Genomic DNA, 55870 nt, shown 5'->3' with positions numbered 1-55870 from the left:
CGATCGTGCAGCACGTTCTCTGGAACCTCGATGCCGAGGCCCTCGATCATCCGCTCGGCTCTCGCTCTGACGATTCCCATGCAGGTCTTCTGGTAAAGCTTGGCCTCGTCCATCAACTCGGACAGAGAGAAAAGTGACATCATTACCTGCTGCGGCAGCGAGAGCCCGGCAGTATGGTTGAGCGCGATGTCGCGGCTATCGGCGACGATGCGGTCGATCAGCTTCATCTCGCGCGGCTTCAGCGTCAGCGGCCCATAGCGCTTGTCGAGTAACGCCTGGGTCTTTTCAGGGTGCGCAGCGATTGCCTTGTCGAAGATGTTCTCGCGATGAATCGCGATGACGCCGAGCCGCCAGCCAGTGCAGCCGAAATATTTCGAGTAGGAGTATACGCCGATGGTGTTGCGGGGCAGAGCCGCGAGCAGGCTGCGGAAGCCCGGGACAAAGGTACCGTAGACATCGTCGGTCAGGAGCAGAAGATCCGGACGCTTGGTCTCGACCAGCTTGACGATCTTGGCGATGGTCTCTTCGCTGAGAGCAACCGCGTAGGGATTGCCCGGATTCACCACGAAGAAGGCCTTTACCTTGGGGTCCTCGAGCTTCTTCAGCTCCTCGTCAGTGAACTGGAAGCGGTTCTCCTGCGGGGCCGCGATCGAGATCACGCTGAGGTCGTAATCCTCAAGATGAGGCATTTCGAGGTAGGGCGTGAAGATCGGCGTCGCGAGCGCTATGGTGTCGCCGGCATTCAGCAGGCGGTTGGCCTTGAGCGACTTGAAGATATAGCACATCGCTGCCGTGCCGCCTTCGACGGCGTAGAGATCGAACTGCCCTGAGGGGCGCGGATCCCCGCACATCGCCCACATGAGGTACTCGTGCACGATCCGCTCGTTGTGGACGAGCATGCGATCCGGCACCGGATAATTGTCGCCAATGATCGAGTCGACCAGCTCATGGACAAAGGCATCGGGCTTGAAGTCGAATTTCTTGACGGCGAAGGCGAGCATATCCCTCAGGAAAGTTGCTCCGGGCGCATCCTTGTGATCCGCGAGCCAGTTCTCCAATCGCGCGGCGATGCCGTCGGCTTTGGGCATGCCACCGATCCCCGCCGGCTTGTTCATGACGCGCCGGCTTTCCGTGATCGCGAACTGCCCGAGCAGGAAGAAGCCCTCGCGCGGCGTCATGGCGACCCAGTTCGGATTGCCCCGGCCGGCGTTCAGCAATGCAATCGAGGACGTCTGCGCGGTCAGCTTGGCGAGGCGGATGAGCTCGTCCTTGATTTCGAAGGGGCTGAGTTTCTCGAAGCTCTGCAGAGTGACAGGATCCATGGCAAATCCTCCGGTGACAGATTGAATTGAAGGAACGGGCGCGTGGTCTGCCGCTAGGTCATCAAAATGATGATCACCATGCCCCAGATGGTCAGAAGCGTGTTCCCGACCGCATAGGTGACCGTGTAGCCTAGCGCGGGAACCTGGCTCTTTGCGGTCTCGCAGACCATGCCGAGCGCGGCCGTCGTGGTGCGTGCTCCGGCGCAGGCGCCGAGCAGGATCGCCGGGTCAAAACGGAAAATGAATTTGCCGGCAAACATGGCGAGGATCAGGGGGATGGTCGTGGCCAGCGCACCCCAGAGGAAGAGGCCGACACCTTGCGTCTGTAGGCCCTTGACGAAGCCCGGACCGGCCGAAATGCCGACGACGGCGATAAACATGTTGAGGCCGACCGAATTCATGAACCAGACCGTCGAGCTCGGGATGCGGCCGAACGTCGGGTGCACAGAGCGGAGCCAGCCGAAGACCAGGCCCGAGATCAGCGCGCCGCCGGCGGTCGACAGCGTCAGCGGCACACCGCCGACCTTGAAGACGAGGGCTCCGATGAGCGCTCCGAGGACGATCGCGCCGCAGATGAAGGCGACGTCGGCGACGTCGCTTGGGCGGTCGGCATGGCCGAGCGTCTTGGCGACGGTGGCAACGTCCTGGGTGCGGCCGACAACGGTGAGGATGTCGCCGCGATGGATTACGGTGTCCGGCAGGATCGGGATCGAGACGGCAGTGGCGCCGCGCACGATCTTGCGCAGGAAGACGCCGCGAGACGTCGGCATCTTTGAAAGTTCGGTGAGAGTCTTGCCATCAGCGTCCTTGCTGGTGACGTAGACGTCGACGCCCTCGGCTTTGAGGTCGAGCAGCTCCGGGTCCTCGATCTCCTCGGCATTCTGGCCGATGAGGGTGACCAGCGTCTCTCGCGGGCCAGCGAGGGCGATGATGTCACCTTCTTGGAGGATTGTGTCGGCGGTGGCGTCCTCGATGACGCCGTTGCGGCGGATGCGCTCGACGAAGACACGGGCGTCCGGCACAAGCGCCTCCGCCTCCGCGGCACGCATGCCGGCAACCTTGGCGCCCTGCCGCAAGCGGAAGCCACGCAGCTCGAAACGCCGCCAGACAGAGCCGGGGCCGCCGATCTCCTTGCCGCCGCCGAGCCTCGCCTCGTAGTCCTTGCAGGCCTGGGCGAGATCGATGTTGAGGAGCTTGGGGCCCAACAGGGCGAGGACTATGGCGGAACCGACGGTGCCGAAAATGTAGGTCACTGCATAGGCGACCGGCATCGCGTCGAGATATTCTTTGGTCTGCTCGGCAGAAAGCCCCAGGCGATTGATCGCATCGGTCGCGAGGCCCATCGAGGCCGAGATGGTTTGCGTGCCTGCATAGAGGCCGGCGGCATAGCCCGGGTGGTAGCCAGCGAACTTGGCTATGATAACGGGAACCGCGAGGCAGAACACGGTCACGACGACGGCAAAGATCGCCTGAGGCGCACCGTCCTTGGCGATACCTCGTACGAACTGTGGCCCGACGCCATAGCCGACCGCGAACAGGAACATCAGAAAGAAGGTCGATTTCACATTCGGCGAGATTGTGATTCCAAGCTGACCGATCACGACCGCGGCGATCAGTGTCGAGGTGACGGCGCCGAGGCTGAAGCCTTTATAGGCGAAGCCGCCGACGTAATATCCGATCGCCAGCGAAAGGAAGAGCGCAATCTCGGGGTAGCTGCGTAGTGTTGTGACGAACCAGTCGAACATTCCGATCCCCTGTCGCTGTAGTTCCGGGCCTGCCGAGGCGTCGACACCCCGTCACATCTTGGGCTTGTCTCCCATCGTCATTTCTTCTTGCGGGCGAGGGCGTCCGGCTTCAGCAATTTCAGGCCCCTGGCTCTCTCGTAGCCATGGATCTCCTTCACATCGAGCTTGCGCATGAAGGTGATCGTCTCATGCGTCACCACCTGCCCCGGCACCAGGATGGGGAAGCCGGGCGGATAGGGAATGACGAAATTGGCCGAGATCAGCGCGGGGCCTTTCTCCAGACGGCGGTCGCATTCCGCACCGTTGATCGGCAGATACTCGCATTTCTCGGCCGCATAGGCGGCGAAGAAGGCGGTGCGCATGTCGCCTTCCGGCGTCGTCTTGCCGGCGTCGCCACGGAAGGCTTCGTCGAAGCGGCTGAAATCCGGAAGGTCGGGCACGTCGTTCATCAGGCTGTGCACGCGTGCTTCGAAGGCTCTGCGCTCCGCTTCGCCGCCCTGGCGCAGCCGCACCTCGATCTCGTTGCTGATCTTAAGCAGGACGCTGATCAACAGCGCGACATCGCTGCGGGTGTTGTTGATGTTGGATTGGAGAAGGACCGAGTTGCGCGAGGTCTTGTTGACCTGAACCCCGTATTGCGAGGCCAAAAGCCCCTTGAACGCCGTGCCGTCGAAGCCGGCGGTGCCACAGACCAGCGTCATCCGCGTCGGGTCGAGGCAGAACTCGTCCTCCCGCATGCTGCGGAGCTGATCATCCCAGTGCGTCTCGGGCGCAAGGAAATCGACGAAGCCGCTGGTGCGGTACTTCTGCGGCACCATTCCGTCAGCGCCGACGACCTTAAAGTACTTCGAGATGATCGGGTGCGTCGCGACTTCGCGTCTGATGTCGAGCGCGACCTCGATCGCATTCATCACCAGCCGATAGCCTTCGAGCTCCATCTGGCGGCGAGCCACGTCGAGGCTGGCGATAAGCTGCTGGTTCGGGCTGGTCGAGGCATGGGTGAAAACCGCCTCGTGGAACTGAGCCTCGACCTTGTGGAAGTCGACGTCCCTGACCAGCACCATCGAGCCCTGCCGGATCGCCGACATCGATTTGTGGGTGGAGTTGGTTTGGTAGACACGCAGCCGGATGGCACGCGGATCGGGCACGAGGCGCGTGTCCAGAAGGTTGTCGATCGAGGGGGCAGCGCCGAGCTCCTTTTGCTGCTTCTCAAATTGCGCGAGTGCATCCGGGCTCGCGATCCACGCCTCGATGTCGGCCGCGGCGCCCATGCCGGTGCGCGGGCGCAGGAAGGGCGACCAGCGTGCAAAACCGAACCAGGCCTCGTCCCAGAGGAAGATGAGGTCCGGCTTGATGGCGAGGCATTCCTCCATCACGCGCCGGGTGTTGTAGATGTGGCCGTCGAAGGTGCAGTTGGTCAGGTCGACCATCTTGACGCGGTCAAGCCGCCCCTCGGCCTTCAGGTCGAGCAGCGCCTTCTTGATCGAGCGCAGCGGCACCGCCCCGTACATCGAGAATTCGACCATCGGGAACGCCTCGACATAGAAGGGCTGCGCACCGCTCAGCACCAGTCCGTAGTGGTGTGACTTGTGGCAGTTGCGGTCGAGGACGACGATGTCGCCTGGCGCGATCAGCGCCTGCAGCACCATTTTGTTCGAAGTGCTGGTACCGTTGGTGACAAAGAAGACATGATCGGCACCGAAGGCCCGGGCCGCCATTTCTTGCGCCCGTTTGATGTTTCCGGTGGGCTCTAGCAAGCTATCCAGGCCGCCGGTGGTCGCGCTGCTTTCGGCGAGGAAGAGATTGAGGCCGTAGAACTGGCCCATGTCGCGGATCCAGTGCGAGCTAAAGACCGACTTGCCGCGCGCGATCGGAAGCGCGTGGAACGTGCCGACGGGGCGTTGCGCATAGAGCTTGAGATTGTCGAAAAATGGCGTGTCGTAGCGTGCTTTGATGCCCTCCAGCACCGAGAGGTGGAGTTCGAGCGGTTCCTCGATCTGGTACATTACGCGCCGGATCATCGCGGCTCGCGGATCGCCGGCGAGCTTCTCGACGCGCCGGTCGGACAGCAGGTAGATGTCGAGTTCGGGCCGGATCGCCTTCAGCCCGGCGGCGAGGCGCAGTGCGAGATCGGCCTCGTCCGCCCTATCGAGCAGCGGCTGCTGCGCAGCCAGCACGCTACGCAAGATCGGGGCGTCGTGCCGGGATTTCAGTTCGAACCCCTCATAGATGACGACGGCGGCGACATCAGGGTTGAGCGCTGCCGCGCAGATCGCATCTTCCAGGCTGCCGACGAGCACTGTCTCGTAGATGAAGGCATCCTCCGACCGCCGCAGCCTGCGGAACTCGGCGGCCATATGCGGCCATCGTCCCGGCGGCGCTGGCGTCACAACCAGCATCTCGAAATAGGGGCGATGGGCAGGCCTGTCGCCGAGCGCAGAGGGCAGCGCGTCGACCGGCTCCGCCAGTGTGAGATCGACTGACTGCCATTCCTTGGCGTCTTGCTTGTAGTTGCCGGTGATGATCGCAAGCGAAATCCGCTTGGCGAGCGCCAGGAAACTGTTGGCATCATCATTCTGCAGGTGTTGGTGCAGCGGGCCGATCAGATCAGGGCCCGGGAAGGCGTGAAATTCCTCGATCGCGCCCAGTTCCTGGAGGGCGCGCTCGACCTCGCGGCGGGGCTGCGCTCCCTTGGACCAGGAGCGGGCGACCGCGTGGAGATCCCGCCAGCGGTCGGTGCGGCCGGAGGGGGCCGAGAAGAAATGGTCGATGGAGCGCGTTTCTTGAGCCGTCAAGGACATTGCGAGTTCTCTCCCTGCAAGCCATCTGCGGCTGACATGCCTGAGAGACCCAGGTTAGTTGACGCAGCGTCCATCGCGGGAGTTCAGCACAATGCGGGACGGAAACGTATTGTACCTGAGGACAACTTTCCGCCGCGCGCATTCGTTTAAGATCAGGGAGCCAGATCGTCGGTATTGGCGGGGCTTGGCTGTGCACTCATCCATCAGTGTCGGCCGTGCGGTCCGCCGCTAGCAACGGAGTTCGCACCATGATCAGACAGATGTTTTTGGCGGGCGCCTTGGCTATAGCCGGGCTTCTGGGCTTCGCTGGTCAGAATGACGCCTTGGCCTGCAATAAAACGGGCGGTTGCATGATGGATGTGATCCATGAAGACTACGACATGAGGCGTGACGGCCGCATGGATAAGGCAATCAAGGCTGGTCAAGACAACATCGAAGCATTTCGTGCTTTGCAAGCGAAGCAAAAGGCATATTCGGCCGGAAAATGACCCGCCGTTTCGCCAAGTCTTGAGGATACTGCGCTGGCTTCTGACGCTGGCACTGTTGGCTCTTCGAGCCCCATTTCTGGGAGAATGCGATGCATCTGCGGATCGTGGTCGCCTGTGTCTTCGTGGGTGGTCTCACTGCCCCACTTCTGGCGCAGACGCCGCCGCCTCAATCTCAGCCGGCGGCTGGCGCGTCTGTGGCGCAGGCGGATCAACTTCTGAACGGTGCGCAGCTGGATGCGCTCATCGCGCCGATCGCGCTCTACCCCGACACGCTGCTGGCGCAGGTCCTGATGGCCTCGACCTATCCACTCGAAGTGGTCCAGGCTGACCGCTGGGTCGGCGCCAACAAGAGCCTCAAGGGCGACGCGCTGAAGGCCGCAGCCGAGCAGCAGCCCTGGGATGTCAGCGTCAAATCGCTGGTCGCCACGCCTTCCGTGCTCGAGATGATGAGCAAGAACCTCGACTGGACACAGAAGCTGGGGGACGCGGTTCTGGCCCAGCAGCCGGATCTGATGGACGGCGTCCAGCGGATGAGGACGCGGGCCTATGAAGCCAAAAAGCTGTCCTCGGGACCTCAGCAGACGGTCTCGGTCCGGCAGGATAACGGCAGGCAGGCGATTGTGATCGAGCCGGCTCAGCCGGGCACCGTCTATGTGCCGTATTACGATCCGGCAGTGGTCTATGGCGCCTGGCCCTATCCCGCCGATCCGCCATACTATTTTCCGGCATCGGGCTACGTCGCCACGGGCGTTATCGCGACGGGTCTCGCCTTTGGCGCTGCCTATGCCCTCGGGCGCTGGAGCAGCGGCAATTACTGGGGCGGCAACGTCAACTGGAACAACAACAACATCAATATCGACCGTAACCGGGTGACGCATTGGCAGCACAATCCCCAGCATCGCCACGGCGTCCAGTACCGCAACAACGCTGTCCAGCAGAGGTTCGGCAACGACAATCTCCGGGCTGGCAGCGAAGGCAGGATGGATTTCCGCGGGCGCGGCGGCGATCAGGTTCTGCGTCCCGAGGGGGGGCGCGGCGACCTTGGGGCCGGCGGCACCCGACCGCAGCCAAGGCCGGGGGATCGCCCCAATGTAGGCGACCGGCCCGATCGCGGGCCGGGTGATCGGGCTGGTGCCGGCAACCGGCCGGATCGTCCGGGTGGGGATCGCGCACGGCCCGGTGGCGATGGCGGGCGGAGCGGGGCGCCACGGGCGTCGACCCAGCCGAACCGCCCCAACGCAGGAGCCAAACGCACCGGTCCATCGCGCGACGGTGCCTTCAAAACGCAGCCGGGCCGTGCGGCGAACCTGCAATCGCAGCGCGGGCACGCGAGCATGGGGGCTCGTCCGGGAGGCGGAGGGCGCGCGATGCATGCCGGCGGCCCAGCGATGCGTGGCGGAGGCGCCGCTATGAGCCGCGGGGGCTATGGCGGCGGTGGCGGCCGAGCAGGTGGCGGCTTCGGAGGTGGTGGCGGCCGCGTCGGCGGGGGTGGAGGGCGCGGTGGAGGTGGTGGTGGACGCCGCTCCGACATCCGGCTCAAGCACGACATCATGTTGATCGGCCGGATGGACAATGGGCTCGGCTTCTACCGCTTCGCCTACAATGGCTCGCACCGCGCCTATGTCGGTGTAATCGCGCAGGAGGTCCAAGGTGTCGCACCCTGGGCGGTGCGCCGCGGCGCGGATCGCTATCTGCGGGTCGACTACCGCCAGCTCGGCGTGCCCTTTCAGACCTTCGATCAGTGGCAAGCGTCGGGCGCGCGGATTCCGGTCGGAGACCAGGGGTACCGGAAAGAAATTCCGGTTCCGGCCCATGTCTCGCATGTCGAGGATGCAAGGCCATGATCAACACATCGCCACCGGCGCGAACCGTTTTTAACCTGGTGTGCGCAGTCGCGTTTGGCATAGTCGTGGCGGCGACGACCGCGAGAGCGCAGGAGGTCTTCAAGACACCGTCGGCGGCTGCCGCCGCGCTGATCGATGCGGCGCGCACGAGCAACGAAAAGCGCTTGCGCGCCGTCCTCGGAACCGTCGGCCGTGACACTCTGCCCTCCGGGGACGACGTCGCCGATGCCGCCGATCGCAAGCGCTTCGTGGAAGCCTATGACAGCCGGAACTCGATCAACGAGCAGGGCGACAAGGCGACGCTGATCGTCGGCCCAGATGATTTTCCTTTCCCGATCCCGATCATGCGTCGGGGGCAGGGCTGGGCGTTCGATGGCGTGTCCGGCCGTGACGAGATCCTCGCCAGGCGTATCGGCCGCAACGAGCTTGCGGCTATCCAGGCGAGCCTTGCTTTCCTTGATGCCCAGCATGATTACGCCGCCAAGGACCGCACCGGCCAGGGTTCGGGCGTCTATGCTCAGAGAATCATCAGCCGGCCCGGCAGCAAAGATGGGCTTTATTGGAAGAGCGCGGCCGACGAGGAACCCAGCCCGCTGGGAAATCTCGCTGCGGAAGCGGCGGCGGAAGGTTATCGCGCCGGTGAGACACGGCAACCCTTCCACGGCTATTACTACAAGATCCTGAAACGGCAGGGGAGCTCGGCGCCCGGCGGTGCGATCGACTATGTCGCTGGCGGGAAAATGATCGGCGGCTTCGCTTTGCTCGCTTATCCGGCCGAATATGGCCGTTCCGGCGTGAAAAGTTTCATGCTCAATCACGAAGGGACTGTCTACCAGAAGGATCTTGGCGCCGGCACGGACCGCACCGCAGCCCGCATGCAAAGCTTCAATCCAGACAAGGGCTGGGAAAAGATCACCCCAGAGCAGCAATAGCGCAGCAAATGGCCGAGGCGATGGCAGCCATGGACCGTTCCGCCTTGTCTATCACCGAGCAGATTCGTGATGGTCCCGGTCCAACGGCGCTGATGCTATCTCTCAGTGAAGGAAATCAGCGACGGGTCCTGAAACTCTTGCGGTGTGCGGGGGGGAAGGACCTTGGGCGCGCGAAGGCCTTCAAGTCAGTCTACTACGATACGCGGCGCGAGACGCTGGCGCGCGCGGGTTATCGCTTGTCTGTTCAGGCACAGGGACTCAAGCGAACCCAACATATCGAAGTGACGGACACCGCTCTGTTCCTCTCCGCCACAGCGTGCTGGGCGCACGAAATCGGTGATGTTGCACCGAGCAGAGCATCAGTCCGGGCAACGCCGCTCGACGATATCCTCGACGACAAGGCCCTGGCGCGGCTAAAACCTCTCTTCGATCTCGATATTCGCCGTCGAAGCCTTGTTCTCGACCGCGACGGCGCCAGCATCATTGCCTGCTTCGACACGGGAGCGATTACCGCGGGAGCCGCCGTCGAGCGCATCTGCGAACTGCGGTTGAAATTGATCGCTGGATCGCCTGTCGCCCTCCTGAATGTCGCGCGGGAGTTTGGCGTACACCTCCCCGTGACGTTCGGCCTACGCTCGTATGGCGAACGGGGTTTCGGCCTGCTACATGCTCTGGCTGGACCTGGCAATGGAGGGGTCGCGGGCGATGTCCGCGGCGAGATGACGGCTGGGGAGGGGAGCGACAGCGTCTGTCAAAGTTGCGTGGCTGCGCTCTTCGACGCGCTGACGCTGCTGACATTCGGCCGCGGGCGGGATGTGCTGCATGGCGTGCGGATTGGCCTCAGGCGGCTGCGTGCGACCCTGTGGTTCCTGAAGCCCCTGCTCGGTCCCGGAATCGGGCCGATATCCAATCGCCTGCGTGCCTTCGCGCAATTTCTTGGAAAAGCGCGCGAACTCGACGTCTTCTGTGATCGCGTCCTGGCACCGCTGCGGCTGCGCAACCCCGATGCGCCAGGCATGGAGGCGCTCCTGCAGGCATTCGAACATCGGCGCCGGGCGGCGCATGACGAGGTCCTGGCCTTTGCGCAGTCGCCCGCGATGCTGGAGTTCGGCTTCGCTCTTCTCGAAGGCCTCGCCGCATTGTCCGGCCCGCAACGTTCCTTGCTCAAGAATCCACGCCAGCGCGACCGCCCGATCAAGGAGTTCGTGCAAGCGCGCCTGGATCGCCGCTTGAGGACCTTCCTGAAAGCGAGCCGGAATCTGGAGAGTTGCTCCCCGGATGGACAGCACGACATCCGGATCGTGGCCAAAAAGCTGCGCTATGCGATTGAATCCTTCCATTCGGTCATCGGCACGAAGACGAGTCGAAAGCTCATATCCAAGTTGACGATGCTGCAGGACGTGCTGGGTGAGCTCAATGACGCTCGGAGTAGTCAAACCATCGCCCTTTCCTATGCGCGCGAATGGGGGAGAGACGATCATGGCGAGGCACTTCTGTTTGCGGCCGGCCTCGCTGCGGGAGCCTGCAACCCTGATCCGGCCAGAGCGTTGGCAAAAGCGGCGGCGACGCGAGGCGAACTGGCCGCTCTTGCACGATAGCGGCCCACACGAATCGACGCGCTCCCGGGAGAGGCGCCCATGATCGAGCGAATTCCAGTCCTGAGCGGCATGCGGGGTTATAAACTGGAATGGCTCCGCTTCGATGTGACGGCGGGTCTTGCTGTGGCCGCCGTCGCCATCCCCAGTGCGGTCGCGTACCCCGCGATTGCGGGGCTGCCGGTTGAGACCGGCCTCTATGCGAGCATTCTGCCGCTGGTCGGCTATGCCCTGTTCGGCCCCTCGCGCAAGCTGATGGTAGGCCCGGATGCTGCGACCATGACGGTATTGGCGGCTGTGCTCGCGAGCCTGCCGCTTCTCGACGCGCCGGAGCGTGTCGGCGCCGCGGCCGCGCTGGCGCTGATGGTTGGCGCCATGTGCATCCTCGCCGGCAGGTTGGGGCTTGGGGTTGTCGCCTCCTTCTTGTCTCGGCCGATCTTGATTGGCTTCATCTGCGGGATATCGATCTCGATACTCATAGGCCAGATCGGGCGGCTGACCGGCGTGCGCATCGAGTCTGACGGGCTGGTGAAGCCGCTCGTCGAGATCGTTCGGAAGGCCGCTCTGATCCACTGGCCGTCCGTCATGTTCGGCAGCACGATGTTCGGGCTTCTCATCCTGCTGGCGCGCCTGCGCTCGCCGATCCCAGGGCCGCTCGTCGTGGTCATTGTCGCAGGCCTCGCCTCGGCCCTTTTCGATCTCGAGGGCCGCGGTATGAAAGTGATCGGCAGCTTGCCGAACGCCATGCCGGAGCTGACGCTTCCCGCCATCTCAGGGCTGCCGCTGCGGGACCTCCTTCTCGGCGCCGGTGCCATCTGGCTCGTAGGCGTCGGTTCGGGGCTCGTTGCGGCCCGGAGTTTCGGTGCCAAGGATCGCTTCGAGGTGGACGCCGACCGGGAGCTTACCGGGCTCGGCGCCGGCAACATTCTCTCCGGTCTGTTCAGCGGCTTTCCGGTGACCGTGACGGATTCGCGAACGGCCATGAACATTTCCGCCGGCGGGCGCTCTCAGGTCTCCGGCCTGGTCGCGGCCTTCGCTCTCACGGGACTGCTGCTTTACCTCAACGATGCGCTGCGTGTTCTGCCTATTCCGGCTCTTGGCGCGATTCTCGTTTTCGCCTCACTGAGTTTGATCGACCTCGGTGGCCTTCGAGAGATCTGGCGTGTCAGCCGCATGGAGTTCGCCTTCGCTCTGATCAGCATGTGGGGCGCCATCAGCCTCGGTGTGCTCAGTGGCGTGGTCATCGCGATCGCCGGCACGCTGCTGCTCGTCCTGCTCAAGGAGATGCGGCCGCGCGACGCTGTGCTCGGGCGCATTCCCGGGCGACCGGGGTTCTACAAGCTGCACCGGACTGCGAATGCCGAATCCTTGCCGGGAATGCTGCTGTTTATGATCCAGGGCAGCATCCTGTTCTTCAACGCCGACTACGTGCGCAAGCGGTTCGAGACGGTCGCCAGCGAGGCGTTCCCTGGCACGGCCTGGCTTGTACTTGATGCCAGCGCCGTCGCCCAGATCGACACCACGGCGACTGCGATGCTGCGGCAGTTGCGGACGGAATTGGCCGAGACGGGGGTCACTCTCGTGCTGGCGGAGCTCCACAAGGAGCCGTGCGAAATCCTGCAGCGTGCCGGCTTCTTCGAGGGTCCCGACGCGACGATGGTCTTCGACGATCTCGAAGATGCGGTGCACGCGCTCTCCCGGCGGAGCTCGTGAAGGGCGGAAGATGGTGTCAGGACGACGCTCGGGTGGGTCGGTACTCGCGCAGCAGGATATCGCCGCTGACGAGGAGGACCCAGAGCGGGAAGACCAGGAAGCTCCAGTCGACGGCATGGCTGCCAAGCAGGATGAAAGCCGCTGCGGCATAACCGGCCATGGCCGTCCAGCGCGCCGTGATGCCCGTTCGCAGCACGATGGTCGAGGCCGTCAGCACGAAGACGCTCGCGACCTTCATCGCGTAAATGCTCGTCAGGTTGTAGGCGAAGGCTCGCGCCAGGGTGAAGGTCACGGAGCCCGAGAACTCGCGGGGCAGCGCCGCATGGGTGACCAGGATCGCCCCGATGGCGGCGGCGGCGGTGAACAGCATCCCGACGAAGAGCAGGCCGCTGCCGAGAAACACGGTCGCAAACAGCTTGTGCTCCTGCGGACCCAGCCGATCCCGCAGCACACCCATGAACCAAAGGAAGGCGATTCCTGCGAAGGGGATGAGGTTCAGCGCCAGGGCGACCTTCCAGGACTGCGCACCAAGCCACTCGCCCGGATCGCGCGGATGCAGGCGCAAGGTCTGCAGGACCAGCGAGATCGCCGTTAGCAGGAGGACCGAAAACAGGATACCGGCGACCGCGGCGGCCCGCGGTGTCTTCAAGCCGTCGGGCGTGTGGCGAGGTAACGGCACAGGGCTGGCCTTGTCAGAGAGGGCCGGAGCTGAGGCCCAAGCGCTCGGCGCAGGACACGAGTTCGACGATCGAGCGAACCTGCATCTTTTCCATGACCTTGTGGCGATGCGCCTTCACGGTGCGCTCGGTCGTGCCGAGTTCGAACGCGACCTGCTTGTTCATCCTGCCCCGGATCACGAGCTCGAAGACCTCGCGCTCACGCCTCGTCAGGCGCTGCAAACGCGCCGTCACTCTGAGCGCCCAGCTTTCGCGTTCGTTGGCGAGGCGATGCCGTGCAATCGCGCGGTCGATCGCCAGGATGAACTCCTCGCGCTCCACCGGCTTCGTAAAGAAGTCTTCGGCGCCTGCCTTGATCGCCCGGACGCCGGCGCGGACGTCGCTCTGTCCGGCCAGAAAGATGACGGGCAGGTTGAAACCGGCCTTGCTCAGCCGGTCAAAGAGATCGGGCGCGGCTGCATCCCGAGCCTGCATGTCGATGATAATGCAACCCGCAGGTTCGCGGTCCGGCATCTTCTCGATGATCTCGTCGGCACTGCCATAGGTCTTGATCTGATAGCCGTAAGCCTGAAGCAGATGGTCGATCTCAGCCTGCGAGGCCGTATCGGCTTCAACGACATGTATGAGAACTGACATGGTCAATCTCCCGATTTCCATGTTGCTACCCGGTTGCCTCAGGGGGCTTTCAAGCTGTCCCGGGTACAGCGCTGATATATGCTCGCAATACCACCTTCCACGGAGTGGTGCCGGTAGAGCTTCCCGTCGCTGGCCATGGAAAAGACGGCCCGAGCGCTGTCCGTGGAAACCGGTGTCGCGCAGTTCAGGCGGAGAATCTGCCTTTCGCCGCTCGCAGTGATCCCGGCGAGACGGCAAGTTGCCAGCGGCGTCGAAAGCCGCTTGCCGGAGACGATGAATGCCGCGGCGAAGGCGCTGGCCGGCCGCTTGAAGGCGATCACATTCGACGTCGCAACGAAAACGCTGGCGCAGGACGTTCCCTCTTCGAGCCACGCCCCCTGAAGAGGGCGCGCCTGAGCCCTGACCTCCTGCAGAGGCACGATTGTTACGGCCAACACGAATAGTGACAGGCGACGGCTTACGGCCATTGTCGACCCCCTCCAATGCTTGCCGGGCCACCTCGTCAATCGCCTTGGTCTGCTCGATGTCGCGAAAGCAACCGCTCACAGATGGTGTGATCGCGTGCGATATCCAGCCAGATTCGACCCGCCTCTTCGGGCGGTACTAAGAGCCGCAATCTGCGTTGCAGGGAGTAGGTTACGGTTTGTTACGCGCGGACCGCGCAGGCGACGATTTAATCCGGGGCAGCCAGCTGCTGCGCCTCTGCCGCGAAGCGCGGTTGCACGGGAAAGCCCGCCTGAATGGCGCCGCGGATGATGATCGCTCGATCTCTGCGATTGAAGTTGCGCTTGTTGAGTTCGCCGTCGAAATTGTCAAAGAAGTCGGGCCGCAGCTTCAGGAACATCGCTCGACTTTGCGCTGTTTCCGCCTCCAGTCCAAGGCGGGCGAAGATCAGCGCCGCGACGAGGTGATAGATCGAAAATCGGCGCAGCTTGGCGCGGCGGATGAGATCGGCGGCTTTTACGTCGTGTCCCTGCATATAGGCAGCCAGGGCAAGAAGCCCGAGATAATAGTCGGAATGGCCCGGATTTCTGGCCATCGCCTGCTCAAGCAGGTCTTCGCCGCGAGGCCAGTCGCCGGACTGGGCGACACGGCTGCCGAATTCCCCGAGCAGCTCGGTGTCATTTGGGTTGAGAGCAAGCGCCAGTGAACCGATGCGGAGGGCTTCAAGCGGCTCCCCACTGAAGTAAAGCACAGTCATCAAGGCCTGCAGTGCGCGGACATTTTCCCGGTCCAGGCGAACGGCGCGCTCGGCCGCGGCCCGGGCACGATCGAGCGGCGTCGGCGAACCAGGCCGCCGATTCAGCTGGAAACGATCTTCGTCCAGATAGAGGTAGGACAGCATCGCCCAACCCGTCGCGTACTCCGTATGGCGGAGTGTGATCTGCTCCAGACATTCGCGCGTTCGGGCGTGAGCGGCTTGATCCAACTCGGCACGATAGCGATAAAAGCGATAGGTACATTGATAGGCTTCGGAGCTGCTTGCGCCCTGTGCTCGCGTCGCCCGAGGCGGCAAACTGAAGATGATGCCGTAAGGTTGGGCGACAACCGTAGCAACCTTCGAGGCAATGGTCATTTGCATATCGAGGATTTCGTTGTTTCGTGGATCGACGTCGTAGGATCCAGACCAGACGATAGCCGATGTCTCGCCGTGGAGAAGGCGGCTGGTCACCCGGATTCTACCCTCCGACAAACGGACCCCGCCCTCCAGGACATATCGGCTCCCGAACCGCTGCCCGACCTCCACAGCCGAGGCCTCGGAGGAGAGGTTGCCCGAGGTTTCTCGCCCGAATACTGTCAACTCCTTGAACCGCGCGAGCTGCAGCAGAAGCTCTTCTCCAAGCCCGGTCACATAGTAATCTCCCTCGAGAGTTTTCGAGAGGTTCACGAAAGGCTTGACGATGAGGGATGGTCCCTCTGGCCGCGTCGATCCGGCTTTGGAAGCGGTCGGCGACGACGGCGTCTCCAGCCGGACGAACAAGACTCCTGCGATTAGCGCCGTGAAAACGATCGCGACGAAGAGCCCGGAATGTGGCTCCCATCGACGGAAGAACTGGCCAAGGTTCGGCCATTGTCGCGGCTCTGAATTCTGAGCAAATTCCTCGCTCTTCGCGCTGTCTTCCCGCCGCTGGAAGCGGGGAACATAGCCACCTTTTGGAATTTCGATCAGGATCGGGTCGGCGCCTCCCCTGAGATAATAGTATCGTTCAAGAGCCCGTCTGAGACGCCCGGCCTCGATGCGCACGACTGGGTCGCTCTGTATGTCGAGACGGGCATCTCGTCCGAACACCTCCACCGCAACCGAATAAGCCTTGATGCGATCCGATCGACCAGAGAGGGTCTCATTGACGATATAAAGCAGGAACTGACGAAGCCGCGCCGGGACGCTGAACTCGGCGCTGGACAGAATCCGCTTCAATTGAGCCCGAACATCGTCTTCGCCCGGTGCTGCGTTTCCGGGCGTGTCATTGCTCGCGGTATTTTCCGGCTGCTCTCGTTCCTTGGGCATCGTTCCCCCCACGGGCGCGAATCCACTGATAACCGTGCAAGACAGGCGAAATTGGCGAGGTAACCTCTCGTAAGATACTCCCGCGCGCCCCGATGAGCCAGATAGTTGTGTTTATTCGCGGGGGCTCAAAGCCATGGATCCGGGAATTCTGGCCGCCATTCAAATCCTGCCCAAATACGAAACAGCGATCAAGGTGCTGGCGCTGCAAAATGAGAGCTTTCGCAGCTTGTGTTGGGATCTTGCCGATGCAGAGCAAGCTCTTCGGCACCGGATTAAATCGGACGCCCCTGAAGATGCGGCGCAACGCACTGAGTACAGGCACCTCGTCGAAAGTCTCGAAGCCGAGCTTCGCCAAGCTATCCTCGCCTGGCAGGCTCTGCCCAAAGGTAGCAAGTCCATCTGAAGCCGGTTTGCCTGGAGAAGAGGAGAGTTCTGATGCCGAAACACCTGAGCTGGATTTTTGCCATTGCGCTGACGGCCGGCGTTGCGGGCTGCGCGTCCTATCCGACGGTAACTACCCAGACCGTCATCGTCGCCGGCATTGGGCCGGTCGAGATCGAGCGGCTCGATGTCGAGATCGTGAATGTGGAGCCGGCCGAGCGCTTGGTGCTCGTGCGGCAGGGCGGCCGTGTCTGGCATGTCGCGGTCCCGGAGGTGTTCGGCAATCTGCAGAACATTGGGCCCGGAGACAGGGTCGAGATCCGGCGCGTCGAGGGCGCGATCCTGGGAGCCAGGCGCGCGCGGCGCGGCGCGAGGCCGGGCATTGTCTATACCGAGGCGGTCAGTGGGCCCTTCCAGAACCTGCCGGACAAGTTCGTCGTCCGGTCGCTGCGGGTGACGGCGCAGTTCCAGGCGTTTGATCCCTCCTCCGGTATCGTCAGTTATGTCGGGCCGTTGGGACCGCGCTCCCTGACGGCGGTCGATCCCGAGATCAAGCAAGACCTTCGACGGCTCCGGCGCGGTGATATGGTCGAACTGATCGTGGCCGAAGCCTTCCACTTCCAGAAATACTGAGCCAGGGGCCTGCCCCGCACGTCGGCCGCAGGCGCGGTCGGCATGCGGCGGCCCAACAGTGCAGGAGGCACGAGCGATGTCGACCGCAATCCCCAATACCGCAGCGAGCACCCTGGGCGACGAGAGCTTCATGTCCGCCGACGATCTCCGTGCCTACATGACGGAGCTCGAAATGGCCAAGGCTTCCAAGATGCTGGGCGCCATGGACAAGGCTGACGAGGCGCGGAAAAAGCTCGTCGCTGTGTTGCGCGAGGAGATCGACGTCACGCCTGAGAAGATCGCGGAGATCAAGCAAAGCCTCGCTAACAAGACTCGCGCTGCGGCCGGGCGCGGCGAGACGGAAGTCCTCGTCATGCGCTTTCCCAGCGCGCTCTGCACGGACAAGGGGCGGGCGGTCAATAATGCGGAAGCGGACTGGCCGACGACGCTCACCGGGCGGCCGCGACAGGCCTATGAGTTCTGGGTGGAGCATCTGCGGCCGTCAAAGTACAAGCTTCGCGCCATGATCATCGACTGGCCGGGCGGATTGCCGGGCGACATCGCGTTCTTCCTGAGTTGGTCCTAGTGAACAAGGAGGCCGGCGATGAAGGCCAACGCCAGCGAACCCCTGGACAGAAAGACCTATGAGCGGAAGCTGCGAGACCTGCACGCGGAACTGGTCAAGCTGCAGGAATGGGCAAAGCACGCCGGCGGGAAGGTCTGCATCGTCTTCGAGGGGCGGGACGGCGCCGGAAAGGGCGGCGTCATCAAGGCGATAACGGAGCGCGTCAGCCCCCGGGTTTTCCGTGTCGTCGCCCTGCCGCCACCCACCGAGCGCGAGCGCTCGCAGATGTATGTTCAGCGCTATCTGCCGCATTTGCCGGCAGCGGGGGAGATCGTGATCTTCGACAGGAGTTGGTACAATCGTGCCGGCGTCGAACGGGTGATGGGCTATTGCACTGAGGAGCAGGCCAAGGGATTTCTCCACAGTGTGTCGGGCGTCGAGAAGGCGATCGTCGATTCAGGCACGATCCTGCTGAAGTACTGGCTCGAAGTCGGTCAGGAAGAACAGACGCGCAGGATGCAGGAGCGCATCAATGACCCCAGAAAGATCTGGAAGCTCTCGCCGATGGACCTGAAGTCATATTCGCGCTGGTACGATTATTCCCGCGCCCGCGACGAGATGTTCCGCGCTAGCGATACTTCCTGGGCCCCGTGGTACGCGGTTCATTCTGATGACAAGCGCAGGGCACGGCTTGCTCTCATCGCCCACATTCTCGATTCGGTTCCTTACGAGGCTCCGGTACGAGAGAAGATCAAGCTGCCGAAGCGACAGAAGCCCGACGATTACGAGGAGGCCGATTTCGCGCGGAACTGGATAGGCTAGGTCCGGTGCTGACCAATTGCCTAGCGGTGCTCTGCAACGAGCAGCGATCGTTGAGGCATCTGCCGCCGGCTCGCTCGGCGAGCTAAGCGCAATGGGGGCAGGCTAATGTGGATTCTAATGTACGTCTTCTCTTACTCGATTAGCCCGGCAGCTTCAAACGACAGGGCGGAATGGAGACTTATGCCCGCCGTCGTCTTTCAAGAATTTTCAAACGAGAACAGGTGCCAAGTAACGAAGTCTATGCTGGAAAAGAGCTTGCATGAAGCCGGAGCCAAACTGAAAAGTGGTTTGGAAGATTTGAGAAGTGTTGGCAAGGGCGGGCCTGGAGAGATTATCATCGCATTTAACGTAGAGTGCCTTCCGAAATAGGATAAGAGCTGCGCTGCTCGAGAGCCGCTTATATGCCGTGATGAAATTCGACGTGTCGGAGCGGTTGATATGCCGGATTCTGGGGCAGCATCGATCTAAGCAACGCAAGGTTCTGAAGGGCCGCACTTCCCTACGGATGCCTGCTTCATCTCGAGAGTGACCTGAGACTCTATTTGGGAGCAGGGCATACCCTCGAGCAATCTCAGGCCGAGTATCGCAACACTCTGACGCCCTGCGAGATGCGCGACGTCGAGCGGGCTTGCGATCTCTGCGGGAGCACGTTTCTCAGCATCCATCCCTGGACCTACCCCTCGCCGCTGGTTAGCGGCGAGGGGCTTTTTGGGTGAGGCACGTTTCCGATCACATAGAGGCGCACTTTAGGTGAACTCGGCCATCTTTCGGGAGCAACTTCAATTACCGATTGGATCGGCTGACAGAGGTCCTTCAGCTGCCTGTCAGTCATCCCGGCCCCGACAGCGGTCCAAGCTCAATCAAGATCTGCTTACTGGCAAAGACCCAATGTCCGGATCTGGCGCCAGGCGAACGACAGCTGCGCTATAAGTGTCTCGGATGCGGCATCCCGATGGAGGATGCGTCATGCTTGTCGAAGCTCAGCAAACCCATCAGCGTCCGGCCTGGAATACCGGCCGCATCATAGGTCCGAAGCCGCCACTCAAGCCCCGTCATATCTGGGCGATCAGGACACGGCTGCAGCATGAACGTCGTGTGCGTGATCTGGCGATGTTCAATCTCGCGATCGACAGCAAGCTGCGTGGCTGCGATCTCGTCAGGCTTCGTGTGGCCGACGTTGTACTCGGCGGAACCGTGAGGCTGAGGACGTCGATCATCCAGCAGAAGACCGGCAGACCGGTACCTTTCGAGCTGACGGATCCGACCAGAGAGGCGCTGACGGCTTGGCTCAGAAAGCGACCAGCAGGAGGCCACGATTGGCTTTTCCCGAGCCGCAGCCGACCCGGCGATCACGTAACGACCCGGCAATACGGCCGCCTGCTCGACGGCTGGTTGGCCCTGATCGGCCTCGATCCCGCGCTCTATGGGACGCACAGCCTCCGGCGAACGAAAGTGGCCTTGATCTATAAGCGAACCGGCAATCTTCGCGCCTGCCAGCTCCTGCTCGGGCATTCCAAACTGGAAAGCACCGTCCGCTACCTTGGCATCGAAGTCGATGATGCTCTGATCTTGTCCGAGCAAACGGACCTCTGAAGCCGTCGGCGCTTTGGGCATCCCGCCAATCGAGGCTGCGATGCTTATCGCAGCCTCGATTGGCTCCGATACTCTCGCGGCGTGATGCCCGAGATCCGGCGGAAGGCGCGGGTAAAATGTGCCGGGTCCGCGTAGCCGGAGGACAACGCGATCTCGATGATCTTGTCATCGCTGTCGCGCAGCAGTCGGGCGGCGTTCTCAAATCGGGCCGCCCCGAGCAGATCGGAATACGACAGGCCGGCGCCCGACAGCTTGCGCTGAAGCGTCCTGACACTGACGCAGGCCATTTCCGCGACCTCGGCTACGGTCGGCGCCTTCTCATCCAGATAGGACGGCAACATCAATCGGAGCGCGCCGATGATGTCGTTGGCGGACGGTCCCGTCTCGTCGTCCACGGGCGAAGCAGGCAGCTCATTTGCGAGACTGGGAAGGCTGAGGAGCGAGACAGGCACATCGATCCAGGATGCGGCCTGATCCGACAGGAAGCGCGTGTCCGGCCAGGAGGACTGGGTCTGCGCGCTGGGAGTGTACCGGGCCTCGAAAGCTATCGTCGCCGGCACCCAGTTCGGCCCGGCGAATTGCCGGACGATGTGGATGGGAAAAATGTTCTGCAGCCATTGCGAATGTTGGAGAAGTGCGATGCCGGAGGTGCCGAGGAGCCGGCTGCATATATTCACGTGGTCATCGCAGCGTTCGAGCCACATATGCAGGACATTGTCTTCAAGGCTTGCCCATTTGCAGACCTGCTGAAGCGCGGTGAGCAGCGTCGGCGAATAGCCGATCACCGTCCTTAGTTTTTCGCTGAGGTGGCAATATTGCAGCCGCTGCGATGCCTGGAAGCCGAGATCGACGATCCCCTGCGTTCTCTGAACAGCTTCTGCGAAATCCACGGCACGCAGAAGCGGCACGAAGTGGTCCGCCTTCTCCTCGACGGATGTCGGAAGCCCGAATTTCGCCAACAGCGGCGCAGTGGAGGCGCCGACCTCGTCATGGATGACGGTGAAGGGAACCAGGAATTGGCAACGGGTCAAAGGAATTGCAGTCATAATATGCGCCCCCCGGCAGTGAAGTTAAATCGTTGTTCGGACGTGCTCCTCCTCTGACTTGTCGTCACGCAAGCCAGTCGCCCGCCGCCTCAAAAGATCGTTGCTCAAGCCATCTTTGGCGTCAGATGGCCAGACGGCCAAAAATTTCGGTCGTTGAATAACGGCGCTGTCCGGCCGGGACGCGAAGCTCCACATCTTTCACGACGTGGCTATGAAGCTCGTCCATATGCCCTCCCGACATCAGGTGCGAGCAGCTGTCGCTGCGTCGCTGCAGCATAATGGCGCCCCTCTTCGAGCGACCGCAAGTCATCTGGGAGTGAGTGCGCGCTCGCTCCAGCGTCACCTTGCGATGATGGGTACGAGCTACAGCGAAATTGTCGCTGCGATACGCCTCGAAATGGCGTGCCGCCTGCTCACCGAAACCAACGAGCACATTTCGCGCATAGCGTTAAGCCTTGGTTATGCCGGCGCCAGCAGCTTCAGCCGCACCTTCATGCGCCGGATGAAGGTCCAGCCCGGAATCTATCGCAAGCTGCACGGGAACCGCCGGACCATTGCCAAAGTCCGAGCGTGATCCCACCGGCCCGCATTGGCGCGAAATGGCAAGACATGTCCGACAATTTGGCGCGCAATGGTCAGGGCAAGACGAGCCATGGTTGCAGCGCCGCATTGTGTGCTGCAGTCGGGCTGGCCCAGGGGGGATGATGCGGCGCGCGGGATCAGGGGCATCGAGGCGAATTCGGACAGCTCGCGCTCTCGCGGCGCCGGCTCGCCGGGCGGCGGAGAAGACGGTGGGCAAGCGCGGATTGCGCAGCGCCCTCGCTGTCGCCGCCCTGTGCATCGGCACGGCCTCTCTCGCGGCCGACCTGCCGCCACGAGCGACAGCACCGCTGCCGCCGCAGGTTCCGGCCTGGACCTATATCGCCATGCCCTATGCGTGGCTGCCTTCGATCAACGGCACGACGACGGTCAGGGGCCGCTCCAGCAAGATCGCCGCCCCGCTCGGCGAGATCCTGGATCGCCCGATCCCGGAGGAGCTCTTCGGCCTGATGGGCGCCTTCGAGGCGCGCAACGGGCGCTTCGGCATCATGACCGACCTTACCTACATGAAGCTCGGCGTCTCCGACAGCGGCGCCCGCGCCCGCAGCGTCCATCCCGACATCGCAGGGACCCTGGCGGCCGCCGTCTCGGTCCAGTTCAAGATGTTCATCGCCGAGGCGGCGCTCGCCTATGAGCTGGTCCGCTGGGACGGCGCGACGCCCGGAACCGGGACCTCGATCGATCTCTATGGCGGCGGCCGCTTCTGGTGGCAGAACGCCGAAGCCAGCCTGGCACTGACCGCGGGCCTGTCGATCGCGGACCTGACATTGCACCGCGGCCGCGCCCTCGCCGCATCCGGCGACGTCACCTGGCTCGACCCGCTGGTCGGCTTGCGCCTGCGCCATCATTTTTCGCCGGCGACCGAGCTCGTGCTGCGCGCCGACATCGGCGGCTTCGGCGCCGGCAGCGATCTGACCTGGCAGGCCATGGGCTATCTCAACTGGGAATTCGCCCGGACCGCGAGCGCCGCCTGGAGCGGCATGGTCGGCTACCGGGCGCTCGATGTCGACTTCTCCAAAGGCCGCGGCAGATCGCACTACGAGTACGACATGCTGACGCACGGGCCGGTCCTGGGCCTGACGGCGCGCTTCTGATCCGCGTGGCGGCGCGGAAGCACGTCTTCAGATCGGTATTTTACTGTCGACAACATTGAGGAGGCTGACACATGAAGATCACCCGTCGCTCCGCCGCATTGGGCGGCATGAGCCTGCTCGCCAGCACGGCGATGAGCAAGGCGGCGCTCGCCGAGCAGGGGGCATTTCTCGGCCTCGGCGAAGGTCTCGAGGAGTTCTGGCTCGCGACCGACGCCTACATCTTCGGCTATCCGCTGGTGACGATGGAGATGACCCGTCGGATCATGACCAATGTCGCCGAGCCCGTCGGCACCCGGGCGCCGATGGGCCAGATCATCAAGCTGCGCAACTATCCCGACGCCTCGTTCAAGGACGTCACGGCGCCGAACGCCGACACGCTCTACACGACCGCCTTCTTCGATGTCGGCAAGGAGCCCTGGGTGCTGAGCGTCCCGGATATGAAGGATCGCTATTTCCTGCTGCCGATGCTCGACGGCTGGACCACGGTGTTCCAGGTTCCGGGCAAGCGTACCACCGGCACCGGCGCGCAGACCTATGCGATCACCGGCCCCGGCTGGAAGGGCACGCTGCCGGAGGGCGTGAAGGAATATAAATCGTCGACCAACATCGTCTGGCTGCTCGGCCGCATCTACTGCACCGGCACGCCGGAGGACTATGCCGCCGTGCACAAGCTGCAGGACGAGTTCAAGCTCGTGCCGCTGAGCGCCTATGGCAAGCCCTACACACCGCCGGCCGGCAAGGTCGACCCGGCGATCGACATGAAGACGGCGGTCCGCGATCAGGTCAACCGCATGGACGCGGTGTCCTATTTCACCTTGCTCTGCGAGCTGATGAAGACGAACCCGCCTTCCGAAGCGGACGCCGCTCAGCTCGCGAGATTTGCCAGCATCGGCATCGTCCCCGGCCAGTCGTTCGACGTGAGCAAGCTCAAGGCGGATTTCGCCAAGCGCATTCCGGACATCGCCTTCGACAGAATCATGCTCCAGTTCAAGATCAACAAGGCGATCACGCAGCAGAACGGCTGGGCGTTCACGACGAAGACCGGCATCTACGGCACTGACTACCTGATGCGGGCGCTGATCACGGCGATCGGGCTCGGCGCCAACCGCCCGCAGGATGCGGTGTACCCGACCTCGAAGGCGGATGCCGAGGGGCACAAATACAATGGAGCGAACAAGTACGTCATGCGCTTCCCCAAGGGGCACCTGCCGCCGGCCGAGGGGTTCTGGTCGCTGACGATGTATGACGACAAGTACTTCTTCGTGAACAATCCGCTGAACCGATACTCCATCAGCGCGAGGCAAAACCTGCAGACCAATCCGGACGGCTCGACGGACCTTTACATCCAGAAGGATTCGCCCGGAAAGGACAAGGAGTCGAACTGGCTTCCCGCGCCTGCCGGCGATTTCATCCTGATGCTGCGGATGTATTGGCCGAATGAAACGGATCCGTCGATCATCAACGGCAGCTGGACGATTCCCGCGGCCCGGAAGGTCGGCTGAGAGCCCACGTCGAGACCTGCGCGGAAGCGTTTCGCGCGGCCATGATGCTCAATGTCCAAGAGGGGAACGAGATGATCCACAAAACTCTAATTGCATCGACGCTCATGGCTGCATTGATCCAACCCTTGAGCGCCCAGACACCCCTGAGCGCTTACGCGGATGCCAAAGGCTATATCGACGTCCAGAAATTGACCTGCGCCCAGCTCGCGGGAACCTTCCAGGAAGACGCCGATATGCTCACCGCTTGGTATAGCGGCTGGTACAACGGTCTCGCCAAGAAGCATCTCCTCGAGGTCAAGAGAGCGAAGGAGGCCGAGCACGAGGTCATCCAGTACTGCAAGGCCAATTCCGACAAGAAGGTCATCGAGGCGATTGCCGTGGTGTTCAAGGACATGCGTGCGAAGCTCGGGATCAAGATGAAGCCCTAGGTTCGGTCCGCAGGATTCGTAGTCTTGGAGTAGGCGCATGACGGTGGCCGACACCAAGCCCGCACCATCCCTCGAGACGACCTATGCGGAAAACAGGCCGGCCGGTCCCCTGAATGTGGCGGTCAAGGTCAATGGGGCTGTTGTCGCCAGCGGCGTGGTGCCGGTGTCGGCGCCGCTCCTCTTCACCGCGAATGACTGCCTCGACATCGGCACCGATCTCGGCTCGCCGGTATCGCTCGACTATTTCGACAAGGCGCCCTTCGCCTTCAACGGCAAGATCGCCGAGGTGAAGGTCAAATACCTGCAGTAGCCCGCGACGGCAGAGCCCGGCCGGTGGCCGGGCCCGCCGATCGAGGGCAATTCATCACTTTGAGCGGATGCAATTGCGGCTCTCTCATCGTCTGCAACAGGAGAAAAAACATGAAAGCTCTGATCTTGGCTTCCGGCATGATCGGATTGGCGTTGATCACCATTCCGGTCGAAGCGAACGCCGTCGTTTGTGCGCGTGGCGTGGTGAGAGCGGGATGCGCCGGCCCGAATGGCGCAGTGGTCGCGCGCCGTCCCGTCCCCAGAGCGGTCGTCGTCCGGCCGGTGCCCGTGCGCTGCGCGATCGTCAACGGCCGACGGGTCTGCCGCTGACCGGGTTGTGCGAGGGCTGTCCAGGAACGGCCCCGACTTCCGACGAGCAGCTCGATGAAGGATGACCACGATATCCGCTCACCGGAATCGGGGCTTGACCACGACCGATCGCGGTCGACCGTGCCGTATCTTGCACTTCTCGCGCTTCAGTCGATCGCAGCGCTCACGCTCCTGGTTGAAATTCACCGCGCTTTTCGGATCGTGGTCGATGATCTCGGTGTTCTGCATCCGATCCCGCCGGCTGAACTGTTAACGATCGCCTGCGCCGTCATCCTATCCCAAACGGCCTACTGGTATCGCTTCGCGAAGGTCGAAGTGCCCGGCTGGCGCAATGCCGCGTTTGGCCATCTGCTCGGATTTGCAAGCCGCCTCAGCTTCATCTTTGGCGCGGCCATGTTCAGCCTGTTCTTCCTTCGACATGCGCCTGATCTGAGCTCCAACGAAACCGGCGTGGTGGTGCTCTCGCGGGGGACAATCGTGCTCGTGGCGCTCTTCTGCCTCTACTGCTTCACGGTGGAGCTGGAACGCCTCGGCAATTCCTTGCAAAGGCCTAAATCGTCCCAGGACTGATCACCCGGCACGGAGACAAACGCCCGTCAAACCCTGACCGGTCTGCGAGAGCGGCTTTGAGTGTCCGCTTTCGGGCGACCGCTCAACGTCCGCTAGTGGCGCCGAGCACTGATCAGACCTGTTATAGTCGCGTCGGATGCGGCATCCGAAAGAGGATGCGACTATGCAGACCCAACAACACGCGACGGATTCCCGTGCCGCTTGGAACACGGGACGCATCATCGGGCCAAAGCCTCCACTAAAGCCCCGGCATATCTGGGCAATCCGCACCCGCCTTCAACATGATCGGCGTGTACGCGATCTGGCGATGTTCAACCTCGCGATAGATAGCAAATTGCGCGGATGCGACTTGGTTCGGATGCGGATCGGCGACGTCGTGCTCGGTGGCACGGTACGACTGCGATCCACTATCATCCAGCAGAAGACCGGACGGCCTGTGCCATTCGAACTGACTGATCCCACGCGGGAAGCCTTGACAGCCTGGCTCAAGCTTCGATCGAGGAGCGATAACGACTGGGTCTTCCCTAGCAGGAGCAGCCCAGGCGATCATGTCACCACGCGCCAATACGGGCGGCTGCTGGACGACTGGGTCAGTTTGATCGGCCTCGATCCGGCGCTCTATGGCACGCATAGCCTCCGCCGGACCAAGGTCGCTCTGATCTACAAGCGCACAGGGAACCTGCGTGCCTGCCAGTTATTGCTCGGCCATTCGAAGCTTGAGAGCACGGTTCGTTACCTCGGCATCGAAGTCGATGACGCTCTGCTTCTGTCTGAGCAGACGGATCTTTGAAACGTGGCGCGGCTCGCAAGGGCCGCGCCAATTCTGGGATTGTGTAACACGAATAGTCCGCCAGAAGCGCTGTTTCGGCTTTTCGTCTGCGAGCGGACCGAGCTGACTTAAGGCGCGGCGGGTTTGGCGCGCCCGCTCTCGATTGGTGCGCGAAAACTAAGAAGCGTCGCCCGCCGCAGGGGCGACCGCTGCGGGCCATGTTCTACGATTGCTATGCCGCGATGTTGACGGTTGGACCGAAGAACCGCTGCTCGAACTCCGCTGTCGGCATCGGGCGGCCGATGAGATAGCCTTGGCCTTCGTCGCAGCCCTCCGCGGCAAGCAGCTGTGCGACCTCGTCAGTCTCGATGCCTTCGGCGATGACGGACAATCCCAGCGCATGCCCGAGGCTGATCGTCGCGCTCACGATCGCGGCGTCGTCGCTGCCCGGCACGAGCTTGCGCACGAAGGACTGGTCGATCTTAATCGTGTCGAGCGGGAATGCCTTGAGATAGGTCAGGCTGCCGTAACCGGTGCCGAAGTCGTCGAATGCGATCTTGACGCCCAGCTCTCGCAGAGACCCGAGGACGCTCTGCGCGGCGCGCGCGCTTTCGAGGATGATGTCCTCGGTCACTTCGAGTTCGATCAAGTCCGGGCGCAAGGCCAGAGAGCCGAGCAGAGCTTCGACATCAGCCACGAGGTCGCCGACCATGAACTGCGACTGACTCAGGTTGATGCCGACCCGCACGGGTTTGCCGCGCTGTTGCCAGGCGGCAGCCTGCCGGCAGGCTGTCTCCAGCACCCAGGCTGCGACGCCTTCCGACAGCGAGCTGGTGTTGACAACAGGCATAAACTCGCCCGGAGATACGAAGCCGCGCTCCGGATGTCGCCAGCGAATGAGCGCTTCGGCGCCGATGACCTGGCCACTGCGGAAGCAGGTTTGGGGTTGATAGAACAGCTCAAACTCGCCGCGCTGCAGCGCCAGTCTCAGTTCGGCTTCAAGCACCTCGCGCCGTTCGATGGCCGCTCGCATTTCCGGCTCGTATCTCTTCGGTTCCTCTGCGGCCGCGGCTTTGGCTGCCGTCAGGGCGAACTGTCCATTGCCGAGCCAGTTCTCGGCGCCGGCAGACTGCGCCTTGTCGGACCTGCCGATCGATAGGGAGATGCGTCGTGCCCGCTCGCCGAACGAGATGGTTTCATTCCGGAAACCCGAGACGACGGCGGCGACGATCTCGTCCGCCTGCTCGGGCGATGCTGCAAGGATCGCGAACTCGTCACCGGCTAGGCGAGCGATGATCGCGGCGTCGGGAGCGAGGTGCTCAAGCTTGCGAGCAACAGCTGTCGCGATGACATCCGCAGCAGACGCCCCATGCAACTGCGTTATCTGGCGGTAGTGGTCGATCGACAGGAGCAGGATGGTCGCGTGCTCTTTCCCCTCGGTGCTGAACTCGCGGTCCAGCGCCGCCAGAAGCGAGTTGCGGTTGGGAAGACCCGATACCGGATCGCGCTCGGCGAGATAGCGGATCCGCTCCTGCTGACGCTTGCGCTGCGAGATGTCACGCAAAACAGCGCCATGCTGGAAGCCCTCCGGCGTCTCCCAGCCGGAGAGACTGCATTCCAGATCAAACAGCTCCCCGTTCGCCCGACGACCGATCAGCTCGATCAGCACTCCGCCGCCTTTCTGCAGATCGGCCTTTGACATCTCGACGAGCCGAAAGCGTCGGCCATTTGCGCCCTGATCGGTCGAATGGATCAAGGTCTCGAACGGGCGCCCGATGATCTCGTCCGCCTCATAACCGAAGATGCTCTGCGCACCGGCGTTCCAGAGCGTGATCTTGCCTTGATCGTCGGTGCAGACGAGCCCGTCCCTCAGCGACATCGCAATGCGATGGAAGCGCCGCTCGGCGACCATGCGGAGCAGCCCGCGGATATCGATCTCGTCCAGCGCTGCAGCAAGCGCATAGGTCAGGCACGCGGCGATGATGAGGGTCGTGTCGATCGCAATCGGCCAATGCGCCTGGACGAGCCAGGCGCCCGCTTCGGTCGCAATCGCGATCGCGATCGCGCCCGCCGCCAGGCTGCTGACGCTGAAGCGGCGCCAGGCCCATGCAAATGCCGCCGCAAGGACCAGGACGCTGGCCAGCGAAGCGTAGCGCGAGGAAATACCGATGGTCCGACCCTGCTGGATCGACTCAGCGGCCAGCACCTGGATCATCGATCCCGGCATAATCTTGCCGTTCGGTGTCAGAAAACGGTCGCCAAGCTCGGCTGCCGTGCCGGAGATGACAACGCGTTTGCCGCGGATCGCCGCGAGGGCTGCGGGTTCGCTGTTGAGCACGTCGATGACGGATACCGCGGGAATCGTGTTAGCGCGGATGCCGAAATCGATCCGGAAGCTTGGTGTCGCCTCGTCGTGACGGCCAGCCAATAGTGCGCCGACCGATGGGATGAATGCATCATTGATACGCGCACCGAACGGATAGCGTCGGATGACACCGTCGGGATCCGGCAACACGTTGACCAGGCCGGACCAAGAATGCTCGGCGAAGGCGCTAATGGGCCGGTTGACGAAGAGCGATCGACCATCGGCTCTCTGGGCGTGCCGCTGACGGAAAGCCGGCAGGATCGTTGACCCGCCGACTGCCTCCAGTGCCGACGCGAACGCTGTGTCGTCCCGCTCATTCGAGGGCGAGCTGAAATCGACGTCGAACACGACCTCGCCCGCGCCTGCCTTGTCAAGCGAGCGCAGCAGTCGTGCATGGACGCTGCGGGGCCAGGGCCATTGACCGATCGCCTCGATTGAGGGCGGATCGATCTCGATCAGAACGATCTGGCCAGCCGCGGGCCGCGTGAGAAGTCCGAACCGCAGATCGAGCAGGCGCTCCCGCAACCAGTCCTGGCCGCCCGAAAGCACAAGGGCAGCAAGAACGACAGCAACGAGGAAATGGACGCGTAGGCGAGACATTGTCGTCCCCGTTCACCCTGCGAGGCGGCAGCTATTTATTGCTGTTGCCGTTGCCGTTATTGCCGTTGCCGTTTCCGGTGCCGTTCCCGTTCCCGTTCCCGTTCCCGTTCCCGTTGCCGTTGCCGTTTCCGTTTCCGTTTCCGTTTCCGTTTCCGTTGCCGTTGCCGTTTCCGTTGCCGTTGCCGTTGCCGTTCCCGTTTCCGTTGCCGTTTCCGTTCCCGTTCCCGTTTCCGTTGCCGTTGCCGTTGCCGTTGCCGTTCCCGTTCCCGTTCCCGTTTCCGTTTCCGTTGCCGTTGCCGTTTCCGTTCCCGTTCCCGTTTCCGTTGCCGTTTCCGTTCCCGTTCCCGTTCCCGTTTCCGTTGCCATTTCCGTTTCCGTTGCCGTTTCCGTTCCCGTTGCCGTTTCCGTTTCCGTTGCCGTTGCCGTTCCCGTTTCCGTTTCCGTTGCCGTTGCCGTTCCCGTTTCCGTTGCCGTTGCCGTTGCCGTTTCCGTTCCCGTTCCCGTTGCCGTTTCCGCTACCATCGTTGGAACTGCTGTTCCCATTGTTGCCCTGAGCGGTGGCCGTCCCGCGAGAGCCAGCGTTGCCGGAAACCGCGGAGCTGCTACCGCGCAGCTCGACATTGGCCGAGACGGCGGAACCGGAATTGGTTTCGGCGGTCCCCGTGGTCGATCCACGATTGACCACGGCGCTGGGCGCAGACGAGGTTCCGGGGTTCAGCTCGCCCGTGCTCCACACCGTCGCGCGCCGCGCACCCTGGCTATTCGCCGGTGCCTCGCTGCGCGCCATGCCACGCGTCACCTTTGAAATATCGAGTTTGACGTCGCCGATCGGCGCCGAGATCCGGATCGAGCCCTTCGGCCCGCTGACTACGCCAGGCGCGATCGCACGCTCGACCCCGACACCACGGATCGCAGGTGCGGATTGCACCGATCGCGGCGTCTCGCCCGAGGACTGCAGCCTGACGGCACCCGGCGAGGCGCCGAAGCCCTGGCTTGGGACGGTCAGAGGCGCGACACGCGGAGCCTGGGCCGGCCCGGTCTGAACCGGCGCGAGCATGCCGGAACCGGAAAGCTGCAGCCCGACACTCGAGCCGAACGATGCACGAGCGCTCTGTCCGGGCGAGACGAGCGCGAACTGGCCCGAGCGGAAGTCGGAGACCTGCACCTGGCCCCGCAGGACGTCGACCTTGGCTCTGCCGTTCTGCAACGAGACGCGGAACTGCGTGCCCTTCACGACGGCCGCCAGATAAGGCGTCTCGACCTCGAAATGCGGCACGTTGCGCTTTTCGACATCGAGCAGGATCGAGCCGGCCTGCTGAATGATCGTCGTCTGGCCTGTTCGACCCGCCTCGGGAAGGCTGATCGAGGAATTGGCCGCGACCAGGATGCTTTCGGCACCGCGCACAAGAAGCACACGGCCATTGCGACCGGTGCGAACCGTCTCACCCGCTCTGAGAACCGGATTGCCGGACATCGATGCCGGCTGTGCACCGCTCCCGCCGATCCAGGCCTCGCCGGAGACCTTGGCAATGCGCCAGGCACCATCCTGCGAATGCCCCGGCGTCGTCAGGATGAGCGCCAGGACCAGGGCGAGGATATGGGCCAACCAGCGAAAATTGAAACTCAGCATCTCGACGCGCCTTGGACTGTGCGCCCTCGAAGCTTGGCGCGCTGACAGCCTAAAATGGACGTGTGAACAGAGGCTTAGTGACCGAAACTCGAAGGCTTCTAATCCGCGAGAGTTCGTTAACCATCCTCGTTTAATCCTCGTTCACCATGTTTTCTAACGGGTCGAGGATCCTGAGTTGCGCCACCACCGACATGCCGCGCCTCGGCACCAGGGCTGGGCGATTCCCGGTCTCGTCATGGCTGCCACCCTGTGGGGCTCGCCCATCAGGGCCGAGGATCTGTCACTGCGTCCGGCCATGGGCCGAGAAAATGCCGCGCCATCGCAGCGAGATCAGCAGAACCTCGAAGAACGGCAAGCCGGTGTTACACTACCTGCAGGCGGACGCTCTTTGGGAGCGGCGAGCGCCTCGGCGGACACCAAACCGCTCTTCGTGCTGAAGCGTGTCGAGATTTCCGGCGCAACGGCTCTGCCACGTGAGAGCCTGGAAGCTAGCTACGGGCGGTTCGTCGGCCAGAAGGTTTCGCTCGCCGATCTGCAAACCATCACCGAGGCAGTCAGCCAGAACTACCGCGACCAGGGCTTTCACCTGACGCGCGCCATCATCCTGCCGCAGGAACTCGCTGCCGGCGTGCTCCGCATTTCGGTGATCGAAGGCGAGATCACCGAGGTCGTCGTTGCGGGCGACCCGGGCGACACCTTTGGCGTCGCTGCTCTGCTGGCTCCCGTTTCCCAAGAAGCGCCTTCGCGACGCAAAACCCTCGAACGCCAGTTGCTCCTGGTGAATGACAGGCCTGGTGTCCGGGTAGCCGATACGACGCTCGACGAGATCACGCCATCCAGTGGTCGCTTTCGCCTGACGGTCGTGGTCCAGACCTGGCGAGCCTATACGGCCGCGGGTATAGACAATCTCGGCTCTGCCGCGATCGGCCCCTGGCAGGCATCGGCGAATGCCGCCTTGAACTCGCTCGTCCTTCCTGGCGACACCTTGGCGATCTCGGGATCGACCGTGCCGAACTCCAGCCGGGAGATGCGCTACGGCCGCATCAGCTACGATGCGCCGATCGGTGTCGACAGCTTCCGGCTGGGCGCATCGGCCTCGACGAGCCATGTCTGGCCGGGCGATCAGCGTCGCTGGACGCGGACGGCCTCTCAGGCTGACACCTATGAGGTCAGGGCCGCTTACGCGCCGATCCTCTCTCCTAATCATTCGCTGTGGCTGACGGGCGCCCTTGGCCTTGTCGACGCCACCGAGCAGAACGGCTTTGGACCGGTCTATCGAGACCGGATCAGGCTCGCGAGCATCAGCGCGGATTACAAGGCTCATCTGACCGAAGGCAGCTGGAGCTATCTGAGTGCGACCTACAAGCAGGCGCTCGGCTTCGGTGGCGACGCGGCCAATGCCGACGACTGGATCTCACGTCGCGGGGCATCGGATCAGTTCTCGGTATTGAACGGCACGTTCACGCACTATCAGAACCTGATCGACCGGTGGTCAGTGAAGCTTGCGGCGGCCGGACAGATTGCATCCGGCCCGCTTCTGGTCTCGCAGCAATACTATCTCGGCGGCAACTGGTTCGGGCGCGGCCTGCCTGGTGGTTGGATCTCCGGCGACAATGCGCTTGCAGGCTCGGCAGAACTGCGCTTCGACGGAACGCTGAACACCAGCTTCGCCAAGAGCTATCAACTCTACGCCTTCGTCGAAGGCGGCGCGACCGAGACGAAGCTGCAGCCGCGCGATCTCGTTCAGAGCATCGCGTCGGTCGGAGCCGGCGTGCGCGTCTTCGTCAACGATGGGCTACAACTCGGCGTCGGCGTGTCGAAGCCGATCGTCTATCGATCGCCAACGGACCACGACCGCGGCGTGACGTTCCTGTTCTCGCTCTCGCACGCGCTTCGGATCTGCCCGAGCAGCGAAGCCTTTCGCTGCAGAACTTAAGTTTTACGCCTTCGCGGAGTCAGCGGGGCTCAGGTCAGATGTCGTTAGGGCGATAATCTTAGCGGAGACGCGGTGTGCCGGCCCAATCGGGAGGATGAATAGATAGTCCGCTTTCGGGCGCACGATCGACGTCCGCTTATGGCGCAACTCGCCCGGACGAGCGACCGACGTTTTTGGCCCTAGCAGACATCTGGAAGGTCTGCTCCCTGACGGCTTGATAAGGCCGGCGGTCCAGCTACCGGAGTGGCCCATAGCTAACCTGCGAATGTCTGCTCTCAGGTACGCCGTCGGCTACTGCTCTCTCCAATGCAGGCTAGGTTGTGATAAGCTTGGCCATGGACGCCTTCTCCGAGCCCAACGCTGTCGCCCGCTACGCCGAGAACCCGCCGCGCTTAGTGCCTGGGTACTCCGACATGCAGCGCATGGCGATGCTGCTCCTCGCGGAGCGAACCCCGGACGACGGGCAGGTCCTCGTCCTAGGCGCCGGCGGCGGGCTTGAGCTTAAAGTGTTCGCCGAGGCGCAGCCTGGGTGGGGCTTCGTTGGAGTCGATCCCTCCGCGGCGATGCTAGATTTAGCGCGGATGACCCTGGGCGACCTCAAGACCCGCGCCACCCTGCACCATGGATTCATCGAGACCGCACCCGAAGGCCCGTTTGACGCAGCCGCCTGCATTTTGACATTGCATTTCATCGAGCGCGAGGAGCGCCTGCGGACGCTGCGGGAGATCCGGCGTCGCCTGAAGCCGGGCGCCCCGCTGGCCGTTGCCCACTACAGCATCCCCGCCGACGAGATGGACATGTGGATGTCGCGGTTCGCCGCCTTCGCTATCTCGTCAGGGATCGAGCCGTCGCAGGCGCACGCCGCGCGGGCCGGCATCGTCGAGAAGCTGCCGATTCTCTCGCCCGCTGAGGATGAGCGGCTGTTGCTGGATGCCGGGTTCCGAGACGTCAGACTGTTCTACGTCGGCTTCACCTTCCGCGGCTGGGTCGCCTATGCCTGATCGGCGGGCCTGCGCGATGCCTGGGACTGTAGCGAGCGCGGATACCATCCGGTGAACTTCACGGCCCCGAACAGCGCCGCGATGGTAGCCCATACGCCGAGGCGGGGTGGCACGTCAGGCCGGTAGATCCACAGCAGGTCGACTGCGACCAGCACGGCGAAGGCGGCCACCCAAGCAGCCGAGATGACATAGCTAGTCTTGAGAAACGTCGGGCTCGACCAGAGGTCGGGCTCCACGTTCTCGCGGGCGTACTGGAGGGTGAACGGCTTCCCGATCAGCATTGAAATGATCACGATCAGCAGCAGGCCCAGGTCGACCCGCAGCCGAACGTCGATGATCGACCAGGCCGGCTTGAACGCCAGGAACCAGGCCGCCTAGCCGGCGAACAGCATTTCGGTTCCGATCTCCAGTACTTTGGGCGACTTACCATGAAGCATCGTTTCGCGGACCAGCATCGCGATCGAAACCACGGCGCCGGCGAGCAAGCCGTCCAGGGAGCCGAGCGCCCGATCGACCAGCGCGAAAGCCAAGAAGGGCGCGAATGCGAGCAGAATGTTCATTTATGTCGATCCAGCCGAGATCAGCCGGAATAGCGCTGTGTCATGTAGGAGTCGAGCGGCGGGTCTCGACGAGCGGGACCATGGCGACCAGCCCCAGCGGCGTCAGCCCGTAGGACATCAGAAAATCGAGCGACGAGACGCGCGCGATCCGGTCGGGCCGAATCTCGCCCTGGCCCAGCACGAAGGGAAATCCCCATGTGGCCAGGCTAGAGGCCGTGCTGCCGGTCCAGAGCCGGATGAATGAGACGGAACGGAGCCTGGCCTCGTCGAGTCCTTGGGAATCATAATGTGCCTTGCCGCCTGTCAAGCCTTGCATAGTCATCGCTTCAGCGATAAACGCAACATTATAACGTTTCAAGGAGCTGTGTTTTGACGAGGAGATGGGTTGCGACCGCCGTTGCGGTGCTGTCGATGACAGGTCTCGCCACGGCCATGCCGTTGAAGGTCGTCGGCCCCTGGGAGATCGCCGGGATCGATCCGGCGCAGTCCGGCTACGTCTTCAGCCGGATGCAGGTGGCAGAGACGCTTGTCTCCGTCGACGCCGATGGCAAGCTGATCCCGGGTCTGGCGACATCCTGGTCCGCCGGTGAGGACGGTCTGACCTGGCGCTTCCGTCTGCGCGAAGCAGCGCGTTTCCACGACGGGAGCCCTGTCACCGCGGCCATCGTGTCCGAGACCTTGCGCAAGGTCCATGGCGGCGCCGGCGTGTTCAGCCAGGCGCCGGTTGCGAGCGTCGAAGCTGACGGGCAGGACGTGGTTATTCGCCTGTCGAAGCCTTTCGCCGCACTGCCGGCCTATCTCGTCAACTTTACCACCATCATCCTCGCCCCGTCCTCGATCGGATCCTCGGGTAAGGTCGAGCGTATCGTGGGCTCCGGGCCTTATCGCGTGAAGAGTCTGACGCCGCCGCTCAACATGCAGCTCGAAGCGGCTACGGAATGGACGGGCGCGAAGCCTGGTATCGATGAGGTGAGCTATCAGGCGGTCGGCCAGGGCGAGACCCGGGCTCTCATGGCCGAAAGCGGCGAGGCCGATCTCGTCTTCTCGATGCTGCCGGTCTCGGTGGAGCGGCTAAAGCGCAATCCGAATCTCGACGTTCGCGTCGCCACGATCCCTCGTACGAGGCTGCTCAAGGTCAACGCCGCGTCGTCTCTGTTCGGCGATGTGCGCGTGCGGCGCGCGATCAGCGCGGCACTCGACCGCGAAGGCATCACGAGAGTCATCCTCCGAAACGCCGATCTCGCTGCGACACAGCTCTTCCCCAAGGCGCTGGCGGGCTGGAACAACGCTGAACTGCCGCCGCTGAAGCGCGACCTGGCCGCCGCGAAGGCGCTGCTGGCCGAGGCCGGCTGGACGCCTGGCGCGGACGGCATCCTGCAGAAGGACGGCAAGCCCTTCTCCTTCACGCTGCTGACCTATGCGAGCTGGCCGGAGCTGCCGCCGATCGCTACGGCAATTCAGGCGCAATTGAAGCAGGTCGGCATCGACGCCAAGGTCTCGGTCGGCAACAGCTCCGAGATCCCGGCCCGCCATAAGGACGGCACCCTTGAAATGGGCCTAGTGTCCCGGCTCTATTCCCTTGTGCCCGATGCCATCGGCACGTTGCGCGACGATTACAAATCCGGCGGCAGCGATTGGGGCGCGACCGGCTGGGCCAATGACGAGCTCAATGCCCTCGTCGAGAAGATGGCGCAGATCAGTGAGCCCGCCGCGCGCGCGTCGATGCAGAAGCGGGCGATCGCGATCCTCCAGAGCGAGCTGCCGAGCATTCCGGTGACCTGGTCGGAGCTCGCCGTTGTCGCCAGCAAGCGCGTCACCGGCCTGCGGATCGACCCGCTCAAGGTGAATTACGGGCTCGCTTCCATCCGCTGGGCGCAGTGAGGATGAAGCGTCTCGTTCTTGCCCGGCTGCTCCAGGCCGGGCTGGTGGTGCTGGTCGTGGGGATCCTCTGCTTCGTGCTCGTGCGCGCGCTGCCGGGGGACCCTGCGATGCGGATCGCGGCTGGCCGCTACGGGCCGGACGCCAATATCACGGGGGCCGCCGAGGCGGTCCGTCGCGAGCTTGGCCTCGATCAACCCCTGCTGGTCCAGCTCGGCACGTCGATGGGGCAATTGGCGCGGCTCGATCTCGGCCACTCCGTCGTCACCGGGGTGCCCATCACCAAGGAATTGCGCATCCAGCTCGGCGCGACGCTCTGGCTGTCGGGATCGGCGCTCGTGCTGTCGCTGCTGCTCGGACCGCCGCTCGGGCTGCTGGCCGGACTGCGGCGCGGCGGCTGGGTCGACAACGCATCGCTGGCGGGGGCGATCGTGCTGCGCTCGCTGCCGCCTTTCGTGCTCGGGCTGCTGCTGATCCTCGTCTTCGCCATGCTGCTCGGCCTGTTTCCGCCGGCAGGCTACGGCACCTGGCGCGATCAGGCGCTGCCGGCGCTGACGCTCGGGCTCGGGCTTGCCGCCGTCTCGAGCCGCGTCGCGCGCGATGCCGTCGCGGCCGTGGTGCGCACGCCTTATCTCGCCTTCGCGCGGTTGAAAGGCCTGCCTGAACCGGTGGTCGTGCGCCGGCATGTGTTGCGCAATGCCGCCATCCCCGTCGTCTCCTATCTCGCTTTGCAGGCGATCTATCTCATCGAGGGTGTCGTCGTCGTCGAGACGCTGTTCGGAATCCCCGGCATCGGCCATGCGCTGGTCCATGCGGTGATCGCCCGCGACGTTCCGATGGTGCAGGGCACGGCGCTCGCCATGGGCCTGCTCTTCGTCGTCATTGCGATGGCGGTAGATCTCGCCTGCCACTGGCTCGATCCAAGGCCGAAACGCACATGAATATCGCCGACGCCACCCTCGTTCCCATCACGCAGCGCGCCTGGCTGACGCCTTCGCGCAGGGCCGGGCTCGTGCTGCTCGGCGTACTGGCCGCGTTCGCGCTGCTGGGGCCGCTGCTCGTCTCGGTCGACCCGACCGAACAGGATTTCGCGGCCAGCCTCGCTCCGCCCGGCTCCGACTATGCGCTGGGCGCCGATCATTATGGGCGCAGTATGCTCGCCCGTCTCGCCTACGGGGCCAGGCTGTCCTTCGGCATGGCCCTGCTCACCGTCGCCACGGCCGCGGTGCCGGGAGTCTTGCTCGGCCTCCTCTCCGCCTGGCACGGCGGCTGGCTCGAACGCAGCCTCGACCTCGTGTCGACCGTGCTGCTCGCTCTGCCGGGCCTGCTGCTGGTGCTCATCCTCCTGGCGTTCGCGCCGGGCACCTTCGGACCGCTCTATCTCGGCCTCGCGCTCACGCTTTGGATCGAGTTCTATCGCGTCACCCGCGTCACGGCGGCGGGCGCCCTGAAGCAGCCGCATGTCGAGGCGACGCGACTTCTGGGCTTCGGCACGGGGTACATCCTGCGCAGCCTGGTGCTGCCCGAGATCGCCCCGATCCTGATCACCCTGTCGGCTTTCGCCATGTCGACCGCGATCATTGCGATCTCGACCCTGCGCGCGATCAGCGTCGGCCTGCGCCCACCGACGCCGGAGCTCGGCGCGATGATCGTGGAGCTCCTGCCCTATTACGCAGAGGCTCCGCTGCATGTGCTGATGCCGGGCATAGCGATCTTCCTGCTGGTGCTCGGCCTCCAGCTTGCGACGCGGAGCGATGTCCGATGAACGCGCCCGTGCGATTCCAATCCCTGACGGTCTCCGCCCTCGCCATCTCGGCGGGCGAGACGACGATCGTGCGCGACGTCGCCTTCACGCTGGCGCAGGGGCGGCCGGTCACGCTGCTGGGCGCCAGCGGCTCCGGAAAATCCCTCGTCGCCCACGCCATCATGGGCGGTCTCCCGGCCGGTCTCTCGGCAAAGGGCGTGATCACCCTGGACGGGGAGGATCTTCTCGCCGGCACGCCCGCGCAGATTCGCGCCCGCTGGGGCCGAACGATCGCGATCCTGCCGCAGGAGCCCTGGCTCGCGCTCGACCCGACCATGCGCATCGCCGGGCAGGTCGGCGAGGTCCACCGATACCTGCACGGCCTCGGATCAACGGACGCGGCAACGCGGATGCGTTCCGACCTCGCCGAGGTCGGGCTGGGCGATCGCACCCAGGCCTATCCGCACGAGCTCTCGGGCGGCATGTGCCAGCGCGCCGCCATCGCGGTCACCCACGCCGCGGGCGCCTCTCTCCTGATCGCCGACGAACCGACCAAGGGGCTCGACGCGGCGCTGCGCGACAGCGTCGTCGAAAGGCTGCGCCGCGAGGTGGCGCAGGGCCGCCTACTGCTGACCATCACGCATGACATCGCGGTTGCGGCCGCGCTCGGCGGCATGGTGGGGGTCATGCATGACGGCGCGCTCGTCGAGTTCGGCCCTGCGGAGCAGGTTCTGGAAGCGCCGCGCCACGACTACGCTCGTGCCCTAGTCGCGGCCGATCCTGCGAAGTGGCCGATGTCCCAGTTGTCCCCGGCCGGCGAGCCCGTGGTCTCGGCGCGAGCGCTATCGAAGCGTTTCGGCGAGCGGACCCTGTTCGACGGGTTGGATGTCTCGGTTAGACGTGGCGAGATCGTCGCGATCGTCGGCCCGAGCGGCTGTGGCAAGACCACGGTCGGCAACATCCTGCTCGGCCTCGTCGCACCCGACAGGGGCGTGGTCGAACGCAAGGCCGGCTTGGCGCCGACCCGCTTCCAGAAACTCTACCAAGACCCGCCGGCCGCTTTTGCGCCGCACCAGACGCTGCGACAAAGCCTCGGCGATCTGTTAAGGCTTCACGGGCTCGCCTGGACGCAGGCCGAGGCCAGCATGGATCGCTTCAGACTGGGGCGGGAGCTGCTCGATCGTCGCCCTAGCGAGGTATCGGGCGGCGAGTTGCAGCGCTTCGCAATACTGCGTGCGCTGCTGCTCGAGCCCGTCTTCCTCTTTGCCGATGAGGCGACCTCGCGTCTCGATCCTGTCAGCCAGAAGGCTGGCTTCACGATCCTGATCGAGGCCGTCCGCGAGCGCGGGCTGGGCCTTCTGATGGTGACGCACGAAGCGACGCTGGCAGAAAGGCTCGCACAGCGCATCCTGACGCTCGGCTCACCCGAGACCGCCTGACATCAGACTCGCTGACATCTGGAAACCCTGACATCGCGCTAAGGCAGGAACGGGCGATCGCCATGAAGAGCAGCGACATTTCCATCAGAGCCGCACGAGACAGCGACCTGCCGGCGCTGGTCGCGCTTGCCAATCATTACATCGCCCATACCCACGCGATGTTCACGACCGAGTTGCAGACCGTCGAGGGGCGAAAAGCTTGGTTCGAGGCCTACGGCGCCGGGCGCTATCGCCTCCTTGTCGCCGAGGACGCGGCGGGGCTCGTCGGCTGCGCCTATAGCAGCCGGTATCGGCCGACGCCCGCCTTCGACACCACAGTCGAAACCAGCATCTACCTGCAGCCTGATCGCCGCGGAGCCGGCCTGGGCACAAGGCTCTATGCCGCGCTCTTCGACCTCCTCCGAACGGAAGAGGTTCATCTGGCGGTCGCCGGCGTCGCGCAACCCAATGCGGCGTCCAATGCCCTTCATCTCAAATGCGGCTTCGAGGAGGTCGGCACCTTCCGGGACTATGCCCGCAAGAGGGACCTCTGGATCAGCTCGACCTGGTTTCAGAAGCTGATCGCGTGAGCGGGCCAACGATGACCGCGCCGCGATATACGGGTGGATAGGAGCCGCGCCGGAGCGTAACAAAAATCCCGCTAGCTCCCTCATGGAGCCGTATAGCTCGCTTGGGGCTGAACGGCCGCTATTTGGCAAATCACCAATGTCTGAAAGTGGCGCGCCCCTTCTTTTGGACGACACACGAGTGGGGGTGATCGACAAAATCCGACATGGGACTTAAGGGGCTCTCACGCGGCGGGGTCTTCCTCCTCGTCTGGGTCAGGCGCCCGCAGCTCGAAGATCAGGTCAGCCGACCACTCCAAGTGCTGGCGAAAGCGCAGCCGCAGCGTGCCATGCAGATCGACGTCAGGCTCGAAGCCAATCGCAACCAAGTCGCCGGAGGCATCAAGCTCGCTATAGCGGATTGATCGAAGCGCCCGGCCGGAAAACAACCACGCCACACCCGCGGGGAAATTGGCGCCGTATACGTCGATCCCTGCAACGGTCGCGACATATGAACCAAGCCGTTCGGCACTCGGGCGACGCTCGATCTGAAGCTGAGGCCGGTGCTCGGCCACCTCATAGACCAGACGCCGCAGCGCTCGGGTCTCTGCATTCTGTGAAATGACGAGAACAGGCGCGGGCCCGACCTGCTCAACCAACGGTGCGATTTCTCGCCAGAACTCTTCCTGCTCCACCTTTGCGCCGACGTTCCTCTGAATGCGGGCTCGGCGCGTGAAGGCGCCCCAGGCCCACGACCCGGCGGATTCACGAGTTCGCGAAGCCAGCAACTCCTCGAACCCATGGGCTGGTGTCTCCATTGGCGGATCCACCAATTGTGCCTTGGCGATGCCCGCGACCGCCGTCTCGCGCCATTCGGCCGATTCGTCGCGAGGGGACCGTTCAATCCGGACATCCTTGAAGAAAGACGCCTGCGCGGGTTCCGCCAGAAGCGCCGCTTCGACGGCCAACCGGATGCGTTCCAGCGCTCCCGGATCGACCGGCCGCTCCCTGAGTCGCTGAAGGCGCGCGGCCTCGATCGTCGCTTCGGCCGAGCGTACGAGCTCGCCAAGCCGGCCGACTAGGCGGGCCACATCGCGATCGGGGGTGAGCATTGCAACGCCACGTAGAAGCTGCGGTGAGGGTTGTTCGAGGACCGAGGGAAGGCGCCTTAGTTCGTAAAGGATGTTGCGCAGCGAGCGGTCGCCGCCCGGCAGAAAAACTTCGTCGGCAGCCAGCGCAGTGATAGCGGCCTGGAGCCCGTCGTCGCCGGTGTCGGGGGCGGCGGCCGCCAGGATTGCCCCGAACGAAAGCAACAGGCCATCGCGACCGTGCAGCGTTGACGGTGTGAAGACGCGCCCAGGCACCACCCGACGCTCGGTCATGTTGTCCAGTACCTCGACCAACCGGTCGAGCTCTGCACCATAGGAGCCATCGCTGAAGCGCTCGCCGGCAATCTCGAAGCGGACCAGCAAGTCGAGGAACAGCGATCGAAGGCTCAGGTCCCGCGCGAGAGGGCCAATGCGATCATCGTCGCCGCCCATTCGCTTCAGGAGCGCGAGAGCTGTGCGCGCGCCGATGTCGGAGGCCTGCTTGTCACTGATCGTCCAGAAAAGCAGCAAGCCGGCCGTCAGGAGCAGCACATCGTCGTGCGCGCTTCTTACGACGCTCGTAAACAGTTGCTCCGGCGTCGGCGCCGGCATGCGTTCGAATGTTAGTGGCGCGACACGCGCGCTCGCTTCAGGCCAACTCAGAACCACCACATCAGGGAGGAGATAATGTCGGCTCCGAAGCTCCGCCCGGCCGGCGAGTTGATGCAAGGTCTTCGGCCATCGAACGAGTGCCTCACGGAATTGAGCCGAGCCTGCTTCGTCCTCATTCCACACGGCTAGCGCCAGACAATAGGCCGTATTCGATAGATGCTGCCATAGATACGGCCAACTGGCCCGCAGCGCCGCCCAACGCTCACTATCGCTGGACGTGCGCCCCTCGCGCCATCGGTAGATCGAGGAGGCCTGTTGGAGCAGACTTTCCCACGCACCAATTACGTCGGGCAGCACATTGACATAAGCCTTCGCATCCGAGCCTGCTAGCGCAAGGCGCGGTTCGGCTGGGAGTCCGACCGGCGTTTCGACGGTGGTGCGCCTCGTAACCCAAGCCTCAATTCGGTGCATCATCGATGGACCGAGGTCAAGAATGCTGCTGATGATCTTGGGCGGAAGCTCAGGGTCGCCCGACTTGGGAACGAGGCGGTATGGCGCATACGCAAGTGCGCGAATGAAATGGCCGTCGTCAGGAATACGAGCGGCCGCGCGCTCGAATAAACGGCCGTACTGGCTCAACCAGTCACGGTGCGGAGGGCGCAAAGCGTACCCGGCCACTTCGGCATAGCTGAACGGTGCCCCATCGGGCGTCCGTGAGGCATTCAGCGCCAATAGGAAGCGGTGATATCGAGTCATTTCGCGCCAGGCGTCGTCAAATGCGACCGGGGCCATGCGATCGATCTGAGCAGCGGTCTTGTCGGCGAGCTCTTCGAGGATTTGGCCCGGCGTCGGTAGGTCACGCTTCATCGCCGGTCCTCCTGAAGCGAAACGCCCGTCGCAGAACGAGCCTCTCTAAGGCATCAAGCGGGACGCCTCCGCGGCGCCGGCACCAGCCGACCGAACCGCGCAAGGGAACGTCCAGATGCGGCGTGAACCAGATCTGCGGCCCCTGTTGGCCGAGACCATGGGACGGAAGGCGGGCTTCGCTGGCCGCGCGCTTGACGCACCGCCCGGCCCATCGCCGCAGAACCCAGCGGACCCAGATCATGCGGACATCGTGGAGTGCGGTTGGCCGCTGAAAGGTTGTCTGGATCTCGATGGTCTGGGGGGCACCGAAATCGATACCGAACGTGGCGGCCGGTAGCCCTTTCTCGTCGGCGTCCGGGCTAATCAGCTCGGTCGTTGCCACGCCGTAGAGCTGTTGGCGCAGGCGGCTCGTCATCTCCAGCGCGTGCACGATATTCGCGGTGTAACGCTCGCGCAGCACCTCGCGCTCCGACTGCTGCACGAAGCCAAATGTCGTGATGATGAAGTGAGCGAGGCCGACCAAGTTTAGGAGCAGCCACGCAAGATGGACTCCGAGCAAGCCGAATTTGAAGACCAGGAGTTCGGTGCCAAACCCAAGTCGATGGAGCAGGAACTGGCTTGGCCAGAGGAGCTGAACGCAGAGTACTGCCATGAGGGCCACGCAGCTGGCGACGATCTCAAAGGCGAGAGACTCATGATAGTAGACTTTGACGTCGGTGGACGAGCTTTCCCTCTGCGCGATCAGGGTGATGAGCGCGAGTGCCAGGGAGAGCACGCCAAGCACACCGACCTGGGCGCCGAGCAGGTAGCTCGAAACATTCAGCACCAGCGCCCTGAGGTCTGGGGTCGGCCCCGGCGCCGTCCAGGCGGGGAGCCAACTGGGGACGAGCCACGCCGCCACTGCTTCGGCGACGACGAAGGCAAGATTGATGGCGACGTATCCCGCAACGAAGCGCCCAAAGGCCCCGATCGCGAAGAATCTGTGCAGCGCTCGATCAACGAGCCCGTAGCGCGACCGCCTCGCCGCCACGTTCTCGCGAAGTTGCTCGCGCACCTCACGGCGCACCCATCGGTTGACGCTTCCGGCCCAACCGCCGCGTTTCCAATCGATCACGACCCAGCCCGCCCCAACTGACTGGGAGACTACCCACGCGGGAGCTCCCGGGCCAGCGGGTCATCGCAGTTGTCCCTCCGCGATTTTTCCGCGCACGTCAAAAGCTGCTCGCGTGAAAAACGGGAAAAGCGTGAGAATCAATCACGTCCGGTAACCGGCAGGATGCCAATGTCTGGTTGTGGCGCGTCGTAGCTTCTGGCCTCTGCCACTTCGAGAACGACCTGGGCTGGTAGTAGGGACTTTGTCAGATCGACGAGACCCGATAGGCAAGTCCAGGACGATGGGCCGGGGGCATGATGAGTCTGATTGAGGAAGTATCGACGGTTCTGCGACAGGCAGCTGCCGAGGCAATCTTACCTCGCTTTCGCAAACTTACCGCGAGCGACGTTGAGGAAAAGTCGCCGGGAGAACTCGTCACCGCTGCCGATCATCACGCCGAACGGTTAATTGGCGAACAATTGCTGCAGCTCGATCCATCCGCGAGGATCGTAGGTGAGGAAGCCTGTGCACGTAACCCCGCCTTGGCTAGCGCTCTAGACCAGGGCACCGTCTGGTTGATCGATCCGCTGGACGGCACTGGAAATTTCGTCTCCGGCCGAGGACCATTTTCGGTCATGGTCGCGCTTCTGCACGGAGGGGAGACCGTCGCCACTTGGATGCTCGACCCGCTGTCAGGTCAGCTTCATGTCGCCGAATTGGGAAGTGGAGCCCAGATTAATGGAGTCCGCGTGGTTGCTGATGGAAAAGCAGAGCCGCTGCGGAAGGGTTCAATTTCTATGCGTTTCTTTCCTCCCGAGGTGCTTGAGGCCGTCAAACCACGGTTGGATCAGGTGCCCTTGATCGTGCCGCCACTGCTTTGCGCAGGAGCCGAGTATCCTGCCATTGTCGCTGGCGATCGCGATTTCGCCGTTTTCTGGCGGACCTTACCGTGGGATCATCTGCCCGGTGCGTTGTTCTTAAGCGAGGCCGGCGGCCACGTCGCACGCTGGAATGGTTCTCCCTACGGGGCTGGACAAGACGGTTATGGATTATTGGCAGCGCGCACGCCTGATCATTGGCGAGCTGCGCACAAGGCGCTCTTCGAGGTAATGACTATTTAGGGGCGCGACCGGCCTTCAACCGGATAGCTCTGAGATGTACGCTTCCGAGCGAAGCGCTAGGTTCCGCCTCTGGCGCGAGGCACAGCCCTCCGGGCTCATCGTCTGCCACTGCCAGCGACGATGTGTCGGACTACCGAGCCCGGATGGCTGGCATAGGCGCTATTGAACAGGCTGGTGCTTCGCCTGCTCCTGGCTCGCTTTCGCCAGCATCGCTTCCAAAGCGACCAGGGCCGTCATCGGCAACACGAGGAGGACGTCTGCGTCCCCGATCGTCTCGAATGTTATGGCTGCATCGCCTCGCGGGTCGCTGCTCATTTGGATCATCGTCGGTTTAATGACCGGGATCTCAACTGTCTTCTTCTCGGACATGGGGCGGCTCGTCGAGTTAGTTCTCGCAACGCACTTGTGGCGCTTCAACAGTTCGCATCCCCGGCTGGTTCCAGACGGGTGACCCAAGACCTGACCAATCGAGAAAAGCACTGACAATGAAGCTGGCGCTGGTGAGGCCGGCGCCAGGGGGTGGCCACTCTCGGCAAGACGACGGAGCTAGAATGGACCGGGGCCTCGCGCGGCTCCGGCCCGCGCCAGCATTCGTCTCGTGACGCTCCAGCAGCTGGCGGCGCCCGAGGCGCGCCGCCAGGGTCTCGGCGATCTGCTAATGCTTGATCGCGATGCGCTTGACCTGAGACTGCGCCCTCTCGCTCTTGGGCAGGACGACCGTCAGCACGCCGTTCCTGAAGCGGGCATCGATCTTGTCCTGCTCGACCTCATAGCCGAGGGGGATGTGACGCTCGAAGCGGCCGTAATACCGCTCCGAAAACTGCCTCTCCTTGTTCTCGCTCTCGGCACGCTTCTCGCCCCTGAGGGTGAGAGTGTCACCATCGAGCAGGATCTCCAGGTCCTTCTCCTCCATTCCCGGAATTTCGGCGGTCACCTTGATATCCCTGGCTGTCTCGGAGACCTCGACCTTCGGCCAACCGCCGTTGAAGGGCGGCAGCGAACCAAGGCTGTCGAACGAGCGGTACATGTCGTCGAACAGACGATTGACCTCGCGATGGAGCGAGAAGACGGGGTTGTGCTGATCATCGCGATACAGCGCGGGAGGCCGATTGCCGTTATCGCGGCCCCAGGGGATCAAATCTCGAACGCTCATGACATCCTCCTTGCGTTCAAACATCGAAGCGGATTCGCGGCGCCGGGCTCGCCGCCCGGCGCTCAACGCTGATTCAATCAGCCTCTGCTCAGGCTGCGCGCTTCTCCGAGTCGATCTGCCGCCGATCGGCTTTCGGCAGTGCGGTGCCGGTGGCGATCTCGATCCGGCGCGGCTTCATCGCCTCTGGCAGCTCGCGTTTCAGATCGACCGTCAGCAAACCGTTCTCGAGGTTGGCGGCCACGATCTTGACGTGGTCAGCAAGCTCGAAGCGGCGCTGGAAGGTGCGCTCGGCAATGCCGTGGTGCAGATATCGGCCATTGTCCTGGCCGGCTTTCTGCCCGGACACCACCAGTAGGTTCGGCTCATGCTTGATGGTGAGCTCGTCCCGCGAGAAGCCGGCCACGGCCATCGTAATGCGATAGTCGTCGTCATCGGTCTTGACGATGTCGTAGGGCGGCCAGTTGCCGGGCGGGTCCAGCCGGCTTGCGGCTTCGATCGCACCGAATATGCGGTCGAAGCCGATGCTCGACCGATACAAAGGAGAAAAATCGAAGACGGTTCTCATAACCACATCCTCCATTGAGCAACATGGGCACAAGTCGGTCATTCCGAGGTCTCACCGATGTCGGCTTGACCGGCCGATCCCTCAAAAGGCGCTCGGCAATTAGCGATTTGGATCCGGTCGGCGGACGTTCAAGGGGATCAGTGAGATTTTTGGGGGAATCGTTCGATGGCTCGGAAACGGTACCGCGCTGGGTGGGAGCTCCCGGTCGGGCTGGGCTCTCAAAGCCGTAACCGCCCGCCCCAAATCCGGGGCAGGATTTCGGCAATAAAACAGCGTCCCGCGGCTTCGGAAATGCCCGGCCCCCACCGGTGCGGAGCCGGGCCACTGGTCAAGCGTGGCCGCGCGAGCCTTCCTTGCGGCTGCTGGCGAACGCGGCCACGTCGGGCGCAAGAAGATCATGCTTTTCCGCCCAGGACGCGAACAAGCCGCGCGCCGTGTCTGGTTCGATCTCTCCGCGGATCGCCGCCAGGCAGGCTTTCAGCGCAAAGCCGTGGACCGGATCGCGCCTGGTCTCCGGCCAGTCGGCCAAGAACATGTAGGCCTCCATTGCGGACGCGATCGCCGCCGGATGCCCGAGCCCGGTCAGGATCACGACCGGCCTCTCGAAGTCGTCTGATGTCATCATGCAGTCCTCCCTTGGCGGGGAGCGATTGCCAACGTTGCCATAGCCATATCCTCCAGGAAGCAACATGGATCCGGTTTGGTTGATCACCGCGTCGAGCGCGCTGTCGCTGTCGGCGGCTGCTATGATTTTGGGATGTGTTCTCTTCGGATCAAGCCCTGCGAAGCATCAACGTCACTGGAGCCGGAACTCGCCGCTGACCGCGCTGAGGTCGGCCGGCCCGATCAGGTCCTTGTGAGCGACGGTGATGCGGAACAGCTCGCCGTCAAGCTTGGCCTGCCAGAAGGCGAGGAACTTGTTGAGTTCGGGAAAGCGCGGAGCGAGGTCGTAATCCTGCCAGATATATTCCTGCAGGATCGAAGGGTGGTCGGGCAATCGGTAGAGGATGCCGGCGGTGGTCAATCCGTAGCCGGCGATCTGGCGGGCAAAGTCTGTCGAAGCCATTCCTTTCAGCTCCCTGGTTTTCACTGCGCCGATGGCAGCGGATTCTCAACGCTCTGGCAAGATGAAAGGTTGCGCTTGTGCTGCCTTTTCAGCCTGTTAGCACTCGATCAAAAAAAGTGCTGCCGACCTCTTGAAGGCAAAAATGGGGCAACCCAAATCTTCGCGCGGGCACGGCGCCTCAGGGCGCGCGGAACCTCGCCGCGAGACCTGAACAGGGCCGGCCCGCTTTGACATGTGACCGACATGGAAACTGGAGGAACTCATGAAGTTTCGGCCACTGCATGACCGCGTCGTCGTGAAGCGCATCGACGCCGAGGAGAAGACCAAGGGCGGGATCATCATTCCCGACACCGCCAAGGAAAAGCCGCAGGAGGGCGAGGTCGTCGCCGTTGGCGCTGGCGCGCGCGACGAGACCGGCAAGCTTGCGCCGCCCGACGTCAAGGTCGGCGACCGCGTGCTCTTCGGCAAATGGAGCGGCACCGAGGTCAAGATCGATGACCAGGATCTCCTGATCATGAAGGAGTCCGACATCATGGGCGTCGTCGAGACGACGGCCGCCTTCAAGAAGGCCGCCTGACGGGGCCTTCATCCCACATCATCAACCTGAAACCTCAAGTCTGAAGGAGTGAGGAATCATGGCTGCGAAGGACGTGAAGTTTTCGCAGGACGCGCGCGAGCGGATGCTGCGCGGCGTCGACACGCTTGCCAATGCCGTGAAGGTCACGCTGGGTCCGAAGGGCCGCAACGTCGTGATCGAGAAGTCGTTCGGTGCGCCCCGCATCACCAAGGACGGCGTCACCGTCGCCAAGGAGATCGAACTTTCCGACAAGTTCGAGAATATGGGCGCCCAGATGGTCCGCGTGGTGGCCTCGAAGCAGAACGATGCGGCCGGTGACGGCACCACGACCGCGACGGTGCTCGCCCAGGCCATCGTCCGCGAGGGCGCCAAGGCCGTCGCCGCCGGCATCAATCCGATGGACCTCAAGCGCGGCATCGATCTCGCCGTCGAGGCCGTGACGAAGTCGCTCGGCGAGCATTCGAAGACCATCACCGGTTCAGAGGAGGTTGCGCAGGTCGGCACCATCTCCGCCAATGGCGACCGCACGATCGGCGAGATGATCGCCGAGGCCATGAAGAAGGTCGGCAACGAGGGCGTCATCACCGTCGAGGAGGCCAAGACCGCCGAGACCGAGCTCGACGTCGTCGAGGGCATGCAGTTCGATCGCGGCTATCTCTCGCCCTATTTCGTGACCAACACCGAGAAGATGGTTGCGGAGCTCGACGACCCCTACATCCTGATCCACGAGAAGAAGCTCTCGGGCCTCCAGGCGATGCTGCCGCTGCTGGAAGCGGTCGTCCAGACTGGAAAACCGCTGCTGATCGTGGCGGAGGATGTCGAGGGCGAGGCTCTCGCCACGCTCGTCGTCAACAAGCTCCGGGGCGGCCTGAAGATCGCGGCCGTCAAGGCTCCGGGCTTCGGCGATCGTCGCAAGGCCATGCTCGAGGATATTGCCATCCTGACCGGCGGCACCGCGATCAGCGAGGATCTCGGCATCAAGCTGGAGACCGTCACTCTCGACATGCTCGGCAGGGCCAAGAAGGTCCGGATCGAGAAGGAAAACACGACCATTGTCGACGGTGCCGGCAAGAAGGCCGAGATTGACGCCCGTGTCGCCCAGATCAAGGCGCAGATCGAGGAAACCTCCTCGGACTACGACCGTGAGAAGCTCCAGGAACGCCTGGCCAAGCTCGCCGGCGGCGTCGCGGTCATCCGCGTCGGCGGCGCGACCGAAGTCGAGGTCAAGGAGAAGAAGGATCGCGTCGACGATGCCCTGAACGCCACCCGCGCAGCGGTCGAGGAGGGCATCCTGCCGGGCGGCGGCGTCGCCCTGCTGCGCGCGGTCAAGGCGCTCGAAGGGCTGGTGCCCGGCAATGACGACCAGAAGACCGGCGTCGAGATCGTCCGCAAGGCGATCACCGCGCCTGCCCGCCAGATCGTCGAGAATGCCGGCGGCGATGGCGCGGTCGTGGTCGGCAAGCTGCTGGAGTCTGCCGATTACGCCTGGGGCTATGATGCCCAGACCGGCGAGTACGGCGATCTGGTCAAGGCCGGCATCATCGACCCGACCAAGGTCGTGCGCACGGCAATCCAGGACGCGGCGTCGGTCGCGGGCCTGCTGATCACCACCGAGGCGATGATCGCCGAGGCGCCGAAGAAGGACCCGGCACCGGCCATGCCCGCCGGCGGCATGGACTATTGAGCATCGGGGGCGCCGCGGTTTCCGCGGCGCCCCCTCTCAGGATCCCAACCGCACATGCAATGCCTAGGGGAACGCTATGCCCTTTTCATCACTGACCGATCCCATCGATCTGGCCCGTGCCGAAGCTGCTCTTGAAAAGGCATGGGCGGAACTCAAGCCGTCGCTTTCGGCGGGCTCTGACGAGCTGGAGCGAAACAACCTCGCCTATATCGTGGCTTCGCTGGTTCCGCTGGCGCTCGACGAGGACGATCTCGCACTGCGTGCGATCGACCGGTTTCGCGAGAAGGCCTAGGCGAAAGGCTCCGTGAAAGCCCCTGCATTCTCTCAATCGCATCAGACCGACATGACCGACGGCACACAGGAACCTAAGGACATCTCACCGTCCGACCGCTTCAAGGCCCTCATCACCAACGCCGAGAGCGCAACGTATGGCCTCAAGGATAATCTCCTGGCCGTCATGACGCGGGATGGATCGGCAACGTGGCAGACTGTCGCCGCTCACATCGAGGCTCAGTTGCCCGGCGCCGGCGAGTTCGCGACCGCGCGGTTGAATGCCATACTTGCTCTGGTCAGGACGCTGTCCAATCGAGAGGCTCGGGCAGCACATGAGTATCGCTCCCTATTGTCGCCCCCGACAGTCCGTGCGACCGGCTAGCTCGCCGCGTTTGCGCAGGATATCGCTCTCCGCCGAGAACTTCTTGCTGTGCCATCTATTCGAGAAACCCGAATGACCACGACCGCCACGCCAGAGCATCGCAGCTTCGAAGCCGACGTCTCCCGCCTGCTCCACATGATGGTGCATTCGGTCTATTCCGACCGGGACGTTTTCCTGCGCGAACTGATCTCGAACGCAGCTGATGCCTGCGAGAAGCTGCGCTACGAAGCGATCGGCAACCCCGAACTTCTGGGGGATGACCCGAAGCTCGCGATCACCATCTCGGCCGATCCGGAGGCTGGCAGGCTGACCATTGCCGACAACGGCATCGGTATGAGCCATGACGAGATGATCGAAGCTCTCGGCACGATCGCCCGCTCCGGCACGCGCAGCTTCATGGAGCGGGTAGCAACCGCTGATGGCAAGGACGGCGCGCAGCTCATCGGCCAGTTCGGCGTCGGCTTTTATTCCGCCTTCATGGTGGCCGAGAAGGTCGAGGTTGTCAGCCGCCGTGCCGGCAGCGCCGAAGCGTGGACCTGGTCTTCCGACGGCAAGGGCGAATTCACGGTGGCGCCTGCGGCGCTGGACGAGGCTCCGTCCCGCGTGACGCGCGTGACGCTTCACCTGATGGAGGAGGCCAAGTCCTATGCCGAGCGCTGGACGCTGGAACGCATCGTCAAGGAACAGTCCGGCCATGTACCGGTCCCGATCTCGCTGATCACGGAGCCGGGCGCCGATGCGGTCGCCCTCTCCGACGGGGCCGCGCTTTGGACCAGGCCGAAGAGCGAGATCACCAAGGACGAATACGCTGATTTCTACCGCAGCGTTGCGGGACAATATGACGAGCCCGCCGCCACGATCCATTTTCGCGCCGAAGGCCTGCACGAATATACCGCGCTGGCCTTCGTCCCGGGCGCGCGTCCGTTCGATCTCTTCGACGCCGACCGCAAAGGGCGGATCAAGCTTTATGTGAAGCGCGTCTTCATCACGGACGAAGCCGAACTCCTGCCGCGCTACCTGCGCTTTGTGCGCGGTATCGTCGACACAGCCGACCTGCCGCTCAACGTCTCCCGCGAGATGATTCAGGACAGCCCACTGCTCGGTGCGATCAAGAAGGGCGTCACCAATCGTGTCCTCGCCGATCTCGCGAAACTGGCCGAACAGGAACCGGACACATTCCGCCTGATCTGGGACAATTTCGGCGTCGTCATCAAGGAAGGGCTTTACGAGGATTTCGCGCGCCGGGAGCAACTGCTCGGCCTCGCTCGCTTCCGGACCACGGCCTCCGGCGAAGGGTGGCGCAGCCTCAAGGACTATGTCGGCGCGCTCAAGGACAACCAGACCGCAATCTACTACATCGCCGGCGACGATGCCTCCCGAATCGCCAACTCCCCACAGCTCGAAGGTTTTCGGGCGCGGGGCATCGAGGTGCTGCTACTGTCGGATCCGATCGACAGCTTCTGGGCCTCGGCCGCGCCGGATTTTGAAGGCAAGCCGTTCAAGTCGGTGACGCAAGGGGCGGCCGATCTCGGTCTCATCCCGCTGCTTGATGGCGCGGCGCCTCCGTCGGCGGAAGCGAGCGAGAAGATCGCCGCTCTACTTGCATCGATGAAGGAGATTCTGGCCGAAGAGGTTGCGGATGTCCGATCCTCCGATCGGCTGACCGAGAGCGCGGTCTGCCTTGTCGCGTCGGATAAGGGGCCGGATCGCCAGTTCGAACGCCTGCTCAGCGCCGCTGGTCGAGTGGAGAGTGCTGCCAAGCCCATCCTCGAGGTCAACCCTCGGCATGCGATGGTTTCGGCCCTCTCGTCTGTCGAAGATGATGCGTTGCGTAGCGACGTCGCCCATCTGCTCCTGGATACCGCGCGCGTCCTGGACGGCGATCGCCCGATAGACGCAAGTGCATTCACCGAACGGCTGAACCGGCTGGTGATGCTAAGCTTCAGCGATGGCTGAGCAGGGAGCGAGGGAAAGCGTGACCGTGCGGGCTGGCGTCGCTTGCGCGCTTCCCATTTCGCTCAGCTTCGAACGTCCGGTTCTGGGTCGCTTCCCAATGTCCGATTGTGGCGCATGACGCGAGCTATCTTGAAGTGTTTGCGGAGATCTCGGCCTTTCGGTATTTTTCGCCGCAGCGCCAGGGATCAAACAGCAGATGTTCGTCACGATCGACATCGAAGACAGATTGCTGGAAAAAGCCCGGTCGCTGACCGGCGCCGAGGAGATAGATGCCCTCGTCCGACAAGCGTTGGAAACGCTGGTGCGCGTCGAGGCTGGCAAGCGCCTAGTCGCCCTCGGCGGCACAATGCCGGACGCGGCGGCTGGACCGCGGCGCCAAAGCGAGGCCCCTAAGTGACTCTGGCCTAGCTATCGGTCTGGATTGATCGTTTTCGTCGGCCCGCGATGCAGGGACGCGCCCCGGCTCAATTGGCAAGATCTTCGCACTTCTGAGGCGCGTCAGCGCTCGGAAGGTGTGTTCCCGCTCGCGCTCTTCCACGGCGTTGATGAGCTCGACTAGCTCCTTTTCTTCCGGACTATCCTCGATCGCGCCGATGAGGCTGTCTCTACGGATGGCCCTAGCTTTTCTGTTGATCAGAGTTCAGCCAGCGGCTGTAAGCTCGGATATCAACCATGGGCACCGTGGCCAGCGCCTGCAGCCGTGCGATCAGCTCGAACAGGAAGGCTGTTGCCGGCTTGCCCTCCGAAGTGAGCTTATAGACGCCATCCGAGTCTCGGCTGTAGTGACCATGCGCCGCGACGCAACCAAGGTCGATCTGCTCGGTTGTGGAGGACCTTGCCAGGGCGTCCCGCAGTGCTTCGCCCATTGCCGGCTTCCAGTCGCTCTCAAGCGTCAGGAGCCCGCCTAGAATATGATGGAGCGGCTTTGGCGCCGCTATCCCGCCGACATGGGGAACCGGCAGGCTCGTGCGGTGCAGCGCCCGCACGCTGGCGATCTTTTTATGAGCGTAGGCGACCTGATCAGCATTTAGCGATTGCTTGGCCTCAAAGGCCGCGTAGACGCTCTCGGCCGGAATCACCTTAGTGCCCTTCATGACGAAGATGAACGGCGAGTACTGACGGTCATAGACCACCACATCCATCTGATGGCTAAAATTTCCCTCGCTATCGACCACATGCGCCTTATCGGCCTTGTAGCGCGCTGGCAGATAGGTGCTCAGCAGCTCTAGCCAGGCTCCTTCGCTGGCATCGCCCTTATCTACAGAATGGCCCAGCAGTTGACGTGCCGCAGCCAGCTTGCCTTGAATTTCGTCGTGAAGACCCGCCAGGAGCTCTGAAAGGGACCAGCTCACCGGACGATTTCTCCCCAAGTCGCAGCCTGCGCCGCAGCTCCAGCCGCCTTGGCGATCGTTGTTTTTTCAGCCGCACTCAGATCTTCGGAGATGATGTTGTTCGTGTTCGCCGGATCGACAATTCGCGCCGCACCGATGTTGTCTCGGATATGGGCCAACGCCGCCATCACGTTGCGGCCGACATCGCCGGCCCTCTTATCGTACAGCGCATCGATCGCCAGCAGCTCAAGATAGAACGACGGGATATGCAGGCCTTTTTGATTTCGCCAGAGCTTCAGAATACGGATTTCTTCCGTCCTACCGGAATTGCCCACCAGGTTGATGTGGGTAGCAATGTTAGTCTTGGTCCAACCGCCTCTCCGGTTCCGGTACAGGCTATGGTCCTGGCTCTGGCCATCCTGCCGGCGAGCCGGCACCAGATCGACGTCGTGGCCGTCTACTCTGACGCCGATCGAAACATTTTGTCTGCGCGCCTTAAAGCCGGCTTGGTTCATCCGGTTGAATAGCGTCGTATAGATATTCTCAAGTGTCGCGGTCAGCGTGTGCGACAGCGAAATAAACAGATCGATATCCGTACCGCTCTTCACGGCCGTGCCCTTGGCAAATGAGCCGCTCGGGCTGACTTCGCGGATATGATCTCCAGCCCATGCTCGCAGGTGCGGCAAGATGACTCCAGCATAGCCGCGCAGCGGAGATGTGGAGCTGACGTCGACGCGCTCGCGCGCTAAAATGTTCTGAAGATATTCGTTTTCGGTCATCGCTCCCCCACAGGGATGCTATGTCACCGGAGGCCCGGATCACAACCGAGAAGCACTGCTTCTTTGGTCGGCAACTGGGCTGCAAGCGCAGCGGAACGGTTGCGGATTTCCAGTGAGTGTCCGGTTGCAGGCGGGAGCTCAATACCCGGAAGTGATGCTGTGGACGGCTCTCCACCCCTGCGGGAGCCTAAGCTCCTGCAAGGCAGGAGGAGAGCGTCATGTTCAAGGTCGTCACAGTCGGTCTGGATATCGCCAAGTCCGTTTTTCAGGTTCACGGTGTGGATGTCGTCGGAGGAGTTGCGATCCGTCGCCAGCTCCGGCGGGCGCAGGTCTTGCCATTTTTCGCCAAGCTGCCGGCGTGCCTGATCGGCACTGAAGCCTGCGCTACGGCGCACTATTGGGCCCGCGAGCTCGGCGCGCTGGGCCACCAGGTGAAGCTCATACCACCGAGCTATGTGAAGCCATACGTGAAGCGGCAAAAGAACGATGCTGCCGACGCCGAGGCGATCTGCGAGGCCGTGACCCGGCCGACGATGCGCTTCGTGGAGGTGAAGAGCCCTGAGCAGCAAAGCGTGATGGTGCTGCACAAAGTTCGGCTGACTTTGATGCGCTAGCGCATCCAGCTGTCCAACACGATCCGGGGGCACATGGCTGAGTTCGGCTTGGTGGCGCCGATCGGGCGCGAGGGGCTGCAACAGCTGATTAGGCTGGTGGAAGAGAGCGATCCACGCGTGTCGGATGA

54 protein-coding genes and 2 pseudogenes (2 of these 56 running past the window's edge) are annotated in these 55870 nt (G+C 63.3%); 34 read left to right on the top strand and 22 right to left on the bottom strand.

Annotated features, from left to right (window positions below):
• The 3 genes from ACWIEX_RS11530 to ACWIEX_RS11520 form a co-directional block, all read right to left on the bottom strand.
• Window positions 1–1322 carry the 5' portion of a bifunctional aspartate transaminase/aspartate 4-decarboxylase gene (locus tag ACWIEX_RS11530; RefSeq protein ID WP_454033156.1) on the bottom strand. The gene continues 322 nt to the left of window position 1, outside the view, so 1322 of the gene's 1644 nt are visible here — the first part of the coding sequence; the start codon lies at window positions 1320–1322; its stop codon lies beyond the left edge, outside the window.
• Window positions 1323–1375: 53 nt separating this feature from the next.
• Window positions 1376–3067 carry an aspartate-alanine antiporter gene (gene aspT / locus ACWIEX_RS11525; protein ID WP_454033155.1) on the bottom strand — a complete coding sequence of 564 codons (1692 nt, stop codon included), beginning with the start codon at window positions 3065–3067 and terminating at the stop codon, window positions 1376–1378.
• A gap of 77 nt (window positions 3068–3144) precedes the next feature.
• The gene (locus tag ACWIEX_RS11520; protein WP_454033154.1) at window positions 3145–5868 is read right to left on the bottom strand and encodes a decarboxylase; all 2724 of its coding nucleotides are present in this window, start codon (window positions 5866–5868) and stop codon (window positions 3145–3147) included.
• A gap of 248 nt (window positions 5869–6116) precedes the next feature.
• Here ACWIEX_RS11520 and ACWIEX_RS11515 point away from each other — a divergent pair, with 248 nt between their 5' ends.
• From ACWIEX_RS11515 to ACWIEX_RS11495, 5 genes are all read left to right on the top strand, one after another.
• Window positions 6117–6356: a hypothetical protein gene (locus ACWIEX_RS11515; protein ID WP_454033153.1), complete on the top strand. Its 240-nt coding sequence runs from the start codon at window positions 6117–6119 to the stop codon at window positions 6354–6356.
• 89 nt (window positions 6357–6445) lie between these two features.
• Window positions 6446–8200 (top strand): DUF3300 domain-containing protein, encoded by a 1755-nt coding sequence (locus tag ACWIEX_RS11510; RefSeq protein WP_454033152.1) that lies wholly within the window; start codon window positions 6446–6448, stop codon window positions 8198–8200.
• Window positions 8197–9132, top strand: coding sequence for a DUF2950 domain-containing protein (locus tag ACWIEX_RS11505; RefSeq protein ID WP_454033151.1), 936 nt, complete (start codon window positions 8197–8199; stop codon window positions 9130–9132). The genes ACWIEX_RS11510 and ACWIEX_RS11505 overlap by 4 nt, the downstream gene beginning before the upstream one ends.
• 29 nt (window positions 9133–9161) lie before the next feature.
• On the top strand, window positions 9162–10730 hold the full coding sequence (locus ACWIEX_RS11500; protein WP_454033150.1) for a CYTH and CHAD domain-containing protein: 1569 nt from the start codon (window positions 9162–9164) through the stop codon (window positions 10728–10730).
• A gap of 39 nt (window positions 10731–10769) precedes the next feature.
• Entirely contained in the window at window positions 10770–12440 is a 1671-nt protein-coding gene (locus ACWIEX_RS11495; RefSeq protein WP_454033149.1) for a SulP family inorganic anion transporter, read from the top strand.
• Between the two features lie 16 nt (window positions 12441–12456).
• Here the strand turns inward: ACWIEX_RS11495 and ACWIEX_RS11490 are convergent, their stop codons facing one another.
• Window positions 12457–13089 (bottom strand): hypothetical protein, encoded by a 633-nt coding sequence (locus ACWIEX_RS11490; protein ID WP_454033148.1) that lies wholly within the window; start codon window positions 13087–13089, stop codon window positions 12457–12459.
• A gap of 43 nt (window positions 13090–13132) precedes the next feature.
• The gene (locus tag ACWIEX_RS11485; RefSeq protein ID WP_454033147.1) at window positions 13133–13753 is read right to left on the bottom strand and encodes a response regulator transcription factor; all 621 of its coding nucleotides are present in this window, start codon (window positions 13751–13753) and stop codon (window positions 13133–13135) included.
• A gap of 135 nt (window positions 13754–13888) precedes the next feature.
• Here ACWIEX_RS11485 and ACWIEX_RS11480 point away from each other — a divergent pair, with 135 nt between their 5' ends.
• A complete protein-coding gene (locus ACWIEX_RS11480) occupies window positions 13889–14134 on the top strand; it encodes a hypothetical protein (protein ID WP_454033146.1) in 246 nt (81 codons plus the stop codon).
• A 292-nt stretch (window positions 14135–14426) separates the two neighbouring features.
• Here ACWIEX_RS11480 and ACWIEX_RS11475 read toward each other — a convergent pair whose 3' ends face one another.
• Window positions 14427–16262 (bottom strand): adenylate cyclase, encoded by a 1836-nt coding sequence (locus tag ACWIEX_RS11475; RefSeq protein ID WP_454033145.1) that lies wholly within the window; start codon window positions 16260–16262, stop codon window positions 14427–14429.
• A 133-nt stretch (window positions 16263–16395) separates the two neighbouring features.
• On the opposite strand from ACWIEX_RS11475, the gene ACWIEX_RS11470 reads away from it, so the two are divergent.
• The 5 genes from ACWIEX_RS11470 (at window position 16396) to ACWIEX_RS11450 (ending at window position 20235) form a co-directional block, all read left to right on the top strand.
• Window positions 16396–16665 (top strand): hypothetical protein, encoded by a 270-nt coding sequence (locus tag ACWIEX_RS11470; RefSeq protein ID WP_454033144.1) that lies wholly within the window; start codon window positions 16396–16398, stop codon window positions 16663–16665.
• A 32-nt stretch (window positions 16666–16697) separates the two neighbouring features.
• Window positions 16698–17276 carry a hypothetical protein gene (locus ACWIEX_RS11465; RefSeq protein WP_454033143.1) on the top strand — a complete coding sequence of 193 codons (579 nt, stop codon included), beginning with the start codon at window positions 16698–16700 and terminating at the stop codon, window positions 17274–17276.
• Between the two features lie 76 nt (window positions 17277–17352).
• Window positions 17353–17841, top strand: a complete 489-nt coding sequence (locus tag ACWIEX_RS11460; RefSeq protein ID WP_454033142.1) for a hypothetical protein — start codon at window positions 17353–17355, stop codon at window positions 17839–17841.
• An 18-nt stretch (window positions 17842–17859) separates the two neighbouring features.
• Window positions 17860–18642: a polyphosphate kinase 2 gene (gene ppk2 / locus ACWIEX_RS11455; RefSeq protein ID WP_454033141.1), complete on the top strand. Its 783-nt coding sequence runs from the start codon at window positions 17860–17862 to the stop codon at window positions 18640–18642.
• A 966-nt stretch (window positions 18643–19608) separates the two neighbouring features.
• The gene (locus ACWIEX_RS11450; protein ID WP_454033140.1) at window positions 19609–20235 is read left to right on the top strand and encodes a tyrosine-type recombinase/integrase; all 627 of its coding nucleotides are present in this window, start codon (window positions 19609–19611) and stop codon (window positions 20233–20235) included.
• A 44-nt stretch (window positions 20236–20279) separates the two neighbouring features.
• Here the strand turns inward: ACWIEX_RS11450 and ACWIEX_RS11445 are convergent, their stop codons facing one another.
• Complete coding sequence (locus ACWIEX_RS11445; protein WP_454033139.1) at window positions 20280–21281, bottom strand: helix-turn-helix transcriptional regulator; 1002 nt, start codon at window positions 21279–21281, stop codon at window positions 20280–20282.
• Between the two features lie 211 nt (window positions 21282–21492).
• Here ACWIEX_RS11445 and ACWIEX_RS11440 point away from each other — a divergent pair, with 211 nt between their 5' ends.
• From ACWIEX_RS11440 to ACWIEX_RS11405, 8 genes are all read left to right on the top strand, one after another.
• Entirely contained in the window at window positions 21493–21855 is a 363-nt protein-coding gene (locus ACWIEX_RS11440) for a helix-turn-helix transcriptional regulator (protein ID WP_113586946.1), read from the top strand.
• Window positions 21856–22072: 217 nt separating this feature from the next.
• Entirely contained in the window at window positions 22073–22975 is a 903-nt protein-coding gene (locus ACWIEX_RS11435; protein WP_454033138.1) for a hypothetical protein, read from the top strand.
• A 71-nt stretch (window positions 22976–23046) separates the two neighbouring features.
• Complete coding sequence (locus ACWIEX_RS11430) at window positions 23047–24477, top strand: DUF1254 domain-containing protein (RefSeq protein WP_113586944.1); 1431 nt, start codon at window positions 23047–23049, stop codon at window positions 24475–24477.
• A 104-nt stretch (window positions 24478–24581) separates the two neighbouring features.
• On the top strand, window positions 24582–24905 hold the full coding sequence (locus ACWIEX_RS11425) for an HdeA/HdeB family chaperone (RefSeq protein WP_454033137.1): 324 nt from the start codon (window positions 24582–24584) through the stop codon (window positions 24903–24905).
• A 37-nt stretch (window positions 24906–24942) separates the two neighbouring features.
• The gene (locus ACWIEX_RS11420; RefSeq protein ID WP_454033136.1) at window positions 24943–25215 is read left to right on the top strand and encodes a hypothetical protein; all 273 of its coding nucleotides are present in this window, start codon (window positions 24943–24945) and stop codon (window positions 25213–25215) included.
• Between the two features lie 110 nt (window positions 25216–25325).
• Window positions 25326–25544, top strand: coding sequence for a hypothetical protein (locus ACWIEX_RS11415; RefSeq protein ID WP_113586943.1), 219 nt, complete (start codon window positions 25326–25328; stop codon window positions 25542–25544).
• A gap of 54 nt (window positions 25545–25598) precedes the next feature.
• Window positions 25599–26114 (top strand): hypothetical protein, encoded by a 516-nt coding sequence (locus ACWIEX_RS11410; protein WP_113586942.1) that lies wholly within the window; start codon window positions 25599–25601, stop codon window positions 26112–26114.
• Window positions 26115–26277: 163 nt separating this feature from the next.
• Window positions 26278–26904 carry a tyrosine-type recombinase/integrase gene (locus tag ACWIEX_RS11405; RefSeq protein WP_454033135.1) on the top strand — a complete coding sequence of 209 codons (627 nt, stop codon included), beginning with the start codon at window positions 26278–26280 and terminating at the stop codon, window positions 26902–26904.
• Window positions 26905–27115: 211 nt separating this feature from the next.
• Here ACWIEX_RS11405 and ACWIEX_RS11400 read toward each other — a convergent pair whose 3' ends face one another.
• The 3 genes and pseudogenes from ACWIEX_RS11400 to ACWIEX_RS11390 form a co-directional block, all read right to left on the bottom strand.
• Window positions 27116–29848, bottom strand: coding sequence for an EAL domain-containing protein (locus tag ACWIEX_RS11400; protein ID WP_454033134.1), 2733 nt, complete (start codon window positions 29846–29848; stop codon window positions 27116–27118).
• Between the two features lie 31 nt (window positions 29849–29879).
• Window positions 29880–31013: a hypothetical protein gene (locus ACWIEX_RS11395; protein ID WP_454033497.1), complete on the bottom strand. Its 1134-nt coding sequence runs from the start codon at window positions 31011–31013 to the stop codon at window positions 29880–29882.
• Window positions 31014–31067: 54 nt separating this feature from the next.
• A pseudogene (locus tag ACWIEX_RS11390) lies at window positions 31068–31322 on the bottom strand (FecR domain-containing protein); the annotation flags it as partial.
• Between the two features lie 391 nt (window positions 31323–31713).
• On the opposite strand from ACWIEX_RS11390, the gene ACWIEX_RS11385 reads away from it, so the two are divergent.
• Together ACWIEX_RS11385 and ACWIEX_RS11380 are read left to right on the top strand one after the other, a co-directional pair.
• Window positions 31714–33414, top strand: a complete 1701-nt coding sequence (locus tag ACWIEX_RS11385; RefSeq protein ID WP_454033133.1) for a ShlB/FhaC/HecB family hemolysin secretion/activation protein — start codon at window positions 31714–31716, stop codon at window positions 33412–33414.
• Between the two features lie 335 nt (window positions 33415–33749).
• Window positions 33750–34415: a class I SAM-dependent methyltransferase gene (locus ACWIEX_RS11380; protein ID WP_454033132.1), complete on the top strand. Its 666-nt coding sequence runs from the start codon at window positions 33750–33752 to the stop codon at window positions 34413–34415.
• Here the strand turns inward: ACWIEX_RS11380 and ACWIEX_RS11375 are convergent.
• The 3 genes from ACWIEX_RS11375 to ACWIEX_RS11365 form a co-directional block, all read right to left on the bottom strand.
• Window positions 34406–34696, bottom strand: coding sequence for a hypothetical protein (locus ACWIEX_RS11375; RefSeq protein ID WP_454033131.1), 291 nt, complete (start codon window positions 34694–34696; stop codon window positions 34406–34408). The genes ACWIEX_RS11380 and ACWIEX_RS11375 overlap by 10 nt on opposite strands.
• A 93-nt stretch (window positions 34697–34789) precedes the next feature.
• Window positions 34790–34975: a hypothetical protein gene (locus tag ACWIEX_RS11370; protein ID WP_454033130.1), complete on the bottom strand. Its 186-nt coding sequence runs from the start codon at window positions 34973–34975 to the stop codon at window positions 34790–34792.
• A gap of 40 nt (window positions 34976–35015) precedes the next feature.
• Window positions 35016–35156, bottom strand: coding sequence for a hypothetical protein (locus ACWIEX_RS11365; RefSeq protein ID WP_454033129.1), 141 nt, complete (start codon window positions 35154–35156; stop codon window positions 35016–35018).
• Between the two features lie 230 nt (window positions 35157–35386).
• Between ACWIEX_RS11365 and ACWIEX_RS11360 the strand changes: the two genes are divergently transcribed.
• The 5 genes from ACWIEX_RS11360 to ACWIEX_RS11340 all read left to right on the top strand — a co-directional run bounded on the left by ACWIEX_RS11360 (window position 35387) and on the right by ACWIEX_RS11340 (window position 40605).
• Window positions 35387–36856: an ABC transporter substrate-binding protein gene (locus ACWIEX_RS11360; protein ID WP_454033128.1), complete on the top strand. Its 1470-nt coding sequence runs from the start codon at window positions 35387–35389 to the stop codon at window positions 36854–36856.
• A gap of 2 nt (window positions 36857–36858) precedes the next feature.
• Window positions 36859–37794: an ABC transporter permease gene (locus ACWIEX_RS11355; protein WP_454033127.1), complete on the top strand. Its 936-nt coding sequence runs from the start codon at window positions 36859–36861 to the stop codon at window positions 37792–37794.
• Window positions 37791–38618, top strand: a complete 828-nt coding sequence (locus ACWIEX_RS11350) for an ABC transporter permease (protein ID WP_454033126.1) — start codon at window positions 37791–37793, stop codon at window positions 38616–38618. Before ACWIEX_RS11355 ends, ACWIEX_RS11350 begins: the two co-directional genes overlap by 4 nt.
• An 8-nt stretch (window positions 38619–38626) precedes the next feature.
• Window positions 38627–40036, top strand: a complete 1410-nt coding sequence (locus ACWIEX_RS11345) for an ABC transporter ATP-binding protein (RefSeq protein WP_454033125.1) — start codon at window positions 38627–38629, stop codon at window positions 40034–40036.
• Between the two features lie 62 nt (window positions 40037–40098).
• Window positions 40099–40605 (top strand): GNAT family N-acetyltransferase, encoded by a 507-nt coding sequence (locus ACWIEX_RS11340; protein ID WP_454033124.1) that lies wholly within the window; start codon window positions 40099–40101, stop codon window positions 40603–40605.
• Window positions 40606–40826: 221 nt separating this feature from the next.
• On the opposite strand, the gene ACWIEX_RS11335 is transcribed toward ACWIEX_RS11340, so the two are convergent.
• Together ACWIEX_RS11335 and ACWIEX_RS11330 are read right to left on the bottom strand one after the other, a co-directional pair.
• Window positions 40827–43148 carry a hypothetical protein gene (locus ACWIEX_RS11335; protein WP_454033123.1) on the bottom strand — a complete coding sequence of 774 codons (2322 nt, stop codon included), beginning with the start codon at window positions 43146–43148 and terminating at the stop codon, window positions 40827–40829.
• The gene (locus tag ACWIEX_RS11330) at window positions 43138–44262 is read right to left on the bottom strand and encodes a hypothetical protein (RefSeq protein ID WP_454033122.1); all 1125 of its coding nucleotides are present in this window, start codon (window positions 44260–44262) and stop codon (window positions 43138–43140) included. The genes ACWIEX_RS11335 and ACWIEX_RS11330 overlap by 11 nt, the downstream gene beginning before the upstream one ends.
• A 293-nt stretch (window positions 44263–44555) precedes the next feature.
• Here ACWIEX_RS11330 and ACWIEX_RS11325 point away from each other — a divergent pair, with 293 nt between their 5' ends.
• A complete protein-coding gene (locus ACWIEX_RS11325) occupies window positions 44556–45362 on the top strand; it encodes an inositol monophosphatase family protein (protein ID WP_113586871.1) in 807 nt (268 codons plus the stop codon).
• A 159-nt stretch (window positions 45363–45521) separates the two neighbouring features.
• On the opposite strand, the gene ACWIEX_RS11320 is transcribed toward ACWIEX_RS11325, so the two are convergent.
• The 5 genes from ACWIEX_RS11320 to ACWIEX_RS11300 all read right to left on the bottom strand — a co-directional run bounded on the left by ACWIEX_RS11320 (window position 45522) and on the right by ACWIEX_RS11300 (window position 48146).
• Window positions 45522–45731 (bottom strand): hypothetical protein, encoded by a 210-nt coding sequence (locus tag ACWIEX_RS11320; RefSeq protein ID WP_091862312.1) that lies wholly within the window; start codon window positions 45729–45731, stop codon window positions 45522–45524.
• 286 nt (window positions 45732–46017) lie between these two features.
• Entirely contained in the window at window positions 46018–46515 is a 498-nt protein-coding gene (locus ACWIEX_RS11315) for an Hsp20/alpha crystallin family protein (protein WP_091862457.1), read from the bottom strand.
• Between the two features lie 88 nt (window positions 46516–46603).
• A complete protein-coding gene (locus ACWIEX_RS11310; RefSeq protein ID WP_454033121.1) occupies window positions 46604–47080 on the bottom strand; it encodes an Hsp20 family protein in 477 nt (158 codons plus the stop codon).
• A gap of 328 nt (window positions 47081–47408) precedes the next feature.
• Window positions 47409–47702, bottom strand: a complete 294-nt coding sequence (locus tag ACWIEX_RS11305; protein WP_091862453.1) for a DUF982 domain-containing protein — start codon at window positions 47700–47702, stop codon at window positions 47409–47411.
• A 174-nt stretch (window positions 47703–47876) separates the two neighbouring features.
• A complete protein-coding gene (locus ACWIEX_RS11300) occupies window positions 47877–48146 on the bottom strand; it encodes an usg protein (RefSeq protein WP_091862306.1) in 270 nt (89 codons plus the stop codon).
• Between the two features lie 262 nt (window positions 48147–48408).
• Between ACWIEX_RS11300 and groES the strand changes: the two genes are divergently transcribed.
• From groES to ACWIEX_RS11270, 6 genes are all read left to right on the top strand, one after another.
• Window positions 48409–48723, top strand: a complete 315-nt coding sequence (groES, locus tag ACWIEX_RS11295) for a co-chaperone GroES (RefSeq protein WP_454033120.1) — start codon at window positions 48409–48411, stop codon at window positions 48721–48723.
• Between the two features lie 58 nt (window positions 48724–48781).
• Window positions 48782–50407, top strand: coding sequence for a chaperonin GroEL (gene groL, locus ACWIEX_RS11290; RefSeq protein ID WP_454033119.1), 1626 nt, complete (start codon window positions 48782–48784; stop codon window positions 50405–50407).
• A gap of 76 nt (window positions 50408–50483) precedes the next feature.
• Entirely contained in the window at window positions 50484–50699 is a 216-nt protein-coding gene (locus tag ACWIEX_RS11285; protein WP_091862297.1) for a hypothetical protein, read from the top strand.
• A 51-nt stretch (window positions 50700–50750) separates the two neighbouring features.
• Window positions 50751–51062: a hypothetical protein gene (locus ACWIEX_RS11280; RefSeq protein ID WP_113586873.1), complete on the top strand. Its 312-nt coding sequence runs from the start codon at window positions 50751–50753 to the stop codon at window positions 51060–51062.
• Between the two features lie 72 nt (window positions 51063–51134).
• On the top strand, window positions 51135–53018 hold the full coding sequence (gene htpG, locus ACWIEX_RS11275) for a molecular chaperone HtpG (protein ID WP_454033118.1): 1884 nt from the start codon (window positions 51135–51137) through the stop codon (window positions 53016–53018).
• A 196-nt stretch (window positions 53019–53214) separates the two neighbouring features.
• On the top strand, window positions 53215–53415 hold the full coding sequence (locus ACWIEX_RS11270) for a type II toxin-antitoxin system VapB family antitoxin (protein ID WP_091862288.1): 201 nt from the start codon (window positions 53215–53217) through the stop codon (window positions 53413–53415).
• Between the two features lie 220 nt (window positions 53416–53635).
• Here the strand turns inward: ACWIEX_RS11270 and ACWIEX_RS11265 are convergent, their stop codons facing one another.
• A complete protein-coding gene (locus ACWIEX_RS11265) occupies window positions 53636–54370 on the bottom strand; it encodes a DUF6602 domain-containing protein (protein WP_113586875.1) in 735 nt (244 codons plus the stop codon).
• The gene (locus ACWIEX_RS11260) at window positions 54367–55128 is read right to left on the bottom strand and encodes a nucleotidyltransferase (RefSeq protein ID WP_454033117.1); all 762 of its coding nucleotides are present in this window, start codon (window positions 55126–55128) and stop codon (window positions 54367–54369) included. The genes ACWIEX_RS11265 and ACWIEX_RS11260 overlap by 4 nt, the downstream gene beginning before the upstream one ends.
• Before the next feature lie 218 nt (window positions 55129–55346).
• On the opposite strand from ACWIEX_RS11260, the pseudogene ACWIEX_RS11255 reads away from it, so the two are divergent.
• Window positions 55347–55870: pseudogene (locus ACWIEX_RS11255) on the top strand (IS110 family RNA-guided transposase) (it continues 502 nt past the right edge of the window).

Source organism: Allobosea sp. NPDC055353, from assembly GCF_053644975.1.
This window is presented reverse-complemented; position numbering and strand designations above follow the sequence as displayed.

Bases quoted from the DNA above. Each gene is read 5' to 3' on its own strand.
- ACWIEX_RS11500 (WP_454033150.1), top strand. From the start codon at position 9,162: ATGGACCGTTCCGCCTTGTCTATCACCGAGCAGATTCGTGATGGTCCC.
- ACWIEX_RS11305 (WP_091862453.1), bottom strand. From the start codon at position 47,702: ATGACATCAGACGACTTCGAGAGGCCGGTCGTGATCCTGACCGGGCTC.
- ACWIEX_RS11270 (WP_091862288.1), top strand. From the start codon at position 53,215: ATGTTCGTCACGATCGACATCGAAGACAGATTGCTGGAAAAAGCCCGG.
- ACWIEX_RS11385 (WP_454033133.1), top strand. From the start codon at position 31,714: ATGGCTGCCACCCTGTGGGGCTCGCCCATCAGGGCCGAGGATCTGTCA.
- ACWIEX_RS11430 (WP_113586944.1), top strand. From the start codon at position 23,047: ATGAAGATCACCCGTCGCTCCGCCGCATTGGGCGGCATGAGCCTGCTC.
- ACWIEX_RS11470 (WP_454033144.1), top strand. From the start codon at position 16,396: ATGGATCCGGGAATTCTGGCCGCCATTCAAATCCTGCCCAAATACGAA.
- groL (WP_454033119.1), top strand. From the start codon at position 48,782: ATGGCTGCGAAGGACGTGAAGTTTTCGCAGGACGCGCGCGAGCGGATG.
- ACWIEX_RS11350 (WP_454033126.1), top strand. From the start codon at position 37,791: ATGAATATCGCCGACGCCACCCTCGTTCCCATCACGCAGCGCGCCTGG.
- htpG (WP_454033118.1), top strand. From the start codon at position 51,135: ATGACCACGACCGCCACGCCAGAGCATCGCAGCTTCGAAGCCGACGTC.
- ACWIEX_RS11375 (WP_454033131.1), bottom strand. From the start codon at position 34,696: ATGCTGATCGGGAAGCCGTTCACCCTCCAGTACGCCCGCGAGAACGTG.
- ACWIEX_RS11405 (WP_454033135.1), top strand. From the start codon at position 26,278: ATGCAGACCCAACAACACGCGACGGATTCCCGTGCCGCTTGGAACACG.
- aspT (WP_454033155.1), bottom strand. From the start codon at position 3,067: ATGTTCGACTGGTTCGTCACAACACTACGCAGCTACCCCGAGATTGCG.
- ppk2 (WP_454033141.1), top strand. From the start codon at position 17,860: ATGAAGGCCAACGCCAGCGAACCCCTGGACAGAAAGACCTATGAGCGG.
- ACWIEX_RS11440 (WP_113586946.1), top strand. From the start codon at position 21,493: ATGAAGCTCGTCCATATGCCCTCCCGACATCAGGTGCGAGCAGCTGTC.
- ACWIEX_RS11260 (WP_454033117.1), bottom strand. From the start codon at position 55,128: ATGACCGAAAACGAATATCTTCAGAACATTTTAGCGCGCGAGCGCGTC.
- ACWIEX_RS11420 (WP_454033136.1), top strand. From the start codon at position 24,943: ATGACGGTGGCCGACACCAAGCCCGCACCATCCCTCGAGACGACCTAT.
- ACWIEX_RS11475 (WP_454033145.1), bottom strand. From the start codon at position 16,262: ATGCCCAAGGAACGAGAGCAGCCGGAAAATACCGCGAGCAATGACACG.
- groES (WP_454033120.1), top strand. From the start codon at position 48,409: ATGAAGTTTCGGCCACTGCATGACCGCGTCGTCGTGAAGCGCATCGAC.
- ACWIEX_RS11465 (WP_454033143.1), top strand. From the start codon at position 16,698: ATGCCGAAACACCTGAGCTGGATTTTTGCCATTGCGCTGACGGCCGGC.
- ACWIEX_RS11355 (WP_454033127.1), top strand. From the start codon at position 36,859: ATGAAGCGTCTCGTTCTTGCCCGGCTGCTCCAGGCCGGGCTGGTGGTG.
- ACWIEX_RS11335 (WP_454033123.1), bottom strand. From the start codon at position 43,148: ATGAAGCGTGACCTACCGACGCCGGGCCAAATCCTCGAAGAGCTCGCC.
- ACWIEX_RS11320 (WP_091862312.1), bottom strand. From the start codon at position 45,731: ATGTCCGAGAAGAAGACAGTTGAGATCCCGGTCATTAAACCGACGATG.
- ACWIEX_RS11325 (WP_113586871.1), top strand. From the start codon at position 44,556: ATGATGAGTCTGATTGAGGAAGTATCGACGGTTCTGCGACAGGCAGCT.
- ACWIEX_RS11380 (WP_454033132.1), top strand. From the start codon at position 33,750: ATGGACGCCTTCTCCGAGCCCAACGCTGTCGCCCGCTACGCCGAGAAC.
- ACWIEX_RS11285 (WP_091862297.1), top strand. From the start codon at position 50,484: ATGCCCTTTTCATCACTGACCGATCCCATCGATCTGGCCCGTGCCGAA.
- ACWIEX_RS11300 (WP_091862306.1), bottom strand. From the start codon at position 48,146: ATGGCTTCGACAGACTTTGCCCGCCAGATCGCCGGCTACGGATTGACC.
- ACWIEX_RS11445 (WP_454033139.1), bottom strand. From the start codon at position 21,281: ATGACTGCAATTCCTTTGACCCGTTGCCAATTCCTGGTTCCCTTCACC.
- ACWIEX_RS11505 (WP_454033151.1), top strand. From the start codon at position 8,197: ATGATCAACACATCGCCACCGGCGCGAACCGTTTTTAACCTGGTGTGC.
- ACWIEX_RS11280 (WP_113586873.1), top strand. From the start codon at position 50,751: ATGACCGACGGCACACAGGAACCTAAGGACATCTCACCGTCCGACCGC.
- ACWIEX_RS11495 (WP_454033149.1), top strand. From the start codon at position 10,770: ATGATCGAGCGAATTCCAGTCCTGAGCGGCATGCGGGGTTATAAACTG.
- ACWIEX_RS11515 (WP_454033153.1), top strand. From the start codon at position 6,117: ATGATCAGACAGATGTTTTTGGCGGGCGCCTTGGCTATAGCCGGGCTT.
- ACWIEX_RS11415 (WP_113586943.1), top strand. From the start codon at position 25,326: ATGAAAGCTCTGATCTTGGCTTCCGGCATGATCGGATTGGCGTTGATC.
- ACWIEX_RS11370 (WP_454033130.1), bottom strand. From the start codon at position 34,975: ATGAACATTCTGCTCGCATTCGCGCCCTTCTTGGCTTTCGCGCTGGTC.
- ACWIEX_RS11340 (WP_454033124.1), top strand. From the start codon at position 40,099: ATGAAGAGCAGCGACATTTCCATCAGAGCCGCACGAGACAGCGACCTG.
- ACWIEX_RS11480 (WP_454033146.1), top strand. From the start codon at position 13,889: ATGGAAAAGACGGCCCGAGCGCTGTCCGTGGAAACCGGTGTCGCGCAG.
- ACWIEX_RS11360 (WP_454033128.1), top strand. From the start codon at position 35,387: ATGACAGGTCTCGCCACGGCCATGCCGTTGAAGGTCGTCGGCCCCTGG.
- ACWIEX_RS11460 (WP_454033142.1), top strand. From the start codon at position 17,353: ATGTCGACCGCAATCCCCAATACCGCAGCGAGCACCCTGGGCGACGAG.
- ACWIEX_RS11400 (WP_454033134.1), bottom strand. From the start codon at position 29,848: ATGTCTCGCCTACGCGTCCATTTCCTCGTTGCTGTCGTTCTTGCTGCC.
- ACWIEX_RS11425 (WP_454033137.1), top strand. From the start codon at position 24,582: ATGGCTGCATTGATCCAACCCTTGAGCGCCCAGACACCCCTGAGCGCT.
- ACWIEX_RS11315 (WP_091862457.1), bottom strand. From the start codon at position 46,515: ATGAGCGTTCGAGATTTGATCCCCTGGGGCCGCGATAACGGCAATCGG.
- ACWIEX_RS11410 (WP_113586942.1), top strand. From the start codon at position 25,599: ATGAAGGATGACCACGATATCCGCTCACCGGAATCGGGGCTTGACCAC.
- ACWIEX_RS11520 (WP_454033154.1), bottom strand. From the start codon at position 5,868: ATGTCCTTGACGGCTCAAGAAACGCGCTCCATCGACCATTTCTTCTCG.
- ACWIEX_RS11450 (WP_454033140.1), top strand. From the start codon at position 19,609: ATGCTTGTCGAAGCTCAGCAAACCCATCAGCGTCCGGCCTGGAATACC.
- ACWIEX_RS11510 (WP_454033152.1), top strand. From the start codon at position 6,446: ATGCATCTGCGGATCGTGGTCGCCTGTGTCTTCGTGGGTGGTCTCACT.
- ACWIEX_RS11485 (WP_454033147.1), bottom strand. From the start codon at position 13,753: ATGTCAGTTCTCATACATGTCGTTGAAGCCGATACGGCCTCGCAGGCT.
- ACWIEX_RS11310 (WP_454033121.1), bottom strand. From the start codon at position 47,080: ATGAGAACCGTCTTCGATTTTTCTCCTTTGTATCGGTCGAGCATCGGC.